The following is a 56,164-nucleotide window of genomic DNA, read 5'->3' as shown; positions in this document are numbered from 1 at the left end:
CATTTCCCTGGCGTCAACAACACCACCGTCTGGACCGACCCGGCGTCGAAGAGCCAGATCGAATTCGATTCGTTCGTCCACCTGGCCGAGTCCGCAGAGCGTGGGCTGTTCGACTTCTTCTTCCTCGCCGAAGGTCTGCGATTACGCGAGCATCGCAACAAGATTCACGATCTCGACGTCGTCGGCCGCCCGGACACGCTCACGGTGTTGAACGCGTTGGCATCGGTGACGACGAAGCTCGGACTCGCCGGGACGATCAACACCACGTTCAACGAGCCCTTCGAGCTCGCCAAGCAGTTCTCTTCGCTGGATCACCTGTCCGACGGGCGCGCGGCGTGGAACATGGTGACCTCGTCCGACGCGTTCACCGGAGAGAACTTCCGACGCGGTGGCTACCTCGACCGGGCCGACCGCTACGTGCGAGCGAACGAGATCATCGACGTCGCCCGAGAGTTCTGGGATTCGTGGCAGTCCGATGCGTTCGTCGTCGATCGGGATCGAGGTGTCTTCGGCCGAGAATCCGAGATCCGCACGGTCTCGCATTCGGGTCCGCAATTCGATGTGACGGGCCGCTTCACGTTGCCGCGCAGTCCGCAGGGACACCCGGTGTTGTTGCAGGCCGGCGATTCCGACGAAGGTCGTGAGTTCGGTGCGGCCAAGGCGGATGCGATCTTCACCATCCACGGGACGCTGGAGGACGGGCAGAAGTTCTACACCGACGTCAAGGGAAGGTTGGCCAAATACGGCCGCGAGCACGCCGACCTGAAGGTGCTGCCCGCCGCGACGTTCGTCCTCGGGGACTCGGCCCAGGATGCAGCCGAGAAGGCCGACCATATTCGGCACCAGCAGGTCAGCGGCAAGACTGCTATCTCGTTTCTGGAGCAGGTGTGGGGACGAGACCTGTCCGAGTACGACCCGGACGGACCGCTGCCCGACGTCGAGCCGAGTGGTGACGTGAGCATCACCCGTGGTCGCGCTCGCCACGGTGACCCGAGAACCCTTGCGCAGCAGTACCGTGAGCGTGCCGAGGCCGAGAATCTGAGCATCCGGGAGCTCATCATCGCGGTGACGACCCGGCAGCAGTTCGTCGGAACGCCGGCACAGGTAGCCGAGGACATCGACAGCTACGTCCAGAACGATGCGTGCGACGGGTTCATTCTCGTCCCGCACATCACACCGGCCGGGCTCGACGAGTTCGTCGACAAAGTCGTCCCACAACTGCAGGATCGCGGTAGTTTCCGCACCGAGTACACCGGGAACACGCTGCGTGATCACCTCGGTCTGCGTCACCCGTACCAACAGCGTGAAGGAGTGCGAGCATCGTGAGTGAATTCGAGCAGGACTGGAAGCAGTGGCACGCGGACCGGGAAGCGTCCTACGGCGATCCATTGGGATGGTTGTCGCTGACCGGATTGTATTGGCTCACCGACGAGTTGGAGATCGTTGCCGATCTGCCCGGTCGATGGCGGGCCGACTCGGACTCGGTGACCGTCGAGGGGGTGGACGGTGTTACGACGCTGAATCCGGTGGAGGGTGCGCCCGGGATCCTCGTCGACGACGGTGAACGCCGTATCGAGGTCATCCGCCGCACCGGCGCGGTGGCGCTACGGGTCCACGATCCGAAAGCCTCGACCCTGCAGTCCTACAACGGAATACCGGCCTACGAACCCAGCGAGGAGTTCGTGGCCCGCGCCACGTTCACGCCCTACGACGCCCCGGTCACCGTGACGACAGGTGCCGTGGTCGAGGGTCTCGAACACCACCACACTGCGGTGGGCACCCTCGATTTCGAGCTGGCCGGTACGGCCCAGCAGTTGGTTGCGTTCGGCGGCAACGACACTGGTCTGAAGGTTCTGTTCACCGATGCCACGAGCGGGGTCACCACGTACCCGGCAGCGCGGATCCTTGCTGTGGCGGAACCCGAGGGTGGCTCCGTGGCACTCGATTTCAACCGAGCGGCGAACCTGCCGTGCGCGTTCACCGACTACGCGACGTGCCCGGTCGCGCCGGCGGAGAACCGGCTGACGGTGGCTGTCGAAGCAGGGGAGAAGACGCCCGGATGACGCGCGTGCCGCTGTCCGTTCTCGACCTGGCACCGATCAGCGCTGGGTCGAGCACTGCTCAGGCGCTCCGGAATTCGCTCGATCTGGCACGACAGGCCGAAGAGTGGGGCTACGAGCGCTACTGGGTTGCCGAGCATCACTTCGTCGCTGCGGCCAGTTCTGCGCCTGCGGTACTGGTGGGTTTGATTGCGGCTGCCACCAACCGCATTCGTGTCGGATCGGCTGCGGTCCAGCTCGGTTTCACGACAGCTGCTGCCGTTGTGGAGTCCTTCGGAACGGTGGACGCGCTGTATCCGGGTCGTATCGATCTTGGTGTGGGTCGATCCGGGCAGCGCAGGGCAGCAGCCCTGGCCGGTGCACAGCAGGCTGCGCCCGAGCACGCGGTGTCATCGGAACCCGGTGGACTGTTTCCAGTGGCGCCCGCTGCGGCGACCCCGCGAACGACCCCGCTGCTGGCTGCGTCTCTGGCTGCGCTGCAGCAGCCACACGCTGAGGTCCCGGAATTCGTCGATCAACTCGACGACCTTGTTGCGGTGCTTGCCGGTAGCTACGAGCGCGACGGGGTGCCGTTGACGGCACGCCCGGGTGTCGGGGCCGATGTGGCGCTGTGGCTGTTCGGCAGCAGCGCTGGGCCGACTGCCCGTGAGGCCGGTGCCCGCGGTCTGCCGTTCGCGGCGAGTTATCACTTCAGCCCGGGGACGACTCTCGAGGCGATCGACGAGTATCGCCGTGCTTTCGTGCCGTCGGCCCGGTTGTCCTCGCCGTACGTGGCGGTGTCGGCCGATGTGGTTGTTGCAGAAACGGATTCGCAGGCCCGTGAGCTGGCAGCGTCTTTCCCGCAATGGGTGCACAGCATTCGCAGCGGTCGAGGTGCGATCGAGTACCCGGATCCGAAGAACGTGGCACCGCTGACCGGCGAGCAATACGAGCTCGTCGCTGATCGAGTGGACACTCAGATCGTCGGATCTGCGGCGACGGTCGCGGTGAAGCTCGACGCCCTGCAGGAAGCGACCGATGCGGACGAACTCGTGCTCACCTCGGTCACATACGACCATGCGGACCGGCTGCGCTCGTACGAATTGCTCGGTAGGGAATGGGGACTGCCGCGCCTGCGGATCTGAGCGGAACATTTGCGTCGTGGTGACCGTTGTACCGCGCATGACACGAGTTGCAGTTGCAGCGTCCTACGGTGGACCGGACGTCATCGAGATCGTCGAACGAGAGCTGCCTGAACCATCCGAGGGCCAGGTTCTGGTCGAAGTCAAAGCGATCGGCGTCAACCCCTTCGACTACAAGAGCTACAGCGGTGCATTCGGCACCGACGCGTCGAAGCTTCCGATTGCGTTGGGCAGCGAGGCGTCGGGCATCGTGGTGGCGGTCGGAGGAACCGTCGAGGGCCCGGTCGGTCCTGTCGCCGTCGGCGACGCGGTGGTTGTCTCCGGCCAGAACGGTACGTACGCCGAGCGAATTCTGGTTCCCGCGCGGTTCGTGTTTCCGAAGCCGGAAGCCCTGGACTGGAACGTTGCTGCGGGTGTACTCGCCGTGGCTGGAACGGCCTACGACGCAATGGAATCCGTCGGTGTCGAGAGCGGAGACACCGTTCTCGTGCACGGGGCGGCGGGCGGCGTCGGGTCCGTGGTGGCTCAGCTCGCTCTGGAGCGCGGGGCCACCGTCATCGGGACTGCGCGCCACCAGAACCACGATGCACTCCGGGCCTACGGTGTCGAGCCCGTCGAATACGGCGACGGACTGATCGACCGGGTACGAGCAGCCGCACCGAATGGGGTGGATGCGGCAATCGACACGGTGGGCACCGACGAGGCCGTCGACGTCTCTCTCGAATTACTGACGGACAGACCGAGATTGGTCAGCACGGCCGCCTTCGGACGAGCTTTGGCAGACGGGTTCCTCACCGTCGGTGGGCCGGTCAGTATGGAGCGTCGACTCCTCGCATCCCCGGTGCTGCTGGAGCAGGCGGGTGCAGGCGTATTCGAGGTCACGGTTGCCAAGACGTTTCCCCTCGCCGATGCGGCGAGAGCACACGCCGAGCTGCAGTCGGCGCACCCGCGCGGCAAGTTCGTCCTGATTCCTTGACGAGAACCCCGGGCGCAGAACGCTTCACGAGCTCGTACTCGGACCGATGAACTCCTCGGTCACTCTCTGCGCGATGCCGTCGGGATAGGGTCCGGGGAGGATGAGAACGACATGATCGAATCCGGCGGCCACCGCGTCGCCGATGTCGTTTCTCGTTCTCTCGGGTTCTTTGAACGACACCCCGAGAGCGATCGATCGGGTGATCGCCCCTGGATCGCGCCCGATCTCGGCGCAGTACCGGTCGAGTAGTCTGCCTCTGTCCAGTGCGTCGGCCAGGTCCCCACCGGGAATGTTCCATACGTCGGCGTGTTCGGCGACGAGGCGCAGCACTCCTGCCGCCCGGCCGCCGATCACGATCGGCGGGCCCGGTCGCTGAATCGGTTTCGGATTCTGGAACGCCCCGACGAGGTCGACGTGGTTGCCGTGAAAGTCGAAGGGCTCACTCTCGGTCCAGAGCCTACGAATCACCGTCAGCGATTCACTCAGTCGCGCAACAGCATTCGCAGCGTCGCTGTAGGGCAGCCCGCTCCCGTCGTACTCCCGTCTCGCCATCGGCACGCTCGGCCGTGATCCGGCACCGATGCCGAAGTCCAGCCGCCCGTCCGAGACCGTGTCGACCGTGACGGCGATCTTCGCGAGAATCGCGGGTGGACGGATCCGATTGCTGGTGACCATGATTCCCAATCGCAACCGCTCGGTGCGAGCGGCCAATGCGGACAGCATGGTCCAGCCTTCGAAGATCGGGCCGTCGAGGTCACCGCCGATGGGCATGAGGTGATCGAACAGCCACGCGTGCTCGATTTCCGGAATGCCGTCTGCCTCGCGCCACACCCGGAGCAGGTCGGCGTAGGAGACGTTCTGGGGAGGGGTCATGATCCCGTAGCTGACCATGTCAGCGTCTCCGCAGGGAGGCGTCGAGCAGTGCCGGCGGGGTGTCGAACTTGTCGTCCGGCGCGAGATCGACTCCCGGAGCTACGATCTCGTCGATCCTGTCGAGGACATCGGCCGGGAGGACGGTGTCGGCGGCAGCGAGCTGCGAGTGTAGGTGCTCGACGGTACGCGGCCCGACGATCGCGCTGGTGACTCCCGGATGAGCCGTCACGAAACCGAGTGCGAGTTGGATCAGTGTCAGTCCGGCTTCGTCGGCAACACCGACCAGTTTCTCGACGGCGTCGAGTTTGGCCCGTCCCGTGGGAGTGTCCGTGCCGAATCGCTCGGGCATCATCGCCGCGCGGTTGGTGGTGGTCTCTCGCCCGGCCCGGATGGCTCCGGAGAGGAAGCCGCCCGCCAGGGGACTCCACGCCAGAACCCCCATTCCGTACTCCTGCGCGACCGGAAGGACGTGGGATTCGATGCCGCGCTGCAGGATCGAGTACGGCGGCTGCTCGGTGACGAACCGCCCTAGACGGTGCTCCCGTGCGGTCCACTGCGCCTGCACGATTCGGTAAGCCGGATAGGTGGAGGAGCCGAAGTATCGAATCTTCCCGGCACGCTGCAGATCTGTCAGCGCCGAGAGGGTTTCCTCGTCGCTCGTGGTGGGGTCCCAGCGGTGTATCTGGTAGAGGTCGACGTGATCGGTACCGAGTCGGCGCAGACTGTTCTCCAGTTCGGTGACGATCCAGCGGCGGGAGCTGCCCTGATGATTGCGTTCGTCGCCCATGGGGTTGAACACTTTGGTGGCCAGCACGATGTTCTCGCGCCGACCTTCGATCGCCTTGCCGACCATTTCCTCGGATTGTCCCTGGCTGTACATGTCCGCGGTGTCGATGAGGTTGACACCGCCCTCGAGTGCGGCGTCGACGATCGCGGTCGCCTCGTCTTGCGTGGTGCGTCCGATGGCACCGAAGTTCATCGCGCCGAGCGAGAGAGTGCTGACCTGGACGCCGGTGCGTCCCAGTGTGCGGTATTGCATGGGGATCTCCTTGTGGCCTCTGGAGGGGTTACTCTGCGAGTAAGCGGAACAACGTTCCGTAAACAAACATACGGAACGTTGTTCCGTTTGTCGATGGCTGGAGGAACAGTGACCGAGGCCGAAGCCGAGCAGCCCAGAAAGCGGGCGGATGCGAGGCGCAACGAAGCGACCCTGCTCGACGCAGCGGCGGCTGCGTTCGTCGAGTCGGGAGTAGAAGTCCCGGTGCGCGATATCGCCAGGCGGGCCGGCGTCGGCGTGGGAACCATCTACCGGCACTTCCCGACGCGGGGCGACCTCGTCGTCGCCGTCTTCCGACATCAGGTGGAGGCCTGCGCCGTCGCCGGTCAGGAGCTTCTCGCCGGCCGCGAATCACCGCACGCGGCGTTGGTGCTCTGGATCGATCGGTTCGTCGACTTCCTGGTCACCAAACACGGTCTGGCCGAGGCCATGCAGTCGGACAGTGCCGGATTCGAGACCTTGCACAGCTACTTCCTGAACCGGCTGGTTCCGGTGTGCGAGTCATTGCTCGACGCCGCTGCGGACTCGGGGGAGATCGCCCCGGGGCAGACCGCATTGGAGTTGATGCGGGCGGTCGGCAACCTGTGCATCGGTGCCACGGACAGCCGCTACGACCCGCGCAAGATGGCGCGGGTGCTGATCGCCGGACTGCGCATCGCGCCGTGATCCGATCCGTTGTTCGGCCGACCGACGGTTCAGTGGCTGTGCCGCAGTAGTTCTGCCGCGAGTTGGTCGTTGTGTCGGAAGAAGCCGGCGTTGGTCCTCGGCCGCGGAAAGGCACTCGACCACGTGTGTCCGGCGACCCATGGACCCACCGCGTAGCGGTTTTCGGCCGCCTCTCCCGACGCGGTGATCAATCGAGAGCGCCCGTCGACTGCTACTTTCGCTGCGCTGTGCTCGGTGGCGCGGATGTCGGTGATGTCGCCGCGCGTATGCAGGGTGCGAAGCAATTCGTCTCCGGCGGCGGCGATCGATGCGACGGGTAAGCGCGCGTCGATCAGAGTGTCGGCGTGCACCACCACATCGTGTGCAGAGCTACGGGCGACGAACGACCCGTTCTCCGGGGAGAAGGTAACATCGGGGCCGAGGAAGTGAACGATGTTCGCCCGGCTGAGGGCCAGGAGTTGTTCGAGCCGTTCCGGTGGCGGACCGCTCGCGACGAAACTGAAGAACGAGTGCAGCCACCCTTCCACATCGCCTGCGACCGACTGCGCCGGAATGCGCCCGCGTCGCAACAACTCTCCGATGGTCATGTACACCGAGAGCAGCGCCGAGAAGACGGCGGCATCCGAGCTGTAGTAGGGATCTGCTCGACGACGAAGGTCCGTCTCGATGTAGGTCTGCAGCTCGGTACGTACCTCGTCGAGTCCATCGAAACGCCGTCCGGCAAAGGGCTTGTCGAGCCGTGCCAGATCGATGCGGTCCTCGTCCTTCGGAACGAATTGCTCCACGAAGGCGGTGAGTTCCTGCGATCCCCAGGTGATCTCGCTCAATCCGATCTCGAACTCCGGCCAGGAGCCGACTGTTCGCTCGGGGTGGGCCGTGAACAACTCGTAGTAATGAGCCCAGGCCAGTTCTTTGGATGCGAGCGGCCAGATTTCGTCGCGGAAGAGCAGAGGGCCGTGGCCGGGGAAGGCGTCGGCGGTGAAAAACTTCGGGAGGGGCGGGCGCGCCGCGGCGATGTCGTAGGAGATCTTCGCGTGATACGGAACTCCGCGCCGCGAACCTGCATAGAGAATCGGTTCGCGGCCGGAGGCGGTGTACTCGAGCACGCCGTCCGCGTTGCGGGCGAACGATCCACCGCGAGTTTCCGCGAGCAACACCATCCAGTCGATGAATGCCAATCCGAGCCCGGCAATCAGCACCGGTTCTCCCGCAGGCACTCGGCTGGGATCGAGATCTGCGGTGTATCCGGGGCCGATGTACGTCAGCCCATGGGTTCGGGAGAACTCATCGAGCTGTGATTCACAGTGCGATGCAAGCGCATCCGGATGTCCCTGGGCCAAGAGCACGGCATCGGTGCGGATGGTCGACCCGTCGTCGAGTAGCAGTACCTGGTCGGCGGTCAGGTCCGTCACCCGTGCTCGATGAACGTGAACGTGCGTGTCGGTGTCGGCAACGGCGTGCTCGAACACCCAGCTGAGGTAGCGACTCTGTAAAGTCCGCGACGCGAAGGAATGCGGACCGAAATCGCGCAGTTCGTCCCGCAATTCGAGGTCCTGGCGCAGGGTGTCGGCATGTTCCAGAACCCACTGCGCCAGCGTCGGACCGGGGCGAATCGGACCGTCGACGACGGTGGTGTCGTCGGTGAACATGGTGACGTCGGCGGCCACCGAATTCATCCACAGCAACGGTGGTTGACTGCTACGCCAGATGCGACCGGCCCCCGGAGGGAACGGATCGACGACGTGGATGTGCAGCTCCGCATCGGACCGGCGCGCCAGCAATCGTTCGAGTACACCGGTGCCGCGCGGACCCGCACCCACAATGGCGATAGTGAACGATTTCACCGGCGGCCCTCCATCTGACACTGTCCCGCTACGACAAGTATGCACACGCCGAAAGTCGTTGCTGCAGGGGCAAAAAATCACAATGAGCGAATGTCTTGCGTCCTGGCGGTCCGCTACCCTTGCTCCATGAACTCGTCCGCGGACCACTTGGTCGAGCAGTACCTCGATGCACTTCGACGGGCCGACGTCGATGCGGTCCTGACTCTGTTCGCACCCGGTGCGGTTGTGCACTCGCCGCTGTACGGACCGACACCCGCATCCGACTTCTATCGCGCGCTTTTCGCGGACACCTCGGGTGCGACGCTGACCTCGAAGGGCGTCGCCGAAGGTCGTACGTCCGAAGGCGCTCGACTCGTCACGTTCTGGTTCCATTTCGACTGGAGACTGCCCTCGGGTGTGGCGGCCCCGTTCGACGTGGTCGACGTCGCCGAACTCGACGAGAACGGACGCATCACTGCACTGTCCATCGTCTACGACACCGTGAATGTGCGTCCGGTCTTCGAGCGCGAAACCGGGTCCTCGTGGAGGTCGACGTAGGTCGCACGACCTGATCGGGGACAGTAGAGAGGTGGTCCGGGCCCGCAAAAGCGGTGACCTCGTGCTGACACTGCGCGTCTACGTACCGGCGTCTACGTCGTTCGAATCAGCGTGATCGCAACGGGTGTGCTCTACAGCTGATGAACCTAGGGTCCACGTATGACCTGGCTGAAAGCACTGGCGGCGGCGTTGATCGATCGACTCGGAGCTCACCCTGCCTGCACCGCCGCGGCGCTGGACTTCGGAACTCGTGGTTGAGCCGTCCGGTGAAGATCGTCGGTACAGAAAGCAGGAACACGATGAGCGCGAAGGGCTGAACCGAGGATGACCGAGACGTTGTACTTCGCAGTCGAACTCGACGGGTTCGACGAGACACCCGCGCTCCTGAAGCAGAACGTCGCCGACGCCGAACGCGCCGGCTTCACCCTCGTCACTTTCGGTGATTCGCTGGTCTCCTCCCGCGAGCGCCTCGATGCAGGTACTCGTGCGGCATTCGTCGCCTCCACCACGTCCACCCTCGGCCTGGCACCCACGGTCCACACTCTGACGACCGAACCGTTCTTTCTCGCAACACAACTCGCGAGTGTGGACCACGCCTCGCACGGCCGCGGGGCCTGGGTGGTCGGCACCGACAACAGCGCGGACACTCACGCGGCTGTCGGATCCGAGGTCCGCTCCGAGATCACCGCCGAAGTGCGTGACGTCATCGATGTGGCGCGGCGGCTGTGGGATTCGTGGGAAGACGACGCCGTCGTTCGAGACGCGGAGTCCGGCCGGTATCTCGATCCCGCTCGCGTGCATCACGTGCGTTTCGAGGGCGAATTCTTCGACGTCGTAGGGCCACTGATCACTCCTCGTCCGCCGCAGGGGCAGGTGGTCGTCATCGGCGACGCCGACCTGGGAGTCACCGATCTGCTCGATGTCGCACTCGTACGCGGGGACGGCATCGGCGAGCAGGCCGACGCCGCTCGCCGCGACGGAGCCGCGCTGGTGTTCGCCGATATCGACCACCTGTCGAAGGCCGAGGCCCTCGCCGGTGTCGTCGACGGCGTCCGGCTGCACCTCGGTGGTGCGGCGTTGAAAGAGCTTGCGGTACCGGCACATCTGATTCGTCGACCGACGCCGGGACTGTCGCTGCGGGAGAACCTGGGGTTGCCGCGTCCGGTCAGCCGCTACGCCGCGGCTGCGCACGAGTAGAGAAGAGCTGTCATGGGCATCATCGACCATCACCCGGACACCGGCGCACCGTTCGACCCGAACGCGCAGATTCATCTGGGCGTGTTCTATCCAGGGATCGGCGCGCAGACGGTCTGGGAGGATTCGCACGCCCCCGATCAAGTGGCCACCGACACGTTCGTCGAGGTCGCCGTCACACTCGAACGCGGTTTGTTCGACGCGTTCTTTCTCGGGGACGGTCAACGTATCCGAGAGAACCGTGGCGACATTCTCTCCACCGACATCGCCGGCAGGCCCGACGCCATCACGCAACTGGCGGCTCTGGCGTCGGTGACCGAGCGCATCGGACTTGTCGCGACCCAGAACACCACGTACAGCAACCCGGTGGAGTTGGCTCGTCGTTTGGCCAGCCTGGACGCGCTGTCGGACGGGCGCGCCGGATGGAACATCGTCACCACCGACAACGCCTGGACGGGTGAAAACTTCAGGCGCGGAGGGTGGTTGGAGCACGAACGCCGTTACGAGCGCGCCACCCAGGTGGTCGAATTGGCGAAGCAGTATTGGGCAGGTTCTCCTGTGGAGTTCCACACCGATCTGCTCGAAGCGGTTGCGGCACCCAACGTTCGGTCCAGTGTGCAAGGTGGGCCGGTGCTGTTCCAGGCCGGCGATTCGCCGGGAGGACGGGACCTCGCAGCCCGGCACGCCGACGTCGTCTTCTCGGCCAACAACGCCTACGACGCAGCGGTGGCCTACGCCAAAGATCTACGTGCCCGGACGGTTGCCTACGGCCGACCGGCCGATGCCGTGAAGATCTTGCCCGGGGTGACCGTCGTACTCGGCGATACCGAAGCCGATGCCGAAGAAAAGGTGCGGTGGCTTCGATCCAACGCGCACAACGGTGTTCGAGCCATCGCCTTTCTCGAGCACTATTGGGGCAAGGACCTCTCGGCGTACGACCCGGAGGGCCCACTACCCGACATCGATCCGGTGGACGCCGAGCTGGATCCGTCACGCGGCACGCTGTCCATCGACGCTCGGACCGGCAAACTGACTCAGATCGCGCAATGGCGAGCCCTCTCGGAAGAGAAAGGGCTGTCCATCCGAGAGTTGGTGCTCGAAGTGTCGCCGGCGTCGCGCTTCCACTCGGGAACCCCTGCGGCAGTGGCAGACCACTGGGCAGCCCTCGTGCGTCACCGTGTGGTCGACGGCTTCAACATCAACCCGTATCACCTGCGTGACGCCATCGGCGATCTGGTCGACAAATTGGTCCCGGCATTGCAGGAGCGAGGGGTGTTCCGTACCGAATACACCTCGACGACGTTGCGGGGACACCTGGGCCTCGACGGTGACGATGCTTCGGAGCGTGCACGGGCGTCGTAGCGGGCTGGGCACATCCCCATCTAACGATCAGGTCTCGGGTGAGGTCGTACGAGGTGTTCGACGCTCTACCATGGGCCTATGACTGCTGACCCGACCACGCCTGCACCGTCGACCAGCTCGGCGAATTGGAAGCGGCGCGGCATCCTGCTCGGTGCCGGCGTCGTTCTTCTGTTGATCGCCTACTTCGTTCTGGCGGCGTTCCTGCCACGGTGGTGGAGCCTGCGCGTCGAGAGCCTGGCTGATCGCACGTTCACCAAGGGAATTCTGTGGGGCCTGCTGTTCGGAATCGTGTGCACGTTCGCGCCACTGATGTTCTTCTGGAGTGCGTGGTCGGTCCGAAAGGGTAGGGCGGGAAAGCAGTTGGCGATCGGATCGGTGATTCTCGCAGTCGTCACCGCCATCCCGAACCTGCTGACTCTGACCATCGTTCTGGGTACCAGCAATGCCGCCCACGCCGGCGAACGCACCCTCGATACCAGCGCACCCGGCTTCCGCGGCGCGACGGCACTGGGCGCGATCATCGCGGTGGTTCTGGTCGCGTTGCTCGTGTTCGTGGTGGTACGTCGGAACCGTCGACGTCGAACAGCAGCACTGACGCGGTAGTCGTGTAACTGATCTCAGGCGCTGCGCAGCACCGACGGCTCGGTGATGACGCGGATTCCGGGCTCGGGGTCGAATCGGTAGCCGGTGCCGCGGACCGTCGTGATCAGTCGGCCGTACTGCCCGAGTTTGGTTCGCACCCTGGAGAGATGGACGTCGACACTGCGGCCGCCGTTCGAGTCACTCAGCTCGGATCTGTTCACCACGACACGAGGATGCTGGGCGAGATAGGCGAAGATCTCGAACTCGGTGTGGCTGAACCGAACGCTCTTGCCGGCGAGAACCACATCGCGCGCGGGTAGGTCGATGACAAGGGGAGCGTTGAGTTCGTTCACCCGGACGTCGAAACGCGTCAGGATCTTGGCATGTGGTGCATAGCTTTTGGCGGCGACGCGGAGAGCATCGGCGAGGGCGTGCAACTGCGGTCGGGTCAATCCCTGCAAGGATGACGTCCCGGAATCGGAGATGCGAAGAACGACGGTCGCTTCGGTGCTCATGGCTGTGGCTCCTGTGACAAGTGTCGACTGTGACAAGTGCTGTCGACGGTGGGTAGGTCGGATGGTCAGCGTGGGCAGCGACAGTTCGTGTTCACGCTGTCACAGTGCACGACGACGACTGATCGCACCAGCAATAAACTCACCGTGATTGCAGCGGTTGACGGCGGCCCGTAACGCGTGGTCCGATCGAGCGTGACCGATGTAGCGCAGTCCCGAACAGACCTCGTCACCCGCGCCGTCGACTGGAACCATCCCGACGCCGAATCGCTCCGTGCAGCAATGGCATCGGAGGTGGGTCCCCGATACGCGGACCGAGCGGCCTTGATGGCGAAGACGCAGGCCAATGCCGTGAACGAAGGCGACGTGCATCGCACGTTCGTCGTCTATCGGTGCGATGCGCAGAACGTCGAGCAGGCCGTCGGGCATGCCGCTCTGCGGTGGAACGGCCCCGACCTCGAACTGAAGCGAATGTTCGTTCATCCTGATCACCGTGGGTCGGGAGTCTCCACCGCGCTGCTGCAGGCGTCCGAGAATGCGGCCCGCGACCAGGGATTGCGGCGTTTGATTCTGCAGACCGGTGATCGTCAGCCCGACGCGGTGCGGCTGTACGAGAAGAGCGGCTACACCCGCATCCCGGTGTTTTCGCCGTACGAACTGCTGCCGTTCTCCAACACTTTCGAGAAGCGTTTGTGACTCACTACCGACGCAGAATCACGAACGTAGGGTCATGATTTCGGCCCCGCTGTCGGTGATGACGACGGTGTGTTCGCTGTGCGCGGTGCGGCAACCGGTGGTGCTGCGCAACGTCCACCCGTCGGGGTCGGTGACCAGCTCATCGGTATCCGCCATCACCCAGGGCTCGAGTGCCAACATCAGGCCGGGGCGAAGGCCGTAGCCGCGACCGGGCCTGCCGGTATTGGATACGTGCGGATCCTGATGCATGGTCGACCCGATTCCGTGACCACCGAACTGAACGTTGATGGGATAGCCGGCTTCGCGAAGAACCGTCCCGATGGCGTGGGAGATATCGCCGATCTTGTTGCCCGGACGTGCCGCGGCGATACCCGCGGCCAACGCTCGTTCGGTGGCATCGATCATCGCCAGGCTCTCTGCCGGCTTGTTCTCGCCGACGACGAAACTGATGGCCGAGTCCGATGCCACGCCGCCGAGGATCACGGCAAGATCGAGGGTCAGCAGATCGCCGTCGGCCAGGTTGTAGTCGTGCGGCAAACCGTGCAGCACAGCGTCGTTGACCGACGTGCAGATGTAGTGGCCGAACGGTCCGCGCCCGAAGGACGGCGCGTAATCGACGTAGCACGACGTCGCCCCCGCCCCGAGGATGATGTCCTTGGACCATTCGTCGATCTCGAGCAGGTTGGTGCCGACGGTCGCGCGGTCGCGGACGGTCTCGAGAATTTCGGCGACGAGTGCACCGGTTTCACGGGCAAGGGGAATCTTGCTCGGGGGCAGGATTTCGATCACGGAATGCCTTTCGGTTCGATGCGAATAACTATACCGGTATAAGTATTGGTGACGGAGTGGGTCGTGAGCAACTGACCGAGCCCGACGTGGGACGCTGACCGACGTGTCTGTTCACCCTCTCGACGATCCCATTCGTACCTCCCTCGGGGGTCCGCTGTCGCGGTTTGCGATCACGCGCGGCCGAGTGATTCGCGCTGATCCCCAGGTCTCGCCCTTTCTGGCGCATCCCGACGTTCTGCAGCCACGGGACTGGGACGACATCGCAGTGCTGTTCGGGCCGCGAAGCATCGTGGGATTGCGGGGGCCGGTGCTGGATGTGCCCGAGGGGTGGTCCGTGGTCGACAGCTTCGGGATCGTTCAACTCGTGGGCACCGAACTCGAGACCCGGCCGTTGGCCGAGGCGGTAGAACTGACCGACGACGACGTGCCCGAGATGCTCGATCTCGTGCGACGCACCGAGCCGGGCCCGTTCCTTCCTCGCACCCGCGAACTCGGCACGTATCTCGGTATCCGACGGGGCGGCGCTCTGATCGCGATGGCAGGGGAGCGCATGCGTCCGCCGGGGTGGACCGAGATCAGCGCAGTGTGTACCGACCCGGCTCATCGCGGACAGGGCTTGGCCACCGAACTGGTCCGCGCGGTCGGTCACGGCATCAGGGCCCGAGGCGACGAGCCGTTCCTGCATGCCGCCGCGACGAACATCCGCGCTATCGAGCTGTACCTCTCCATCGGATTCTCGCTGCGCCAAACCTCGCAGCTGACGCTGGTGAGAACGCCGGAACGAGCGGCCGACGTCTGAGGTCAGAATGGCGGCTCCTCGTCTTCTTCGTTGGTCGGTTCTGGTTCCGGGGTCGGGTTGTCTGGTGGGTCGGGGTAGGCGATGACGCCTGATCGTCTGGGGTGGGTGGGGATGTGTGGCCGGAGGTCGTTGCCGATGATGGGTACGGCTGTTCCGTTGGCGGGCAGGGTGATTCGGGTGGTCTTCGATGCCGAGGTCCACAGGATCGCGCCGCCGGGGAGCATGACGGCGGTCCAGTAGCCTGCGGTTTTGACGCTGTGGTGGTATTCGCAGAGGCATTGGAGGTTGTTGACGGTGGTCCAGCCGCCGCCGAGGGGATTGGCGTGGTCGAACGGGTTGACGTGGTCGAGTTGGCAGCGTGTGGCGGGTCGGTGGCAGCCGGGGAAGCGGCAGTGGCGATCGCGTAGTCGTACGGCGGCGGTGGTGAGGGCGTCGGGTCTGTAGATCAGGGCTCGGTCGGTGAGTGGGTCGCGCGGGGGAGGTCGATGTCACCGGCCTCGAATGCGGCTTTCAGCAGAAGAAGCCGGGTGTGCAGGGCCACGCCGACGGACACGTACGCTTCGGCGACGGTGGCGGAGCAGCTCAACGCGAGTGCCATTTCGGTGCGTCCGTACCGGCTGTACTGCCGATGCTTCGCATCCTGCGCGATGCAGGTGAGGTGGAAGTCGTAGCAGGCAGCGATCTTTCGGGCCGCATGCCGATTCTCTTCCCGCGCGGCACTGGTGCAGCCATTTTTCACCCCCCGGTGACCCCCAGTTCAGAACGTGCGTTCGAACCGAAGAAAGAGTATCTCGACCCACCGACAGGTTTCGAGATCACGGTTGCGAGAGCGTCCCGAGCAGGCCTACCGTTAACTATGCGAACAACATCCACGGCCCACTACGACGACGGTCTCGTGCGCGTGGACGATAGCGGGGTCACGTTGCGGCACTACTACTTTCCGTTCGCGATCGAGAAGTTCGTCCCCTACTGCGACATTCGCGCCGTCGACACCGCCGTGCTGGGCAACTGGAACGGACGTTGGCGGCTGTGGGGCGCGTCGACAACCGACCAGTGGCTCCCGCTGGACGTCATGCGTCCGAAGAAGGACACTGCAGTGGTGCTCACCATCCGCCGCGTCTCGCCGGTCTTCACCCCCGACGATCCTGAACTCGTTGCCCGACTCATCCGCGAACGCATCACCGCTCCAGCGTGACGCGCCCCGACGAGCGGTTCACCCTCGCCAGTGAACGCACCTTTCTTGCCTGGCTCAGAACATCGCTCGGGTTGCTCGCCGGCGGGATCGCAATCGTTCACCTGGTTCCCGGATTCAGCACCGGCTGGGTTCGTACTGCACTAGGTCTGATTCTCATCGGCCTCGCGGCCGCCGCACCCGTCATCGGACTACGGCGATGGATGCGTGTACGTGCCGCCCTCGAGAGCGGAGCGCCCATGCCCGAGTCCCGGGACCTGTGGATCTTCGCGGTCGGCATTGGCGCAGTAGCAGTATTGGCTGCGGTGGTCACTGTTCTGGGGATCCAGTAGCACACCGCCAATCGCCGCAGGTGCACAATCGAAGTACTAGACGACCAACGACAGGAGTTCGGCGTGGCGCAGGGTCTCAAGCTCGGGTACAAGGCATCGGCGGAGCAGTTCGGGCCGCGGGAGCTCGTCGAACTCGGTGTTCTCGCCGAGCAACACGGTATGGACTCCGCGACTGTCAGTGACCACTTTCAACCGTGGCGTCACGAGGGCGGTCACGCCCCGTTCTCGCTGGCCTGGATGACGGCCGTCGGCGAGCGCACGAAGACGATCCAGCTCGGTACCTCGGTGCTCACGCCGACGTTCCGTTACAACCCGTCGGTCATCGCGCAGGCGTTCGCCACGATGGGCTGCCTCTACCCCGGACGCATCATGCTCGGAGTGGGAACCGGTGAGGCGCTCAACGAGATCGCCACCGGGTTCACCGGCGAGTGGCCGGAGTTCAAGGAGCGTTTCGCACGACTGCGTGAGTCGGTTCGCTTGATGCGCGAGCTGTGGCTCGGCGATCGCGTCGACTTCGAGGGCGAGTACTACACGACCAAGGGCGCGTCGATCTACGACGTCCCCGAGGGCGGCATCCCGGTGTACATCGCTGCCGGCGGACCCGTCGTGGCGCGGTATGCAGGACGCGCAGGCGACGGTTTCATCTGCACCTCGGGCAAGGGCATGGAGCTCTACACCGACAAGCTCCTCCCGGCTGTGGAAGAGGGCGCAGGTAAGGCCGAGCGCGACGCCGGTGAGATCGACAAGATGATCGAGATCAAGATCAGCTACGACACCGATCCCGAACTGGCGCTGGAGAATTGCCGCTTCTGGGCCCCGCTGTCGCTGACGCCCGAGCAGAAGCATTCGATCGACGACCCGATCGAGATGGAGAAGGCCGCCGACGAACTGCCGATCGAGCAGGTCGCCAAGCGCTGGATCGTCGCATCGGACCCGGACGAGGCCGTGGAGAAGGTCAAGCAGTACACCGACGCCGGCCTGAACCACCTGGTGTTCCACGCCCCCGGCCACGACCAGAAGCGGTTCCTCGAACTCTTCGAGAAGGACCTCGCGCCGCGCCTGCGGAAGCTCGGTTAGCTACGACGAACCACCGAGATCGGCCGCGAGTGCGAACAATCGCATGTCGCGGTCGGTCCTGGTCTCGTATTCGCCGTACACCTCGACCATCGCGTCGAACTGGCGGTAGATGCGGGCCTTCTCGTCGCCGGTGATGCGGGTGGCCGTCACCGGAATCTTCTTGCCGCCGATGGCCACCACGGCCTTCGGATCGGCGAGCAGGTTGGACGTCCATGCCGGGTGATGTTGCTGACCGAAATTGGAGCCGACGACATAGATCTTGTCGGCCTCCCGGTAGTACAGCAGCGGGCTCGTCCTCGGCTTGCCGGATTTGCGGCCGGTCGTGGTCAGCAGTACCACCGGAGCGGCGATCGGGCCGAGGACGGTGAACCGGCCGTCGGATTTGGTCAACAACCAGCGGTCGACGCCTGCGAGATTGCGGATGACCCACGAACCGGGCTTCGTCGAGGCGAACTTCACGGCGGGCTTGCGGATGAACGAGGTCTCGCTGCCCCAGCGCACATCCGGGAACGGTGATTCGGCCATGGTTCATAGGACAGCCCGACTGCACCCGGTGTCAACAACCCACCTACTAAGCTTGCTGCCATGGCTGAGCCCAGCGGCACCGACGCGTCGGACATGTATCCCTCGAGCATCTACATTGCGTCACCGGAAGGCGACTCCGGTAAATCCACCATCGCGTTGGGCGTACTGCAGATGCTTGCTGCTACCGCAGCCAGGGTCGGAGTGTTTCGGCCCATCGCGCGCTCGACCGACGAACCCGATTACATTCTCGAGCTGCTCGTCGAGCACACCACCGCGGATCTGACGTACGAGCAGTCGCTCGGCGTTACGTACGAGCAAGTGCACACCGACCAGGATGCCGCGCTCAGTGAGATCGTCAATCGTTATCACGAGGTTGCTGCTCAGTGCGACGCCGTGGTGATCGTGGGCAGCGACTACACCGACGTCGGCAGCCCCAGTGAGCTCGGCTTCAACGCCCGGATCGCCGTCAATCTCGGTGCCCCGGTGCTCCTCGCACTGCGCGGATCGGATCGCACACCCGACGAGATCGCGCAGTTGGCGGCTCTGTGCCAGGCCGAACTACGCCAACATCACGCTCATCTGGCCGCGATCGTGGCAAACCGCTGTGCCCCCGACGATCTCGATGCGGTGACCGATGCGTTGGCGTCGGTCGGGGTGCCTGCGTGGAGCTTGCCGGAGATCCCCCTCCTCGTGGCCCCGACCATGGCCGAGCTGCTCGATGCCGTCGACGGCACTCTCTACAGTGGTGACTCGTCGCTGCTGCAGCGAGAAGCGTTGCGGGTCATGGTCGGTGGCATGACAGCCGAGCACATCCTCGAACGCCTCACCGAAGGCGTCGTCGTCATCGCGCCTGCGGACCGATCGGACGTACTGCTCGCACTGGTCAATGCCCATGAGGCCGAGGGCTTTCCGTCGCTGGCCGGCATCATCATGAACGGCGGCATCGAGCCCCATCCGGCCATCGCACGTCTGGTGGCGGGACTCGGCCCCCGGCTGCCGATCCTCACCACCGATCTCGGCACCTTCGACACCGCCTCTGCCGCGGCGCAGACCCGAGGCCGTGTCGCGGTGGGATCGCAGCGCAAGGTCGACACGGCACTGGGGTTGATGGAACAGCGAGTGGACGCGAAAACCCTTCTGGGACGGCTCGACATCGCCATCCCCACCATCACGACTCCGCAGATGTTCGAGTACCAGCTGATCCACCGGGCCCGCGCCGACCGCAAGCACATCGTCCTGCCCGAGGGCGGCGACGATCGCATCCTTCGGGCTGCCGGCCGACTGCTGCAGCGTCAGGTTGCGGACCTCACGATCCTCGGCGAAGAGGGTCCTGTTCGGCGACGTGCGTCGGAACTGGGCGTCGACCTCGACAAAGCCACTGTGCTCGATCCCAACAACTGCGAGTACACCGAGGACTTCGCGGCCGAGTACACCGAGCTGCGCAAGCACAAGGGCATGACGATCGAGCGCGCCCGCGAGATCATGGCCGACATCTCGTACTTCGGAACGATGATGGTGCACAAGGGAATCGCCGACGGCATGGTCTCGGGCGCCGCGCACACCACCGCGCACACCATCAAGCCATCGTTCGAGATCATCAAGACCACCGAGGGAGTGTCGACGGTGTCGTCGATCTTCCTGATGTGCCTGTCCGATCGCGTACTCGCCTACGGTGACTGCGCCGTCGTACCGGACCCGACAGCCGAGCAACTCGCCGACATCGCCGTGTCCTCGGCGCAGACAGCGGCCCAGTTCGGCATCGAACCGCGGGTGGCGATGCTGTCCTACTCCACCGGAGAATCCGGATCCGGGGCTGACGTGGACAAGGTTCGACAGGCCACTGCGATTGTGCGCGAGCGGAATCCGGAACTACTCGTGGAAGGTCCCATCCAGTACGACGCGGCCATCGAGCCGTCCGTCGCCGCGTCGAAGCTGCCCGACTCCGAGGTGGCCGGCCGCGCGACGGTGTTCATCTTCCCGGATCTCAACACCGGTAACAACACCTACAAGGCCGTCCAGCGCAGCGCCGGTGCCGTCGCCGTCGGGCCGGTTCTGCAGGGCCTGCGCAAACCCGTCAACGATCTGTCCCGCGGCGCACTCGTCGAGGACATCGTCAATACCGTTGCCATCACGGCTATTCAGGCACAGGGTATTGCCGACGCAGCCAAGGAGAGCAGCGAATCGTGAGCATCCTCGTCGTCAACTCCGGGTCATCGTCGGTCAAGTTCCAACTGGTCGACCCCGGCTCCGGCGAGTCGCTGGCCAGTGGGCTCGTCGAGCGCATCGGTGAATCCGACGGCCGCGTCGAACTCGACCATCGCGGCGAGAGCGTCGAGCGTACCCAGCACATCGAGGATCACGGTGCCGGTCTGGCGCTGGCGTTCGAGATGCTCGCGGACGCGGGAATCGAACTGGGCTCAGACGTCACCGCCGTCGGGCACCGAGTCGTCCACGGAGGAACGGTGTTCTACCGTCCGACGATCATCGACGACGCCGTTGTGCAGCAGATCTCGGACCTGAGCAGTCTTGCACCGCTTCATAATCCGCCGAACGTACTCGGCATCGAGGTTGCCAGGAAGCAGCTGCCGGACGTCCCGCACGTGGCGGTGTTCGACACGGCCTTCTTCCACTCGCTGCCCGACGCAGCCGCGACCTATGCCATCGACGCGACCGTCGCCGCCGAGCACGACATCAGGCGCTACGGCTTTCACGGCACCTCGCACCACTACGTCTCGGACCAGGTGTCGCAGTTCTTGGGACGCGATCTCGCAGACCTGAACCAGATCGTCCTGCACCTGGGCAACGGAGCCTCGGCATCGGCGGTCTCCGGGGGCAAGGCAGTCGACACCTCGATGGGCCTGACCCCGCTCGAAGGACTCGTCATGGGTACTCGCAGCGGCGACATCGACCCCGGCGTCATCATGCATCTGCGCCGCAGCGCAGGTATGAGCGTCGACGACATCGATGCCTTGCTGAACCGGCGGTCCGGACTGATCGGACTGTCCGGGGTCAACGACTTCCGGCAACTACAACAACGGATCGACGACGACGACGCCTCCGCGCGGCTGGCGTACGACGTCTACATTCACCGACTGCGCAAGTACATCGGCGCGTACATGCTCGGACTCGGCCGGCTCGACGTCATCACGTTCACCGCGGGTGTCGGCGAGAACGCGTCCGCCGTGCGTGCCGACGCCCTGGCGAACCTCGAGGGATTCGGCATCGAGATCGACCCGGAGCGTAATGCAGTGCGCAGCAAGCAGGCTCGGGTCATCTCGACCGACTCGTCGACCGTGACCGTGTTGGTGGTGCCGACCAACGAGGAGCTGGCGATCGCTCGGGCGACGGACGATCTGGTTCGTGACGGCGACTAGAACAGTGAACGGGGCCGGATAGCGTTCGCCAGGTCCACCAGTGAGAAGCGATGCGCGCGATCGGTGGCGTTGCGGGCCAACGCCCGCAGCCCCTTCTCGGTGCCACGCCGCAATCCGTCCTCGGTGAACGGGACGCTGAGAATCGGCTCCCGTTCGGCCGTGGCGGCGTGGCCGGAGACGATCCAGTCCAAGGCCATCGCGAGCACCAGCGTCCGCATCTGCAGTGCTCGGCTCTCCGCCTTGGGGAGCAGCGCCACTCGCCGTGCGGCAGAGCGGAAATCGGCCTCGGACAGCTCGGCGCGCGAGCGATCCATCAGCAAGGTCAGCACACTGGTCATCCGTGCCATCGAGTAGTGCCGCGAGCTGATCGGCACCTGGTCCAGTGCCGCGATGGCACCGGTCTGATCGCCGCGGCGCTGCAGCTGCCGGGCCAGACCGAACGCCGAGCTGACGATGCCCCTGTTGGTGCGCCACACAGCGCGGTACAGGCCCTCGGCTCTGGCCCGCCATTTCTCGGCGTCCTCGTCGTTGCCGAGCGCGACATGCCCCAACAATTCCGACGTGGCACCGAGCGCGAGTTTGGGCGCGAGCTCGCCGGGCATCGCTCCGAGCACGTTGTCGAAACTCGTGAACGCAGAATCGTATTCGTGGTGCAGCAAGGCGATCAATCCGGCGTACCACTGCACCCGCCACGGATCGGCGGCATGATCCTCGGATTGCACCTTCGACAGGATGTCGGTGGCCTCCACGACGTGCCCCAGATCGAGGTGCGCCTTGACCTCGGCGAGGGTGATCTCCAGGCTCGCTCCCGCGGGCGCGGAACCGGTGGCACCTGACGTACCGGCCGACACCCGCTCGATGCCGTTCCGCTTGGCATGCTGGAGCGAGTCCAGAGTCTGCTGAGCTTCGACGTGCACGGCGGCAGCCAGCAGGGGAGCGCTCGGATCGTTGGGATCTACCAGGGGAACCGGCAGTGCGGCAACCACTTCGGCTGCCGTCATGCGCTCGTGGCGTACTTTGCCGTCGACGTAGGTATCGGTACGACCCACCGACTGCTCCGTACCGAACGTCGTACGCGGCGGGCTGAACACCGCGGACAGGCCGGGCCGCTCGACGCCCGTCCGGATCGCCAGGATCTCGCGCAAAACGCCGGTCGCCTGCCCCGCGAACTCGTCCGCGGACCGGAACCGCCGCGTCGGGTCTGCGTTGGTGGCTCGAAGCAGCAGGCGATGCAGCGATGGGAACTGCTGCAGCACTTCCGATTCTGCGACGGAGGGCAGGCCGTCGAGGTACTTGCCGTTCTTCGACGGCATGTCCAGCGTCAGCACCGCGAGGGTGCGGCCGACGGTGTAGATGTCCGACGCCACCGTCGGCCCGGTCTTCACGATCTCCGGTGCCTGGTACCCCACCGTGCCGTACAGGTAGCCGTAATCCTCGATGCCCGCGACCGCGCCGAGGTCGATCAACTTGATCTGGTCCTCGGAGACCATGATGTTCTCGGGCTTGAGATCGTTGTAGACCAGCCCGATCGAATGCAGATAACCCAGTGCCGGAAGCACTTCGAGTACGTAGGCCAGCGCCTGCTCGACCGGCATGCGGGCGTCGTCACCGCACGCGGTCAGGATGTCGCGCAGCGAACGACCACCCACGTACTCCATGACGATGAAGCCGACGGAAGTGCCGTCGCCGCGGGGTTGTTCGACGAAGTTGTAAATCTTGACGACGCCGGGATGCGCTACCTCGGCGAGGAATTGACGCTCCGCGACCGCGACCGCATGTGCTTCCTCGTCGCCGAAATGCAGTAGGCCTTTGAGTACTACCCAGCGGTCGCTGACGTTACGGTCGATGGCGAGGTAGATCCACCCCAGACCGCCGTGCGCGATGCACCCCTGCACGTCGTACTGGCCCACCACTCGATCACCCGGCTCGAGCAGCGGGGTGAAATCGAAGGTGGTGCCGCAGTGCGGGCACACGCCCACCGAGATGTCGGGCTCTCCCGGTTCGCTGCGCCCGACCTTGGCGTTGCACTTCCAACAGAACCGTTTGTGCTGCGGCACCGTAGGATCCGACATCACCGCGGTCGCCGGATCGATCGGCTCCACCCGCGGAACCTCCACCAGGCCGCCGCCGAGACGGCGCCGAATACCGGTGCTGCGGGAGCGACCGGACCGAGATCGACCGGTTCTGGCCCGAGTGGACGCGCTTTGCGACATGCCGGATTTGGCCGCTGAGGATTTGGCAACCGCAGCTTTCGAGTTGTCTTCACCTACCGGCGAATTCGGCCCCGGAGTCGGTGCGGTCCGGTCGTCGATCGGCGATCGCGAGACCGCCTGCGTGCGTTCGACGCCGTCGGTCGACGTTGCTTCCGGTCGCGCTACCGCCTGCGTGCGTTCGACGCCGTCCGTCGATGTGAGCTGATCCCGTGACACCGCCTGCGTGCGTTGCGCGGGAGCGGTGGGTTGCTGTTCGTCCTCGTCCATGACGTGCGCCTCTAATCGCTGTACGACGCGGTGGGTGGACCGGGGGAGGGGCCGAGCACCGTCAGCCACTTGTTGTAGATGCGGTTCCAGGTGCCGTCGGACCTGATGCGTGCCAACGTTCCGTTGACGAAGCGCACGAGATCCTCGTTCTTCTTGTTGATGCCCACGCCGTACGGTTCCGGGCTCAGACTGTCGCCGACGATCTCGAGGTACGGGTCCTGTGCGGCAAGTCCGGCCAGGATGGCGTCGTCGGTGCTGATGGCGTCGACCTGTCGTTGTTGCAGTACCACCAGGCAATCCGACCACATCGGCACCGTCACCACGGTCGCGGCCGGCTGCACCCGCTGCAGGCGACGCAGCGACGTGGTGCCCTCCACCGCGCACACCCGCTTGCCCGCCAGATCCCCGACCCCACGGATACCCGAGCCCTGCACCACCAGAACTCGGTGCTGCGCTTGGAAGTACACGGTGGAGAACTGGACGTCCTTACGCCGGGCGCACGTGATCGTCATGGTTTTCACCACGATGTCCACCGTCGAGTCCTGCAGAGCTTCGAGGCGCTGTGCGGACGTCAGAATTCGGAAGTCCAACCGGTTCGGGTCTCCGAACAGGTCGCGTGAGATCTCCCGAGCGATGTCGACGTCGAACCCGACCAGCTGCCCGGTCATGGGGTCGCGAAAGCTGAAAAGGTTACTGCCCGTGTCGAGGCCGACGACGAGGCGACCCTTGGCTCGGAGTGCATCGATGGTCGGCTGCGGAGGCAGTGGCGCGTCGGTGCCGGTCGGTAGCGGCCGCAGACTGGCCGTGGGGCGGGCGCACTCGTCGTCCGCCGGTGTTTCGGTGGGCCGAGCCGCGACGGTTGCTCCGTCGGGCAGAGGCGGTTCGGTGAACATCGTATCGCTCTGTGCCGCAATTCTTTCCGGCGGCGAGCATCCGACGAGCAGGGCGGTCGCGACGAGGCCGGCGGCGAGTAGGCGTCTCACAGGTATTCACGCAGCCTCGGGAACAGGCCGACTCCGAACGCCACCGAGGCCACCACCGTGAGCACGTACGCGCCGTTGGACAAGCCCGACAGGACCCAGACCGATCGATCGATATTGGAGCGTAGTTCGCTTCGGGCACTGTCGATCCCGTCGACCAGCACACTGTCGAGAGCGTTGAACGCAGCCGCCGAATCCGAATCACCCGATCCGGTCGCTATCGACACCGCACCGTTGAAGTCGCCCACCTCGAGCGCCGAATCGATGCGCGCATGCGAGGCCGACCAGTTGTTCAGGGCCTCGGTCACCTCGGGGTCGCCCTCGAACATGTCCGCGAGCCGAGAGACGTTGCCGGCGAACGACTGTCCGTAATCCTGGCTGCCACCGCGGCGGGCCAGGTCGAGTGTCTCGTCCGCCCTGGCCTGCTGGGCCAGAATGAACCCCGTCGTGTAGGACTTCAGCGGTGCCACCCCGCGGTCGATCGCGCGGTCGGTGGCGATCGACGAGATCAACCCCACCACCAACATCCACCCGAGCAAGCCCGCCAGAGCGGCCGTGGCACCGAGAAAACCGACATTGAGTGTGCGACGCGTCGTCCGGGACAGATACCACTGGGCGAGACCGGTCATCAGCAACAGAAACACCACCGACCCGATCGCGAAGTACGGGGGACTGGTGAACCTCTCCTGATCGGCCGAGACGCGGGAGGCCTGCTCGGTGTACAACTTCTCGGCCAGCGGCAACAGGCTGGACTGCATCATCGTCGACGCCTCGCCGAGATATGCCGCACCCACCGGGTTCCCGCTGCGATTGTTCGCTCGCGCCGTCTCGACCAGCCCGCTGTACACCGGCAACCCGGTAGCGATCTGAGTCAGCACTGCGCTGGTGGCCTCGTCCTTGTCGGTGACCCCGGCGGACGCGGCGATCAATTCCGACGACGCCTCACCCAATGCCTGCGAGTACCGGTCACGTACTTCGGGTTGCTCGAGCCCACCGGCAATGAATGCCGACGCGGCCGCCGCGTCGGCCACCGACAGGGCACCGTAGAGATTCTGAGCCGAGTTGGCGAACGGCTCGGTGCGCACCAGCAGTGTCCCGAGAGTGTCGACTCGATCGGTCACCGCCGTGGACGCGAGATTTCCGACCGTCAGCGCCAAGACGACCAGCGCGGTACCCATCGCGACCAACCGCGCAGGCGTCGAACGCATCGTGTATCGAACCGGTGGCTTGCCTGCAGCGGCACCGACGTGGGGTGCCGTTGTCGGGGGGACGGCAGCAGAGGGAGTAATGCCGGCCGCGATCACGCATCGAGCATATAAGCAGGCGGACCGCACTGCAGCCACTACAGCACAGTCACTACGGCGAGGCGGTTCACCTAGGGTGGGGAGCATGCGCGGTGACGGGGACGGTTGGGTGATCGGTGAGAACGGTTCTCGGCACTGGGGCAAGCACGGTGCCGCCGGTCTGCTGCTCCGTGCGCCCTCCGATGCGGGCGAACCGATGGTGTTGCTGCAGCACCGCGCGTTGTGGAGTCACCAGGGCGGAACGTGGGCCCTGCCGGGCGGGGCTCGCGATTCGCACGAGAGCACCGAGCACGCGGCGGTCCGCGAGGCGCACGAGGAAGCCGGTATCTCGGCCGAACAGTTGAGCGTGCGCAGCGAGCGTGTCACCGCCGCAGTCCCGAGCGGTTGGTCGTACACCACGGTCATCGCCGACACCGATCACCCGCTGGCCACCGTCCCGAACGGCGAGAGCACGGAACTGCGGTGGGTGCCGGAGTCCATCGTCGGCGAGCTGCCACTGCACCCGGGTTTCGCGTCGAGCTGGCCGTCGCTGCGTACCGAGCCGCTGCGCGTGCTGCTCGACACCGCCAACGTCCTCGGCTCCCGGCCCGACGGCTGGTGGAAGGACCGCGCCGGCTCGACCGGCGCACTGTTGACGTCGCTGGCCGCGACACTGCCGCGCACGGTGGAACTACCCAGCGGCCAGTACGGCTGGCTCACCCGCATCGAGGCCGTGCTCGAGGGGCAAGCGCGCGACGCCGTTGTCGACGATCCGCGCATCCCGGTGATCCTCGCGGACGGCAGTGGCGACGACACCCTCACAGATCAGGCCCACCGATCGACAGACCTGACCGCGCTGGTCACCGCCGACCGCGGACTCCAGAATCGACTGCCCGGCGCGGTGCACGTGCTCTCGCCGTCTGCCGTGCTCGCCTGGCTGTGACGTCAGTTCTGTAGCGCCTGTACCAGCGCGCGCGCAGCGGCCTGCGGATCACGTGCCTCGGTGATCGCCCGAACGACCACGATGCGCTCGGCTCCCGCCGCTCGAACCTGATCCACATTGGTCGCGTCGACGCCGCCGATGGCGAACCACGGGCGCTCCGGCAACGCATCCGCGGTGGCCCGCAGAGTTTCCAGGCCGGCGGCCGAGCGGTTGGGCTTGGTGGGCGTCGGCCACACCGGACCGACGGCGAAGTAGTCGACGCCGTCCTCGATGGCGGCGAGCGAGGACTGCGCGCGGTTCTGAGTCGAGCGTCCGATCACCACGTCCGGGCCCAGAATCTGGCGCGCGTAGTGCACCGGCAGGTCGCCCTGGCCCAGATGCAGGACGTCGGCACCGGACGCCAGCGCCAGATCCGCGCGGTCGTTGACGGCCAGCAAGGCACCGTGACGTTTGGTGGCCGCGAGCAGAATCGCCAGCGCAGCGAGCTCGTCCTTGGCCTCGAGCGGCCCGAACTGGCGCTCACCGGCGGAGTTCTTGTCGCGCAGCTGGATGATGTCGACGCCACCGGACAACGCGGCCTCGGCGAACTGCGCGAGATCGCCCTTGTCGCGTCGGGCATCGGTACACAGGTAGAGGCGAGCGGACGCAAGACGCTCGCGAGGAGTCTGGTTGCGGACGGTCTGAGTTGGGTGCACGAAACGAACTGTATTCTCATGGCAGCCGCGACCGACGACGGAGTGGCCGACATATCGCGGGAGTCCCGGGGATCGTGGGGCTGAGAGTGGGTTCGCCGCCCTTACCGTCAATACCTGAACCCGATCATGCGGGCGCAGGGAGTGAGGACGTGAATCGCGTGCATATCGTCGTTATCGGCGGAGGCGTCATCGGGCTGTCGACGGCACTACGACTGGCGGAGGACGGCCATCGGGTGGTGGTGCACGATCCTGCGCTGGGTCGAGGCGCGTCGTGGGTCGCCGGGGGCATGCTGGCCCCGCTGTCCGAGGGGTGGCCCGGTGAACACGAACTCCTACGGCTCGGTGCCGCGTCGCTCGAGCGGTGGCCGGACTTCGCCGGACGCCTCCCCGGCCCGTCGGTGTTCTCGGCCACCGGATCCATGACCGTCGCCCTCGACTCCGCCGACGCCACCGACCTGCGCACGATCGCCGAATGGGTGGGCGAGCAGGGACACGAGCTCGAGATTCTCGGCCGCGCGCAGGTGCGTGAACTCGAACCTGCATTGGCGCAGAACATTCGGCTCGGGTTGTTGGCACCGACCGAGCTGTCCGTCGACAATCGGGCCCTGGTTACCGCGCTCGAGCAGGGATGTCTCGACGCCGGAGTGGAGTTCGTGGCAACCTCGGTCGACGCAATTCCCGACGCCGATCAGGTGGTCCTGGCCGCCGGTTCTCGCTGCGCCGCACTGTGGCCGACACTGCCGGTCAGACCGGTGAAAGGCGAGATCCTGCGGCTGCGTCGTAGGCCAAGTGCCGCACCGCCACCGCACCGCACGATCCGCGGAACCGTGCACGGCCGACCCGTCTACCTGGTGCCACGCGGCGACGGATTGGTCGTCGGCGCAACACAATACGAATCCGGTGAGGACACCCAGGTCACCGTGGCGGGGGTGCGAGACCTGATCGCCGACGCCGAACGACTCATGCCGAGTATCGGCGAGTACGAGCTGTACGAAACTGCTGCAGGATTACGGCCGATGAGCCCCGACGGACTGCCGTTGATCGGCAGACTCGCCGACAACGTGATCGTCGCTACCGGGCACGGCCGCAACGGCATTCTGCTCGCGCCGATCACCGCCGACGCCGTCGCCGCGCTGGTATCGGGCGACACGCTGCCCGAGGCGAAAGCCGCCACACCCGAACGCTTCTCACAGATCGAAAGGACACCATGACCCAGGTTGCCATCGGGATCACCGTCAACGGCGAGGATCACCTGCTCACCGAGGACATGACCATGCGTCGGCTGCTCGAATTCCTTGGCTTGCCCGAGAAAGGCATTGCCGTCGCCGTCGACGGTGCCGTGCTGCCCAAGAGTCGATGGGACACCACCGACGTCCAAAAGGGTTGGACCATCGACGTTCTCACGGCGGTGCAGGGTGGCTAGCGCACTCACCATCGCCGATCGCACCTTCACATCCCGGCTCATCACCGGCACCGGGGGAGCGGCCAACCTCGCCGTCCTCGAGGAAGCCCTCGTCGCGTCGGGAACCGAACTGACCACCGTCGCGATGCGCCGCGTCGACGCCGCGGGTGGGACGGGAGTGCTCGATCTGCTGCGGCGGTTGAACATCGCCCCGCTGCCGAACACTGCGGGGTGTCGAGGATCGGCCGAGGCCGTGCTCACCGCGCAGCTCGGCCGCGAAGCGCTCGAGACCGACTGGGTGAAACTCGAAGTGATCGCCGACGAGCGAACCCTGCTGCCCGACGCCATCGAATTGGTCAAGGCCGCAGAGCAACTCGTCGACGACGGTTTCCAGGTGCTGCCGTACACCACCGACGACCCGGTACTGGCCAAGCGTCTCGAAGACATCGGCTGCGTTGCCGTCATGCCGCTCGGCTCACCCATCGGCACCGGCCTCGGCATCGCCAACCCACACAACATCGAGATGATCGTCGAGGCCGCAGGGGTGCCCGTGATCCTCGACGCGGGCATCGGCACCGCCAGCGACGCCACCCTCGCGATGGAACTCGGCTGCGACGCAGTGCTGCTCGCCACCGCGGTGACCCGCGCGAAGGACCCGGCGCTGATGGCGTCGGCGATGCGTCATGCGGTGGCCGCGGGTTACCAGGCCCGACATGCAGGCCGCATCCCGAAACGATTCTGGGCGCAGGCCAGCTCGCCGATGTAGCGGCTGCGTCGGCGGCGCGGCCCTTTGTGTGGTGCTGCGTATTTCGCAAACGCGAGCGCGTTTGCGAAACGCGCGCAGAATAGTGGCGAAAATGAGGGCGAATCCCCGCGCATCTGGCAAACGCGCGCGCATTTGCGGCTGCGCTCAGGCGACCGCGTGCCCCAGCCAGGCCTCGGCTGTCTCAGGGTCTGTGTCATCCAAAAGGATGATGCAAGTCGCGACTGTGGGGCGATGTGGACACGCCGTCGATCGGGGACAGTTGTCCCATGATCGAAGTGACAGGACTGACCAAGCAGTACGGAGCGGTGACGGCGGTCGACAACCTCACCTTCACCATCAAACCCGGCATCGTGACCGGCTTTCTCGGACCGAACGGTGCGGGTAAGTCCACCACGATGCGAATGATTCTCGGGCTCGACCGCCCCACCTCGGGGACGGCGACCATCGAGGGCAAGAGCTACAGCCACCTGAAGCAGCCACTGCGTACCGTCGGCGCTCTGCTCGACGCCAAGTGGGTGCACCCCAACCGATCTGCGCGTGCGCACCTGGAATGGATGGCCGCGTCCAACGGCATCCCCAAGTCCCGCGTCGACGAGGTGCTGCGGCTGGTGGGCCTGTCCGAGGTAGCGAAGAAGAATGCGGGCGGATTCTCGCTCGGCATGTCGCAGCGGCTCGGTCTCGCCGGCGCTCTTCTCGGTGACCCCAAGGTGTTGTTGTTCGACGAGCCGGTCAACGGACTCGATCCCGAGGGCATCGTCTGGATCCGAAAGTTCATGCAGCGCTTGGCAGCCGAGGGCCGCACGGTCCTGGTGTCGAGCCACCTGCTCTCGGAGATGGCGCAGACGGCCGAACACCTCATCGTCATCGGACGCGGCAAGCTGATCTCGGATTCCTCGGTGCAGGAATTCATCGACCATGCCTCCGAGGCCTCGGTACGCGTGCGCAGCCCACAACTCGACGGCCTACGTCAGGTGCTGACCACCGCCGGCCTCACGGTGCGTGAGCCGGACAAGTCCGACGAACTGCAGCCCTCGCTCGTCGTGCTGAACTCCACCACCGACGCGATCGGCGACCTCGCCGGCCGGGCCGGAATCACATTGCACGAGTTGGCCTCTCAGCGCGGCTCGCTCGAGGAAGCATTCATGAAACTCACCGGAGACACAGTGCAATATCACGGCTCGGGAGCCGAAGACCAGAACACTCAGCAAGCAATGGGCGGTGCACTCTGATGGGCGTCTTGGCAGCAGAAAGAATCAAGTTCACCTCGACCAAGTCGCCGTGGTGGTGCAGCGCGATCGTGGTGGTCTTCGGCCTCGGGTTCGGAGCCATCCTGGGTTGGGCCGCAAAGACCGCCGTCGGCCCGGATGCGCCGGAAGGTCTGCCACCGACCACCGCATACGACGTCGTCGGCAGCGGCGTCGGCGGACTCGGCATCATGGTGCTGATGATCCTCGGTGCACTCACCGTCACCAGCGAATACCGCTTCGGCCTGATCCGAACCACGTTCCAGGCGATCACCAACCGGGCCTCGGTGCTCGGTGCGAAGGCACTGATCGTCGGCGTGTACGGGGCAGTGCTGTCGTTGGTTCTCGCCTTCGGCGCGTTGTTCCTGGCCAAATCCATCGCCGGTGAGGAAGCCGGCGCATTGCTGAGCTTCGACGTCGACGGCACCTGGCGCGTCGTCTACGGCACCGCAATTCTGGCGTTCGTGCAGATCGTTCTGGCCGTTGCCGTGGGTGCGCTGATTCGCCAGTCCGCCGGTGCCATCGCCGTGTTGTTGTTGTGGCCGTTGCTCATCGAGAACCTCGTCGGGATCATCCCGAAGGTCGGCGAGAAGATTCAGCCGTTCCTGCCGTTCAAGAACGCCGACCATTTCCTCGGCGGATCCGCGGGAACGGACTTCCACTGGGGACCCGTCGGCAGCCTGATCTACTTCGTCGTCTTCACCGCGGTGATCTTCGGAGTGGCAGTGTTCGTCGTCAATCGCCGGGACGCCTGACACCTGCCTGGGTAGGGTGTCCGCTATGCGGATTTCCTTGCTTGCAGGTAGCGCCGTCACTGTCCTGATTCTGGCCGGTTGCTCGTCCTCCTCCGGTACGGGGGACGAGGAACCGGCCAGAGTTTTCGCGACACCCGACGGGGCCGGACTGTCGGAAGCGGTCACCGAGGATGCCCTCGTCGGGCACCTGCAGGAATTAGAGGACATCGCCGCCGCGCACGACGGTAACCGCGCGGCCGGGACTGCCGGATACGACGCGAGTGTCGATTACGTTGTCTCCCAACTGGAATCGGCCGGATTCGACGTCACCACTCCCGAATTCGATTTCGACACCTTCGAGGCGCAGACGCAAACCCTCTCGCTCGCGGGCACCGAGATTCCGGTGTTCGCGCTCAGCTACTCGCCCACCACGTCCGCCGAGGGGATCACCGCACGCGTCGTCGGCGCTCCCGCCGGGGCAGACGGGTGCGAGGCAACCGATTACGCCGGTCTCGACCTGACGGGAGCGGTGGCAGTCGTGCCGCGAGGGGTGTGCCCGTTCGGTGCGAAGCAGACCGTCGCCGCCGAATTGGGTGCGGCAGCAGCGATCATCGTCAACAACGAACCCGGACCACTGGATTCGGGAACGCTCGGTGATTCCGAGACCGCGAAGATTCCGACCGGCGGTGTCAGCCAGGAGGACGGGGCAGCGGTCCTCGCGGCCCCCGATGTCACGTTGACGCTCGTCACGACGACCGAGTCGACCACGAGCCGCAACATCATCGCGCAGACCACCACTGGCTCGACCGAGAACGTGGTGGTCGCGGGCGCCCACCTCGACAGCGTCCCCGAGGGCCCGGGCATCAACGACAACGGCACCGGCACCTCCGCCGTGCTCGAGACTGCTCTGCAGATGGGCAGTGCGCCCGAGGTGACCAACGCGGTCCGGTTCGCATTCTGGGGTGCCGAGGAGAACGGGCTCGTCGGTTCGACCAAGTACGTCGAGGGCCTGTCCGACGAGGACAAGCGAAACATCGCGCTGTACTTGAACTTCGACATGATCGGCTCGCACAACCCCGGCTACCTCGCCTACGACGGCGACGACTCCGACCAGGTCGGTGAGCCCGCGGGACCGGCCGGATCCGACGCCATCGAGCGCACGTTCGTCGAGCATTTGGCGGCCGACGGTATCGCCGTCGACGGTACGGATTTCGACGGTCGATCCGACTACGGGCCGTTCATCGAGGTCGGCATCCCCGCAGGCGGCGTCTTCAGCGGCGCGGACGAGAACAAGACCGCCGAGCAGGCCGCGAAGTGGGGTGGCACGGCCGATCAGACGTTCGACGAGAATTACCACACCGATCAGGACACCCTGGCGAACGTCGACCGCGCGGCGCTGGCGAAGAACGGTGCCGCCGTGGCATACGGCATCGGTGTCTACGCGCAGTCGGTGGAAGGCCCCAACGGAGTACCGGTCGGGGCTGCGCGCGAGGCCGCACGCGCCGAAGGGTAGGGGAAGTATGTGTAACCGTGAGTTACGCTCGATGCTGTGAACGCAGTCGTCGCCTCGGTGGTGGAGTGGGTCCGCACCACCAACCGAGCGCCCACCGTCGTCGGGGCGGTTCGGCGTGTGCGTCGCGCATTACCCGGTGACCCCACGTTCGGTGATCCGCTGTCGATCGACGGTCCGGGACGCGCACTGGCCGTCGCGCGGGTGGCGGATCGGTTCCTGGCAGCGAACGGACTCGACGACGAACCGGGTGCCTCCCGCGAACTCGGCCTCGGTGCCCTGCAGGTGTGGCAGGCCATCCTCGAGCGAGCCGGTCGGGGCCGCGGCGACGAGGACGTCACGATCGTCTTCACAGATCTCGTCGGGTTCTCGTCGTGGTCGCTGCGCGCGGGCGATACCGCCACATTGACGTTGCTCCGCAAAGTCTCCAAAGCCGTCGAACCCGAGGTCGTGTTCCGCGGTGGCCACGTCGTGAAAAGACTGGGCGACGGCATCATGGCCGTGTTCGCCGATGCGGGCAAAGCCGTCGACGCCGTGTTCGCGGCGCGCGAGGCCCTCACCAGTGTGAACGTCGACGGCTACACCCCGACGATGCGCGTCGGAATCCATACCGGAAGCCCGCGTCAGGTCGGTTCCGACTGGCTCGGTGTCGACGTCACCGTCGCAGCGCGGGTCATGCAGACCGGCGGAAACGGCAACATCATGATCTCGGCCGCCGCACTCGACGCCGTGTCACCGGAGGTGCTCGACGCGTTGCACGTAGTCGCCAAGCCCTATCGGCGCAGTTTCTTCGCGCCGAAGATCAAGGGCGCACCCGACGACCTACGCATTCTCCGACTCGTGCAGTCGCCACAGCGGTGACACCGGGCCGTGGCCCGCACCGAGGTCGTAGGACGCGGCGAGGCAACGGGTGACCCATTCCTTGCCGAACGCCACCGCGTCGGGCATCGAGTATCCGTGGGCCAGCGCCGACGCGATCGAGGCCGCGAGGGTGTCGCCGCCGCCGTGATCGTTGCCGGTGTCGATGCGTTCGCTGGTGAATTCGAGGAAGGTGTCGCCGTCGAACAGTAGATCGGTGCTGTGGGTCGAGGTGCGGAGGTGACCGCCCTTGACCAGGGCCCATTGCGCGCCCAATCCGTGCAGCGCCTCGGCGGCGCGACGCGCGCCGGCGTCATCGACGACATCGATGCCGGTGATCAACCGAACCTCGTCGAGGTTGGGAGTCACCAGCGAGGCGATGGGAAACAGCGTGTGCCGGATGGCGTCGAGCGCCTCGGCGTGCAGTAGGGGGTCACCGTGCATGGACGCGCACACCGGGTCGACGACGAGCGGAACCGGGTGGTCGCGGCCGATACCCACCTCGGTGCACACGGCCGTGACCGCCTCGATGATCGCGGTGGACGCCAGCATCCCGGTCTTCGCTGCGCCGACGCCGATGTCCGATACCACCGAGCGAACCTGAGCCGCGACGATCTCCGGCGGGATCTCGTGGAAGCCCGTCACGCCGACGGTGTTCTGGACCGTCACCGCCGCGACGGCAACACATGCGTGCACGCCCAACATGGCCATCGTGCGACTGTCCGCCTGGATTCCGGCACCGCCGCCGGAGTCGGTTCCGGCGATCGTCAGCGCGCGGACGGGAGTCTCGCCGTTGGGCGTGAGCGGTAGGAACTTCACGAGAGACGACAGTACCGGCGGGCCGCGATCGGCAGGGTCTCGGCAGGCGAGACGCCGGAGGTGAATGTTGGTGAAAACATGGTGACACTTTGAATGTTGTTGTATCACAACGCCGCACGGGGACACTTATGAGCTGTACCAGCATCCGGTTCGGGATCGATGGACAAACCTACGCATCCGAAGGTTTGTTGGTAGAAAAGGTGACAGACCCACCTCGCGCATGTTTAATAGTGGTGCACGTCACATACCGTCTCGGTTCCGAAGTTCCTCCACCACTCCACACCCAGCAAAGGAGGCGTCCATGCTTGCGAGTTCTCCCAGTGCTGATGTCTCGATCAACAAAGACCAGAATCGCTTCGAGCTTCGACTGAACGGCGACCTCGTCGGCATCGTCGGATTCTTCGAAGTCGAAGGAAACGGAGCCCGTGCGACACGCACGCATGTCGTCTCCTTCATGCACACCGTCGTCACCGAGGACTTCGGTCATCAAGGCTTGGCCGGCATTCTGGTTCGCCGCGCCCTCGACAGCGCGCGGTCCTACGGCTGGAAGGTCAAGCCGGTCTGCACCTACGTCCAGCGCTTCGCGGCAGCCAACCCCGAGTACAACGACATGCTCGTCGCTCTCTGAGTACTCGCACTGCCCGGCCGGTCACACCAGGGCTGGTTACGTAGAGGACTCGACTCGGCGTCGATCGGTGCACTTTCCCCGCGACACTCGAGCAACTCTGGTCTCATAAGTGACATGAGTCACATCATTCACCGCCGTTCCGACGCGGCGATTCCGGTCGAGCGCCCCTCGGTCCGCATCGAAGACAACGCCGATCACAACAGATTCGATCTGTTCGTCGACGACGATCTCGTCGGCATCCTCGGCTATCGGTTCGGCGACGGCGACGACGCAGCCGGCGACGAATCGGTCGTCGCGCTGATGCACACGGTCGTCAAAGAGGAATACGGCGACCGCGGCTGGGCAGGGGTGCTCGTTCGCGCATCGCTGAACACCGCGCGCGACCGCGACTGGCGCATCGTGCCGATCTGCACCTACGTCCGTCGCTACCTGGCGCAGCACCCGGAGTTCTTGGACCTGGTCGTCGAATAGCAGAGACGACCGCGGCTCAGTCGATCTCCACGATCACCGGCGCATGATCGCTGGCTCCCTTGCCCTTGCGCTCCTCGCGATCGATCGATGCGCCGGTCACGCGAGCCGTCAGGGCAGGTGAGGTCAACGCCATGTCGATACGCAGACCTTGTTTCTTCGGAAATCTCAGCTGGGTGTAGTCCCAGTACGTGAACGTCCTGGGCTCGGGAGTGAACTGCCGCGTCACCTCGGTGAAACCGGCCTCGGAGAATGCCGCGAACGCATCACGCTCCGGCTGCGAGGTGTGAGTCTTGCCCTCGAACAGGGCGGGATCCCACACGTCGTCGTCGGTGGGAGCGATGTTCCAGTCGCCGACGAGCGCGATCTGCGCCTGCGGGTCCGCCGCCACCCACGCCTGCGCGTCGGCCTTCAGTGCCGCGAGCCACTCGAGCTTGTAGGTGTAGTGCGGATCGGCAAGCTCGCGGCCGTTCGGCACGTACAGGCTCCAGATACGCACCCCGTTGCAGGTCGCTCCGATGGCGCGGGCTTCGTCTGCGGCCTCGACCTCGGGATCCTTGCTGAACCCGGGCTGGTCCTCGAAGCCGACCTGCACGTCGTCCAAGCCGACGCGCGACGCGATCGCCACGCCGTTCCACTGGCTGAGCCCGACGTGGGCAACCTCGTAGCCGATCTCGGTGAATCGCTCGTACGGAAACTGTGCGTCCTTGCACTTGGTTTCCTGCATCGCCAGCACGTCGATGTCGGATCGCTGCAACCAATCGACGATTCGATCCTGCCGAGAGCGGACGGAGTTCACATTCCAGGTAGCAAAGCGCACGGGAAGGAACCCTATAGAACGCGTCCGACAGGCTCGCGGCCGATCGTGTCGTCCGGGCGCGCGTAGCGATAGCGGTGATGCTCGCCGAATCCCAGATCGCGGTAGAGCGCCTGGGCATCGGTGTTGTCGACGGCCACCTGAAGGTATGCGTGCGTGGCGCCGTTCTCGCGTCCCCACCGCACCAACTCACCGCACATCAGCGTGCCGAGACCGTTGCGGCGATGCTCGGTGGACACCCAGAGCGAGGTCAAGCCCACCCACGACCGACCGTCCGGGGCCGCGGTGACGGCCGCTCGGCCCACTGCGATCGATCCGACTCCTGCGTTCCCGATCGCGCCGAAACCGAGAGTTCCGTTGCGCACCGCCGAGACCACCTCGGCAGCACCCGTCGTCGCCTCTCGGCCTTGGTAGCGCAGAGAACTCAACCAGTCGGCGGTCGGTTCGGGAGTGACTGTGACAGGCCAGTCGCCCTCGCGCAGAACGAGATTCGAGATATCCGCCGCCATGACGACGGTCTCGTTGAACGTCGACCAACCGGCCGGTGCGGTCGCGAGACGGTCGGGGAGGGCGAGGATCGGCGTCAGTCCTCGTGCGTCGTATCGGGCGGCGATCGCGGCCACCGTCTCGGAATCTGCTGCTGCGCCGGGCTCGAGAGGCACCGCCGAATTGGCGCGCCCGGTGAAGCCGTGCCCGAAACGCAACTGCCAGCCGGTGATCCACTCCTGTTCGACCCCCGGCCACCCGTCTGCCGCGGCCGCCTCCAGAGCCCGAATCTCCGAGGTGCGAACAGGTTTGGGGCCCAACGGCTTCAGGGCCACTATGCGATCGGCGGCCACCTGGACCAGAGCGCCGTCCTTGGCGCGGACCGACACCGCGACCGCGTCGGCCGACACCAATTCCCCGATGACGTCCGTCATCGGGTGGGTGTGGCCGGGTGGCAGTCGGTACCGCAGCATCACCCGCGTCCCCGGCGGAACGGTCACGGCAGCGATCAGTCCTCGTCCTCGTCGTCGTGGCCGAAGGGGTCGTCGACGGTGCCCGGCACCCAGCTGAGGCCGGGGACGCCCCACCCGGAGCGCTTGATCGCCTTCTTCGCCGCTCGCGCGTGGCGACCGATGAGCACATCGGTGTAGAGGAAGCCGTCGAGGTGACCCACCTCGTGCTGCAACATCCGGGCGAAGAACCCGCGGCCCTCGATGTCCACCGCATCGCCGTTGGCGTCGGTACCGGTCACTCGCGCCCAGTCGGCCCGACCGGTGGGGTATTGCTCACCGGGGACCGAGAGGCACCCCTCGTCGTCATCGTCGGGGTCGGGCATCGTCTCGGGAATCTCGGACGTCTCGAGCACCGGGTTGACGACCTCTCCGCGGCGGCGAAAAACCTTGCCGTCCGCGCCCTGGTCGGGGCAGTCGTAGATGAACAGACGCTTACCGACGCCCACCTGGTTCGCCGCCAGTCCGACGCCGTTGGCAGCCGCCAACGTCTCGTACATGTCGGCGATCAGCTCGGCGAGCTCGGCCGGCGACTCGGTGACGGGATCGGTCGCAGTGTGGAGCACCGGATCGCCGACGATCCGGATGGGAAGAATTGCCATGGTCGACAAGGATAGTGGGTGACGCCCGGCCCACCCACCGGCCCGTCGGGAGCGGAGCCGGTGGACGAGTGTCGCACCGACGGTTCGGTCGTCGACGAACACGCCACGCGCGAGTACCTCGCGGGAGCCGGGTCCGGGCGGTCGAACGTGGTTGAATGATCCCCGAAGTACAACTGTGTAATTCGCTCGAAGTTCGGTCGGTACTCGTACGGGTGCCGGCAGCACTGGGGGAAGCAGATTTCCTCGGGGTCGGTTGTCGCACGGGCCCAGGGGAGTCGAGAAGTCGAGGAGTGGGATGGACGGCGCAGCAGCGCGTGACTCGAACCAGTCTCAGCAACCGGGATCGGACGGCTCTCACGATCCGAACGAAGTCGGTGCGGACGGCTTGAGCCGACGAGAGCACGACATCCTGTCCTTCGAGCGCCAGTGGTGGAAGTACGCCGGGGCCAAGGAAGAGGCGATCAAGGAACTGTTCTCCATGTCGGCAACCCGCTACTACCAGATCCTCAACGCGTTGGTGGATCGTCCCGAAGCCCTTGCCGCAGACCCGATGCTGGTCAAGCGACTGCGCCGTCTGCGTGCGAGCAGGCAGAAGGCCCGCGCCGCACGTCGGCTCGGTTTCGACGTCTGAGCCCCCGCGCCGGGTTTCGACTCTGCCGAGAGATGTTGCTCCGTGGGGAAGGTGCAAGCTCCGTCGAAAAGGTCTCGGTCGACGGTCGGCTAGGGTCGAGTACGTGAGCAGCCCCAACCCGGAACAGACCGGGCCACCCCTCCGTGCCCTGGCCATGGTGCTGATCTCGCTCGCGATCCTGTTCGCAGCGATCGGTGCACTGTCTCTGACCGGCTCCGATTCCGAGGATGCCGCCGCAGAGGCGCCCGCTGCCGCGACGACGACGGCTGCCGCTCCGGTGGCCCAAGCTCCCGGTACCCAAGCTCCCGCCGCGCAGGCTCCTGCCGCGTCGTCGACCACGTCCTCCGCGGCAACCACCTCTCGCGCCGCCGCCGATGTCGAGGTGCGCGTGCTCAACAACTCCAACGTCTCCGGGCTCGCCGCCGGCACTGCGAGCACACTCACCGCCGAGGGCTGGACGGTCGCCGAGACCGGCAACTTCAGCGAAGCCCAGTTCGCCCAGACCGCGGTGTACTACGGCACCGACACCGGTGAGCAGCAGGCAGCGCAGACGATCGCCACCCAACTCGGCATTCCGGCCGAGCCCAAACCGAGTTCACTCGAATCCACCGCGGGTGTCGTCGTCATCGTGACGCAGTAACTCGCCGGCATGACAACCTGTCCGGTTCGGCCGAATCGGTCGGCACGTTATGATTTTGCAAGCCCTTCACCCTGCCCGAAAGAGGAGCACTCTTCGATGGACCTGTTCAAGCGACGCACTGCTGCGACCCGCTCTTTGCGTTACGTGGCCCCGGTCCTCGCGATCGCCGCTCTCGGGCTCTCCGCCTGCAGCAACGGCGAGGTCGCGTCCGACACACCCGGCACGGTGCCGCCGGTGTGGACCGGTGAAGCAGACCCGTCCGCGGCCGCAGTCGCCGGTGACGGTCGGGCAGAGAGTGGCTCGGAAGGCAGCTCCGAGAACATGATCGAGGGCGTGCTCCGCAACGCGTCCGGTGCCGAGGTGGGCACCGTGTCGTTCGCGTCGGAGGGCGAGAAGCTCACCGTCACGGCCGAGGTCGAGAACATGACGCCGGGCTTCCACGGCTTCCACGTCCACACCGTCGGTGCCTGCGAGCCGAACTCGGTGGCACCTACCGGCGGTGAGCCGGGCAACTTCCTCTCTGCGGGTGGTCACCTGCAGGTCGACGGACGCACCGAACACCCCTCCAGCGGAGACCTGTCGTCGATCCAGGTGGGCGAGGACGGCACGGGCCGCCTGGTCACCACCACCGATGCGATCACGCTGGACGACCTGCGCGCCGGTGGTGCCGGAACGTCGGTCATCGTGCACGAGGGCGCAGACAACTTCGCCAACATCCCGCCGCGCTACACGTTGCCCGACGGTGCTGCGGTACCCGACATGGCGACCCTGATGACCGGTGATGCCGGTGCTCGGGCGGCGTGCGCGGTACTGAAGTAGTTTGAACGCTCCCCGGATCGACTTCGCGAGTTCTCCGCAACCCACGCTCGGCGTGGAGTGGGAAATCGCGCTGGTCGACAAGAGCACGCGGGATCTCGTCAACTCCGCCGAGGCAGTCATGGACGGCGTTCGTGACCTCGCCGGAGACACCCCTCGGGTGACGAAGGAACTGCTGCGCAACACCGTCGAACTCGTCACCGGAGTGTGCGAGAACGTCGGGGAGGCCATGGAGGACCTCGGCGGCTCGTTGGACCTGGTGCGCCGAGCCGCGGATCCTCTGGGGATCGATCTGTTCTCGGCCGGGACGCACCCGTTCGCGGAATGGTCGACGCAGCAGCTGACCAGCTCCCCGAGCTACGACGAGCTCATCGCGCGTACCCAGTGGTGGGGCCGACAGATGCTCATCTGGGGCGTACACGTCCACGTCGGGGTGTCCTCTCCCGACAAGGTCTTTCCCATCCTCAACTCGTTGCTGCTGCAATACCCGCATCTGTTGGCGCTGTCGGCGTCGTCGCCGATCTGGGCGGGCAACGACACCGGATACGCCAGCAACCGAGCACTGATGTTTCAGCAGTTGCCGACGGCCGGTCTGCCGTTTCAGTTCGACGACTGGTCGCAGTTCGAGGGATTCGTTCGTGATCAGCTCAAGACCGGCGTCATCGAGCAGCTCGGAGGCATGCACTGGGTCATCCGCCCGGCTCCGAAGTGGGGAACCATCGAGGTTCGGGTGTGCGACGGCGCATCGACCAAGCGTGAACTCGCGGCCCTCGTCGCGTTGACGCACTGCCTGATCGTGCATCTCGACGAACGACTCGAAGCAGGCGAGACCCTGCCGACGATCCCGCCGTGGCACGTCCAGGAGAACAAGTGGCGAGCTGCCCGGTACGGCCTCGACGCCGAGATCATTCTCGACGCCGACAGCAACGAGCGGCTGGTCACCGATGATCTGCACGACTTACTGGAGAAGTTGACTCCGACGGCGGTCCGGTTGAATTGCGTCGACGAGCTTGCCGCGGTGGCCGACATTCCCCGCCTCGGTGCCTCGTATCAACGCCAGCGTGCAGTGGCCGCGAAATCCGGCGGCGATCTACGTGCCGTCGTGGAGTCGTTGGTCACCGATCTCCAATCGTGACCCTCTGTATTTAATTTTGTGTTCACTCAGCGTTTACGATCAACGGCGTGCTGCAGGGGGACGTCGAGAGCGTCGAGGTCGATGCGACACGTGAGGACTCTGTTCGTCCTCTGATCGTCGGTGCCGTCCTTGTCGCAGCGTTTCTGCTGACGCTGCAGGTCGTCGCGTGGAAATGGAACTTCCCCGGCCCGCTGCCGAGCATGTGGAACGACATGTTCGGAACACCGAAGTCGATGTCGCTGCCGTGGGCGGCGCTCGTCCTGGCCACGGTAGGTCTGAACAACTCCACCCGCCTGCGCGTACTGGCCGTCGCTGCTGCGCTCGACGCCGTTGTACTGGGCGGCCGGTATCTGTTCGACGTGCCGCTGACCGTCGGGAACGGGCCGTCGCTGGTGCTGGTCGCGCTCGCGTTCCATGTCGTCCGGCGGCATGACGCTCGGGCGATGCGCGGCGTCGCCCTCGGCGCACTGTTGCTGCTCGCGACCAAGGCCGGCGATGCCTGGTTGCACATCACGACCTTGGTCCGGCCCTACGTTCTCGACGAATACGCATACGCCGCCGATCATGCGCTGGGAAATCCGTCCTGGGTGCTCGGCAGCATTCTGGACCGACTCGGCCCGGTCGCCGAGGGAACGCTGCACTGGATCTACATTCAGCTCCCCGTCGCGGCGATCATTGTTGCGCTGTACCAACTGCGTGGGGTCGCCGCGGGCTCAGCGTGGCCGAGACACTTCCTGTTCCGCACGTTCCTGCTCATCGGACTCGTCGGACCGGTGTTCTACCTGCTGTTCCCGGTGGTGGGCCCGATGTTCGCGTTCGAGTCGTGGCCGACGCAGTCGGTTCCGCTCTTGGGCAGCCTCGGCGAGATCCCGTTCGACTCGCAGACGCCGCGCAACTGCATGCCGAGCCTGCACACCGCGTGGGCTCTGAGCATCTTCATCCATTCCCGACGCGGCCCCTGGTGGCTGCGCACCGGCGGCACACTGTGGCTGTTGGGAACACTGGCTGCGACGCTCGGATTCGGTTACCACTACGGCGTCGACCTGGTGGCGGGCGCGGTCCTGTGCCTCACCATCGAATCGTTGCTGCGCGACCCGGAACGGGGATGGGACCGCGACCGGATCACGCTGGTGACCTACGGTTGCGTCGCGATGGCCGCCCTACTGCTGAGCTACCGCTACCTCGCCGAGGAATTCGCCGCGAACCCACTGGTGTTCGGTCCGCTCGTGCTCGGAATCCTGATCGGTATGGCGTTCGGATTCCATACCGCGTTCTTCGCCGATCGCTCGCGCTTCACTGATCGGGTTCGTTCGGTTCCATCTCGTTGACGATGAGCAGGCCGTCGCGCCCGCGCTGTTCCCGGTAGGCGACGCGTCCCACGGTGTGCGCAATCACCGGAGCAGTGACGAGAGTGAAGATGCCGACCAGCACCAGCATCCAGATGTCGACATTGCCGCGCAGGCTGATGATCGCGCCGACCAACACCATGATCAACCCGACCACCTGCGGCTTGGTGGCCGCGTGCATGCGCGAGAGCGTGTCGGGGAAACGCACGATGCCCACGGCGGCCGTGAAGGCGAACAGCGCTCCCAACAGGATGAAGACAGAAGCTATCCACTGGGCTGCGGTCATCGTTCGCCCCTCACTGTGTCGTTCATTCGTCCCTCACTCTGAACCGTGCGATGCTGACCGACCCGACGAAGCTGACCAGGGACAGCGCAACGATGGCAGGCACCAGCGTGGTGTCGCGGCTGTAGACGGCCCACACACCGAGCCCACACATCGACACGGCAAGGATGGTGTCCATCGCGACCAAGCGGTCCAACGTGCTCGGGCCGTCGAGCAACCGGAATGCGGTGAGGATCGCGGCGGCGATCAGCAGCGCGCCTGCGATCGCCAGTACGACGGTCACGACCAGTCCCCCTTCCTCTTGTCGTCGGTCCTCTTGTCGTCGCGCGGGGTATCGAGATCGCCCGATTCGGGATCGTCGCCCAGAACCCCGTGGTACTGCTCGTACTCCTGGTAGTGCAGGGGGCTCGGCTTCCAATCGGAGTCGCGCTCGAATCCCGCGATGAACAGCTTCTCGAGGTTCCGAACGTACGTGTAGAACCCGTCGACTGCCTTCTGCGTGCCCATGTCCAGCACATGCACGTACAACAGGCGTCGGGTGCGATCGATCTCGAGGACCATCGTTCCCGGAACGAGATTCATCGCGTCGACGAAGAGCGTGAGCACCAGATCGGACTTGATGGCGATGCGGCAGCGCAGCACGCCGGTGACCGGCGGTGCCTTCGGACGGATCGCCAACCACGCCACACTGACACTGGATTCGGCTGCGTAATAAAGGAATACGACTGCAAGCTTGACGAGCGAGAACACGTGGATGCGTCCCTCGACCGGCACCCGCGGCAACGGCAACAGCACCATGATGAGCAGTCCGACCGCGAGGCCACCGAGGATATTGGCAGCAGAGACGTTGCCCCACAACAGAACCCAGATAGCCGTCAGCCATGCCAGAGTCCAGATTCGCAGCAGGAAGGAACGGTTCATCTTCATCGGGTGCCCTCCTCGTCTGCGCGTGCCTGTTCGTAGGCCTGATCGCCGACGAACTCGGCTCCCCGCACGGCGTCGATGTACACCGAGCGATCCCGCAGATCCGCCGCCGCCCGATCGCTGATGTCGATGATGCGCCCGGCGAACACCGTCATCGCCAAACCGACGACGGCGAGGCCGATCGTCGGGATCAACATGAAGGCGGGCATCCGGCCCACATCCTCGCGGTCACCGAACTGGATGTCCGAGGAATCGTCGAGCAGGGCAGAGGGGCTGTTGTCCGCGAGGTCGCCTTCCGGTGCGTCGGCGCGGGCTCGCCAGAACGCCTTGGTCCAGACACGAGCAACCACGTAGAGAGTCAGCAGGCTGGTGACGGTGCCGCCGGCCACGAGCAACCAGGCCAGTACGCTGCCCTGGTCGCTGCCGGCCTGCAGCAGGGCGACCTTGCCGATGAACCCCGAGAACGGCGGAATACCACCGAGATTGAGGGCCGGCACCAGGAAGACGATGGCCAGCACCGGGCTGGCCGCGGCCAATCCTCCGAGCCGTCGCAGTGACGACGAACCGGCCTGACGTTCGATCAGGCCGACGACGAGGAACAGTGTCGTCTGCACCAGAATGTGGTGGGCCACATAGTAGATCGAGCCGGACAGTCCCGATTGAGTCGACAGCGCGACGCCGAAGATCATGTAACCGATGTGGCTGACCAGAGTGAACGACAGCAGTCGTTTGATGTCGCTCTGTGCGATGGAGCCGAGGATGCCGACGAGCATCGTCAGCAGGCCGCAGACCATCAGCACGTTGTCGAGTGAGCCGTCCGGGAATAGCAGCGTGTGCGCGCGAATGATCGCGTAGACACCGACTTTCGTCAGCAAGCCGGCGAACACCGCGGTGACCGGAGCCGGGGCCGTGGGGTACGAGTCGGGCAGCCACGTGGACAGCGGGAACACCGCGGCCTTGATGCCGAACGCAACGAGCAGCACCGCGAAGATGGCCGTACGAGTGCCGGACGGGATGTCGTCCATCCGCACGGCGATGTGGGCCAAGTTCAGTGTTCCGGTGGCGCCGTAGACCAGTGCGATGCCGATCAGGAAGATCAGCGAGGAGACCATCGAGACCATCACGTAGGACACGCCGGCGCGGACCCGGTCGGCACTCGCACCGAGCGTCAGCAACACGAACGAGGCGGCGAGCAGTACCTCGAAGCCGACGAACAGATTGAACAGATCGCCGGCGAGAAACGCGTTGCAGACGCCTGCGGTCAAGGCCAGATAGGTGGGCAGGAAGATCGAGACGGGCTGATTCTCACTGCCGTCGCGAATACCCTGGCCGATCGAGTACACCATGACGGCCAGCAACACGATCGACGAGACGACGAGCATCATCGCCGACAGCCGGTCCACCACCAGCGAAATGCCCAAGGGTGAATCCCAGCCACCGACCTGCAGCGCGCTGGTCCCATCGCGATCGGCGAGGTAGAGCATCATCGACGAAATCGCGACCACCGCGGTCAGCGCGGCGAGAGTGATGAAACGCTGCGCGCGGGGGCGACGTCCCAACACCAGCGTCAAGGCCGCGGCGAGCATCGGGATGAGCACGGGCAGCGGCGTCAGGGCATCGATCACGCCCGGGGAGATCGTCACTTGTCGTCTCCCTTCGTGTCGTCGGAGCTGGTGTCGTCGGTGCTGGAGTCGTCAGTGCTGGGGTGCTCCGGTCGGCTGTCGTCTTTCTCGGCCGTGTCGAGTCCGTCGAGACCGCGGAGCTGGGGGTTGTCGTCGTCGTTGTCGAAGTCGCCGTCGTGCAGATCCTCGTAGCACTCCAGGTCTTCGAGGTTCCTGATCTGCTCGAGCGGAATCGGATTGCCCTTCGAGTCGAAAGCGTCTCCGCCGAAGCTCGGCTCACCGGTGACCGGGTCGTCGGAACGGTCGCGGTCCGGTGCTTCGGCCATCGAACGGCGCTGGGAGACCTTGGTGTCCTCGGGGTCGTTCTCGAGGTCGTCCTTGGTGTTGAGCGTGAACGATCGATACGCCAGCGCGAGCACGAAGGCGGCGATACCCATGGTGATGACGATCGCCGTCAGGATCATGGCCTGAGCCAGCGGATCGGCCATGTTCTGGTGCAGCGAGTTGTCTCGACCGACGATAGGCGGGGTACCTGCCGGGCCACCGACGGTGAGCAGCAACAGATTGACTCCGTTGCCGAACAGCAGCAGACCGAGCAGCATCTTGGTGATGCTGCGTTCGAGCAGCAGGTACACACCCGATGCGACGAGAACGCCGACGATGACGAGCATTCCGACATCTGCGGTCATCGGGCACTCACTCGGCCTTGGCTCTGCATTTCCACCTGTGCGTCGAGACGCGCGCCGAGACTGCGGAGCACGTCGAGTACCAACCCGACCACGATGAGATAGACACCGAGGTCGAAGAACAATGCGGTGACCAGCTTGATGTCACCGAGAATCGGCAGTGTCACTTCCAACGTCGCCGACGACAGTGCCGGAGCGCCGAGGAACATCGACGCCACCGCCGTGCCGGCCGCGAAGATCAACCCGAGACCCAGGATCTTGCCTGCGTCGATCGGGACCGCTTCACCGAGCTCGTACCGGCCGCCGGCGAGATACCGCAGCACCAGCGCGAGGCCCGCCGTCAGACCACCGGCGAAACCGCCACCGGGGGCATTGTGCCCGGAGAAGAAGAAGTAGATCGACAGCACCATGATCGTCGGGAAGATCAACCGCGTCGTGACTTCGAGAATCAACGAACGATGCCGCGGATCGATCAGATCGCCGCCGAGCAGCCACGTCGTCTCCGCCGCGTCGTTCGTGTCCGACGACGAGGCGGGGGCGTCGGACACCCGCGGAGCGCTGCCGAACCGGCGGTTGCGGAACACCAGGCTGGCCACGCCGGTCGCGGCGACGAGGAGTACGCAGATTTCGCCGAGCGTGTCCCAGGCGCGGATGTCGACGAGGATGACGTTGACGATGTTCTTCCCGTCGCCGAGCTCGTACGCGGCCTCGGGGAACTGCAGTGAGACCGGCGCGGCACTGCGGGCGTTCATCGCGAACGCGCCGAGCACGCTGACGGTCGCTCCGACGGCGACGGCGAGTGCGGCGCGGGGGCCACGCGAACCAGCCGAGCCCCGGTCGTCGACCTCGGCGGGCAGTTTGCGCAGTACCAGGACGAACACCACGAGGGTCAGCGTCTCGACGAGGAACTGAGTCAGGGCGAGGTCGGGAGCACCGTGGATAGCGAAGATGACGCCGCAGCCGTATCCGGTGAGTCCGACGAGGATGACGCTGGCCAGACGGTTGCGCATCACTGTTGCGCCGAGGCCACCCGCGATCATGATTACTCCGATGACCAACTGCAGCGGGGTGTTCCAGAGGGTGTACTCCAGGCCTGGCTTCTGCCCGACGAGCAACACGATGATCGGCAGCAGCACCAGCGTCAGCAGGATCGTGCCCTGAGTGAGGGGGAGCGAACCGCGCTGCGTGGTGCCGGTGAGGCGGATGGACAGGGTGTCCATGAACTTGAGCACGTTGTCGTAGATGCGGTCTGCGTTACCGAGCGGGGGATGCTCGAACTTGAGCCGGTTGACCACGCGGTGAGCGATGAACAGCCCCACACCGCCGGTGACTACGACGACCGTCAGCGCCAACGGCAGGTTGAACCCGTGCCACAACGCCAGGTGGTAAGGCTCCTGCCCGTACGACGGCAGGGTTCGGGCGTAGGGACTGACGATGTGGTCGACGACCGAGGACGTGAATCCGGCGATCAGACCCAGAACGGCGAGGAACGCGGGCGCGGCGAGGAACAAAGCGGAGGGTGCATGCATTGCTCTGACGGACGGGCTCGGACGCTTGAGCTGTTTGCGGGCGAACGCGCCCCAGACGAACCGAATGCTGTAGGTGACCGTCAGAATCGAGCCGATCACCAGGCCCGCGACGACGACCGCGGCGACCGTGGGGTCGAGCGTCGGAGTGCTGATCACGGCCGACAGGGCTGTTTCCTTGCCGACGAAGCCGATCATCGGTGGTAGTCCGGCCATGCTGGCCGCGGCCAGCGCTGCAATGGCGGCGAGCCACGGTGCCTTCTTGCCCAGGTGGGCGAGCTTGCGAATGTCTCGGGTGCCGGTGGTGTGGTCGATGATGCCGACCACCATGAACAGCGTGGCCTTGAACATCGCGTGCGCGATCACCATCGTCAGGCCGGCCAGCATGGCCTTCTCGGATCCGATGCCGACCAGGACCATCAGGAAGCCCAGCTGGCTGACCGTGCCGAACGCCAGAATGAGTTTGAGGTCGAAGGCACGGAGTGCTCTCCAGCCGGCCAGAATCATCGACAGCAATCCGAGGCTGATGACCGTGGCGCGCCACGGACCGGAGTCCGCGAAACCCGGAGCGAGGCGCGCGACCAGGTAGATACCGGCCTTGACCATCGCGGCGGCGTGCAGGTAACCACTGACCGGCGTCGGCGCGGCCATGGCACCGGGCAGCCAGAAGTGCATCGGCACGATGGCCGATTTGCTCAGTGCGCCGATGAGGATCAACACGATCGCCACTCCGGGCAGCCAGCCGCCCGGGGCGTTCGCGACGACGTCGGACAGGTTGTACGACCCAGCGGCCTGGCCGAGGACGATGATGCCCACCAGCATCGCCAGACCACCTGCGGTGGTGACGAGCAGAGCCTGCGTCGCGGCGCGCCTGCTCGATGCGCGTTCTGCATAGTGGCCGACCAGCAGGAACGACAACACCGTCGTGATTTCCCAGAAGATGTAGAGCACAAGCATGTTGTCGCTGGTGATCAGGCCGAACATGGCTCCGGAGAACGCGACCATCTCGGCGGCGAACAGGCCCAGCCTGGGCTCGTCGTCCTCGAAGTAGCGCGCGCAGTACAGCAGGATCAGCGAACCGATGCCCAGAACGAGCAACGACATGATGGCGGCGAGCGAATCGAAGCGCATGTCGATGTCCATCGACAGGCCGGGAACCCATTCGATGTGCAGCTTCTGGTCGGTGTTCCAGTTGCCGAACACCCAGATCAGGCTGAGCAGTGGCACCAGGGCCAAAGGGAAGAATGCAGTACGTCCCCACCACCGGACGAGAAGCGGCGCGAGCAGCGCGGCGGCGGCGTGCGCAAGAAGAATAGCGAGCAAAAATCACTCCGTCGTCTCGGTCGCCTCGGCTTTCGGGCCGGAGCGGTGGTCGTAGGGCGGCGATGAGTAGGGTCGTGAAATTGTGTGTGAAATCGACCTGGGTCTCCGAAGACTCGGTCTTTGAGAAATAACGAACCGACCACCGAACGGTGGCGGGCACGTTTGTCGGTTTCCATCCTACTTTGCGTGGTCGACGGCGTGCCATGCGGTACAAACCGGACGTTTCCGATAGAGAGAGTCGATCGTCGATGAGTGAACCGAGACCCATTCGCACCGCCGGTCTTGCCTACGTTCGCCACCGCCGCATGCTTCAGACGCGGTCGACGGGCAAATCTGCCTTCTACATGGCCGGCGGCAAGATCGATCCCGGCGAGTCGCCCGAGCAGGCGCTGCACCGCGAGATCAGGGAAGAACTCGACGCCGCGGTCATCGACGTTCGGCTGCTCGGAGTGTTCGAGTGCCAGGCCTGGGGCCATCCGATGGGCACCCCGCTCGAGATCACGTGTTTTCTCGCCGATCTTGCCGACGAGCCGACGCCGACCAGCGAGATCGCCGAGATTCGGTACTTCACTCGCGACGAGTACGCCGCCATGCCCGATGTCGCCCCGGGGTCGTTGATGGTGTTCGACCGAATGAAGGCCCTCGATTTGATCGACTGAAGCGCGTATGTTGGATGTGGGAGAACGTACGTTCTCCACAACCGCCGCGAAGGAGTCTCCATGACCGACCTGTCCCAGAAGGCCACCACCCTGCTCGAGCTGCACCAGCCGGGCAACCCGGTCGTCCTGCCGACCGTATGGGACGCCTGGTCCGCCAACCTCGCCGTGTCCGCCGGCTTCACTGCACTGACCGTCGGCAGCCACCCCGTCTCCGACTCGATCGGCAAGCCGGACAACGAGGGCATCACCTTCGACGAACTGCTCACCCGCATCTCCCAGATCTCCGCCGCCGTGGACGCACCGCTCTCGGTCGACATCGAGTCCGGCTACGGAGAAGACCCCAAGCGCCTGATCGACGGACTGATCTCCGCCGGAGCCGTCGGCCTCAACATCGAGGACACCGTCCACAGCGAGGGCGGCCGACTTCGTGAAGCGCAGGAACACGCCGACTTCGTCGGAGCCCTGCGCGCGGCATCCGACGCCACTGACGTCCACGTCGTCATCAACGCCCGCACCGACCTGTTCGTCAAGCAGATCGGTGACGAGAACGATCGCGTCGACCGCGCCATCGCACGCCTGAAACTGGCCGCCGCTGCCGGTGCCGACTCGCTCTACCCCGTCGGCTTCCACAACGACGCCGACTACAAGCGTCTCGCCGAAGAACTCCCGCTGCCCATCAACGCCATCGCCAACCCCGCCGAGGGCGACCTCTCGCACTTCGCTTCGCTCGGCGTCGGTCGCATCAGCTTCGGCCCGATCTTCCAGATGGTGCTCGCCAAGCGCGCCGAAGAAGTTCTGGCCCGCTGGAAGTAAGTGCTGCGCAGTGGTGTGGTTATGTGCCGCGGAGGGCGCATAACCACACCACTGCCGCTAGGCACTCCCGTAAGCCCGCAGATGCGCCACCTGCTCGGGATCGAGTGACGGTTTGACCGTCGCCCGAGCGGTGGCGACATCGTCGGCGGTGACGTCTGCTGCGTCCATCGACCGACGCATCGCCGTCAGTGCGGCCTCGCGCAGCAGGGCCGCGCAGTCCGCGGCGGAGTAGCCGTCGAGATCGCGTGCGAGGGCTTCGAGATCGACATCCTCGGCGAGCGGGATCGACTTGCCCGACGCCTTCAGGATGTCCACTCGCGCGTCGGCATCCGGCGGCGGGACGAAGACCAGGCGCTCGAGCCTGCCGGGCCGCAGTAGAGCCGGATCGATCAGATCGGGCCGGTTCGTTGCGCCGAGAACGACGACGTCGCGCAGTGGTTCGACGCCGTCGAGCTCGGTCAGCAGTGCCGCGACCACTCGGTCGCCGACACCGGAATCCGAACTCTGCCCGCGACGCGGTACGAGGGCGTCTACTTCGTCGAGAAAGATGAGCGAGGGGGCGGAGTCTCGGGCGCGCTGAAACAGTTCGCGCACAGCCTTTTCCGAGGACCCGACCCACTTGTCCATGAGTTCCGCGCCCTTGACCGAGTGCACGCTGAGCTGGCCCGAACTGGCCAGGGCGCGCACCAGAAACGTCTTGCCGCATCCGGGTGGGCCGTACAGCAGAACTCCGCGCGGCGGCTCGATGCCCAAGCGCGCGAACGAATCCGGATGACGCAGCGGCCACAGTACGGCCTCGGTCAGGGCCTGCTTGGTCTCGACCATGTCTCCCACGTCCTCGAGGGAGAGGCTGCCGATCGCCAATTCCTCGGCACCCGAGCGCGACAACGGTCGAATCACCTGCAGCGCACCGATCAGGTCGTCGTGCATCAGTGAGGCGGCCGTCGCATCGTTCGATGCCCGCGCAGCGGCTCGCAGCGCAGCTTCGCGCACCAGGGCAGCGAGATCCGCGACGACGAAACCCGGTGTCCGTGAAGCTATTTCGACGAGGTCGACGTCATCCTGTGGAACCTTCTTCAGTAGATGCTCCAGTAACGCTCTGCGACCGGCGGCATCGGGGAGAGTGAGGGTCAGCTCGCGATCGCACAGATCCTGCCCGCGTAATCTGGCGTCGGTGGCCTCGGGATGTGCCGTCGTCACGATCAGTGCGAAGCCGGGAGTGTCGACGGCCCGGCGCAGCACATCGAGGACGAACGTCGACGCAGGCTCCGGATCGGACGGCAGCAACGCGTCGACATCGGTGATCAGCAGCACCCCCGAGCCGGTCAGTTCGTCCACCGCAGCAGTGACGCGTTCGACGCGAGCCGATGCCTCCAATGCGCCGATCGACGGCCCGTCAAGCACGACGCATCGCCGTTCGCCGATGACGGCGCGTGCCAACGTCGTCTTGCCAACTCCGCCGGGGCCGGTGATCAGCACACCCAGATGCGGAGATGCGCCGAGGGTGGCGAGCAGTTCCGACTCGTCGAGCGCCAGTCGTAGCCACTCGGTGAGTTTGGCCTGTGCAGTGCTCACACCCACCAGGTCGGCTGCGCTTACGCGTGGCGGGGCCGCAGCTCCGGGCGTCGGAACCGATGTGGCCGAGGCCGATTCGGGTGATCCCGACGCGACTGTGCCGCGTCCCCAGCTCACCGCAGAATTGGGTTGCACGCTCACGGGACCGCCGGAGGGTTCGACGGCCGAGACCGTCAACAGTTCGGTCGTCCACGCCACCCCGAACGTTCGCGACAGTGCCTGCGTGGCCGTCGACGTCGATGTGCCGGGCCCCAGATCGCGGGGGAGGAGCGACACGGTGTCGCCCACGGTGAGGACCTTGCCGAGTAGCGCTTGGCGCAGGGTGGTGTCGGAAATGGAACCGGTGGCCAGGGCGGACCCGGTTACCGTGACGGTTCTCGCCCCGTAGACCGTCACGGGAGCGACTGCCACAGAGGCATTTTCGCGTAGTCCGGCGTTGGAGAGCGTGACGTCGTCGAGCAGCGCGGTACCCTGCGGGATTCCGCTGGGAGCCTCGGCAACCACCGCAGCCGTACGCCGAGAACCGATGAGCGAGACGGCATCCCATTCCCGCAGACCGAGCGCCGCCAAGACCTCGGGATGGAGCCGGACGACGCCTCGCCTGGCGTCGGCGGCCGAGGTGTTCAATCGGGTGGTGAGAACGAGCTCGGGGGTTCGGGATTCGGTCACACGTCCAACCTAATGGGGTCGTCAGCTGCGCGGTCGGCGAAGTCCCAGACGCGCCTGCGACCGGCGCGCGTTGCCGGGAGACCGTCGAATGGCGCGGCGTTCCGCGCGACGCTCGGCCGGCTTCGCATCCCACGTATACGGGCGTGCAGCCGTCCAGCGCTGCGAGCGCACCGCGAACGGAATGTGCACGAGGTAGGCGAACACCAATCCCATCAGCAGGACCAGCGGGAAGGTGATGAGCGCGGCAGCGAGCAGCGCGACCATCACCAGCAAACCGGCAGCCAAGCGCGGTGGCACCGAGACCGTCTTGAGCGCGAGAGTGGGGATGGTGCTGACGATCAGACCTGCGGTGAGGATCGACCAGCCGGCGACGACGTAGAACGAGGCCCACCAGCCGTCGCCGAATTCCTCGAACGCAGCGATCGGGGCGAGCGCGATGAGTGCACCTGCGGGTGCGGGGACCCCGGTGAAGAACTCGCGGGCGTACGCCGGGGTGTCGTCCTCGTCGAGCAGGGTGTTGAACCGGGCGAGTCGGAGCACGATACTCACGGCGTACACCAGTGCGACGATCCAACCGCCACTACTGCCCTCGAGCAGAGTCACGTAGAGCACCAAGGCGGGCGCGACGCCGAACGAGATTGCATCGGACAGAGAATCCAGTTCGGCACCGATCTTGCTGGTGGCGTCGAGCAGACGAGCGATGCGGCCGTCCAGTGCGTCGAGGATCGCAGCGGCACCGATCATCGCGAGTGCGGTTCCGAGTTGACCGTCGAGAGCGAACTTGACCGCCGACAACCCGGAGCACAACGCGAGAATGGTGACGACCGACGGAAGCAGACGGATAGCAGCAGGCGGCTTGGCGCGTCTGGTGATCATGTCGTTTCTACTGGGGGAGCTCGGCGAGTACCGTCTCGGCACCGACTGCTCGTTGGCCGCGTTCGACGAGCAGCGTCGTACCGGCCGGGAAGTAGGTGTCGACGCGGGAGCCGAATCGGATCAGGCCGTACGTGTCGCCGATGGAGAGCACGTCTCCGACCTTCGCGTTGTTGACGATGCGTCGAGCGATGAGACCGGCGATCTGCACCACGCCGACGTGGTGACCGGAATCGGTCTCGATGTGCATGCTGTTGCGTTCGTTGACCTCACTGGCCTCGGCCAGGTCGGCGGACTTGAATTGGCCGCGGCGGTGTACGACCTCGACCACGCGTCCGCCGACGGGAACACGCTGCACGTGCACGTCCAGAACGGACAGGAAGATGCTCACTCGCGGCACGGGCTGTGCACCGAGATCGAGCTCGGCGGGCGGGACGGCGGTGTCGACGAGGGTGACCAAACCGTCGGCGGGAGCGACGACGACGCCGGGGCGGTTCGGCGGCACCCGCGACGGGTGGCGGAAGAAGGTAGCGCAGGCTCCTGCGGCGACGAGCCCGGCATTGCGGACCCACTTCGACCGACGGCCGAGCACTGCGACGGCCAGGGGACCACCGACGAAGGGCAGTCCGGCGGGGTGTAGCGGTGGAACCGTTTCGCGAACCAGGTCGACGATGTGAGCCACTCCCGTGCGGGGTGGTTGATCAATCGGGGCGGGACGGCGTGCCACGGTCTCCTCTTACTGTCGGGCGAGCTCGGATGCGGGCAGGGATTGGACGCCGGGAGCTGATCGGACGGCGAACAAAACGACTGCCGGGGCCCTCACAGAGTACGTGAGCGGCCCCGGCAGTCGGGAAGTGCGAGTGAAATCAGACGCGGCTGCGACCGGTCACGAGCTTGACCAGGAACAGCAGGATGCATGCACCGAGGATGCAGGTGATGAAGCTGAAGATCAGGCCGCCACCTTCGACGTCGACGCCGAAGACCTTGAGCAGGTAACCGCCGATGAGGCCGCCGATGATGCCGACGACGATGTTCAGGATGATGCCCATCTGAGCATCGGTCTTCATGATCTTGCTGCCGATCCAGCCTGCGAGCCCGCCGATGATGATCCAGCCGATGATTCCGAGACCCAACATGTGTTGCCCCCACTTTCCGTGTGTTCGATTGCTTGTCGAAACCATGGATGCCCAGGGGCAACAAACCTGAAACCTTCCTGAGAAAAGTTATTTTCGGCTCGACTTTTCGCTTTCGGTCTTGATTCGTCGGAGCGTGCTGTTCATGCCTTCGACCAGCTCGACATCGAACTCGTCGATCCCGCCGAGGATCCGCTTGACCAGCAACGACGACACGGCCGAGGTGCCGCTGGGGGCTTCCCGCTTCTCGACGACGGTGGTTCCGGTTGCCGTCGGAGTGAGCGTGTACGACCAGATCGTCTTGTTCTCGACGATGCGGAACGCCAGTGCCTTGTTCGGCTCGAAGGTGACGACCTTGGCGCTGGTCGGCCACACGAGCAGGCCCTTGCGGTTGATGTTGAGCGTCCGGGTGCCCTTGCCGACGGGTCCGCCGAAGACCTTCATCTTCTTGCACTGCGGACTCCACTCGCCCATGCGCTGTAGGTCCGAGACGACCGACCACACGGCCTGCGGACTGGCATCGATGTCGATCGTGGCTTCGAGGGTCTTGCTCAACGTGGGCCTCCGGGTTGTAGGAATAGCTGCAACTGATCGTCACACCAATCGTGTGCATCCTATGTGGCCGTGACCACACTCGGCCACCATGTGAGTGGAACCTCGTGACGGGTTCACGTGGTCGTCGCAACGAGCAGTCGTTTGTTGTACTCCTCGAGTGGAG

General features: G+C 65.4%; 60 protein-coding genes and 1 riboswitch (1 of these 61 cut by a window edge). Of the genes, 33 read left to right on the top strand and 27 right to left on the bottom strand.

The annotated features are described in order from the left end of the window. The 4 genes in view from JLZ96_RS22255 to JLZ96_RS22240 are tightly spaced (at most 37 nt apart) and all read left to right on the top strand, a layout consistent with a single transcriptional unit that may run on beyond the window. A protein-coding gene (locus JLZ96_RS22255; RefSeq protein ID WP_048317248.1) for an NtaA/DmoA family FMN-dependent monooxygenase crosses the window boundary here: on the top strand, positions 1-1,326 show its 3' portion. The gene continues 39 nt to the left of window position 1, outside the view; only the last 1,326 of its 1,365 coding nucleotides appear in the window; its start codon lies beyond the left edge, outside the window; its stop codon occupies positions 1,324-1,326. After that, on the top strand, positions 1,323-2,063 hold the full coding sequence (locus JLZ96_RS22250; RefSeq protein WP_236254207.1) for a DUF1684 domain-containing protein: 741 nt from the start codon (positions 1,323-1,325) through the stop codon (positions 2,061-2,063). Before JLZ96_RS22255 ends, JLZ96_RS22250 begins: the two co-directional genes overlap by 4 nt. Beyond that, the gene (locus tag JLZ96_RS22245) at positions 2,060-3,184 is read left to right on the top strand and encodes an LLM class flavin-dependent oxidoreductase (RefSeq protein ID WP_201011290.1); all 1,125 of its coding nucleotides are present in this window, start codon (positions 2,060-2,062) and stop codon (positions 3,182-3,184) included. The genes JLZ96_RS22250 and JLZ96_RS22245 overlap by 4 nt, the downstream gene beginning before the upstream one ends. Positions 3,185-3,221: 37 nt before the next feature. Then, positions 3,222-4,157 carry an NADP-dependent oxidoreductase gene (locus JLZ96_RS22240; protein ID WP_201011289.1) on the top strand — a complete coding sequence of 312 codons (936 nt, stop codon included), beginning with the start codon at positions 3,222-3,224 and terminating at the stop codon, positions 4,155-4,157. 24 nt (positions 4,158-4,181) lie between these two features. On the opposite strand, the gene JLZ96_RS22235 is transcribed toward JLZ96_RS22240, so the two are convergent. Together JLZ96_RS22235 and JLZ96_RS22230 are read right to left on the bottom strand one after the other, a co-directional pair. Further along, complete coding sequence (locus tag JLZ96_RS22235; protein WP_201011288.1) at positions 4,182-5,048, bottom strand: LLM class flavin-dependent oxidoreductase; 867 nt, start codon at positions 5,046-5,048, stop codon at positions 4,182-4,184. Position 5,049: 1 nt separating this feature from the next. After that, positions 5,050-6,069: an aldo/keto reductase gene (locus JLZ96_RS22230; protein ID WP_201011287.1), complete on the bottom strand. Its 1,020-nt coding sequence runs from the start codon at positions 6,067-6,069 to the stop codon at positions 5,050-5,052. Positions 6,070-6,162: 93 nt separating this feature from the next. On the opposite strand from JLZ96_RS22230, the gene JLZ96_RS22225 reads away from it, so the two are divergent. Continuing rightward, complete coding sequence (locus JLZ96_RS22225) at positions 6,163-6,753, top strand: TetR/AcrR family transcriptional regulator (protein WP_032386123.1); 591 nt, start codon at positions 6,163-6,165, stop codon at positions 6,751-6,753. A gap of 29 nt (positions 6,754-6,782) precedes the next feature. On the opposite strand, the gene JLZ96_RS22220 is transcribed toward JLZ96_RS22225, so the two are convergent. Next, positions 6,783-8,597, bottom strand: a complete 1,815-nt coding sequence (locus JLZ96_RS22220) for an FAD/NAD(P)-binding domain-containing protein (protein ID WP_201011286.1) — start codon at positions 8,595-8,597, stop codon at positions 6,783-6,785. A gap of 126 nt (positions 8,598-8,723) precedes the next feature. Here JLZ96_RS22220 and JLZ96_RS22215 point away from each other — a divergent pair, with 126 nt between their 5' ends. The 4 genes from JLZ96_RS22215 to JLZ96_RS22200 all read left to right on the top strand — a co-directional run bounded on the left by JLZ96_RS22215 (position 8,724) and on the right by JLZ96_RS22200 (position 12,293). Beyond that, the gene (locus JLZ96_RS22215) at positions 8,724-9,134 is read left to right on the top strand and encodes a nuclear transport factor 2 family protein (RefSeq protein ID WP_201011285.1); all 411 of its coding nucleotides are present in this window, start codon (positions 8,724-8,726) and stop codon (positions 9,132-9,134) included. Between the two features lie 324 nt (positions 9,135-9,458). Next, on the top strand, positions 9,459-10,331 hold the full coding sequence (locus JLZ96_RS22210; protein WP_201011284.1) for an LLM class flavin-dependent oxidoreductase: 873 nt from the start codon (positions 9,459-9,461) through the stop codon (positions 10,329-10,331). A gap of 12 nt (positions 10,332-10,343) precedes the next feature. Then, positions 10,344-11,690 carry an LLM class flavin-dependent oxidoreductase gene (locus JLZ96_RS22205; protein WP_201011283.1) on the top strand — a complete coding sequence of 449 codons (1,347 nt, stop codon included), beginning with the start codon at positions 10,344-10,346 and terminating at the stop codon, positions 11,688-11,690. Positions 11,691-11,768: 78 nt separating this feature from the next. Continuing rightward, positions 11,769-12,293: a hypothetical protein gene (locus JLZ96_RS22200; protein ID WP_027494251.1), complete on the top strand. Its 525-nt coding sequence runs from the start codon at positions 11,769-11,771 to the stop codon at positions 12,291-12,293. A gap of 14 nt (positions 12,294-12,307) precedes the next feature. On the opposite strand, the gene JLZ96_RS22195 is transcribed toward JLZ96_RS22200, so the two are convergent. Next, positions 12,308-12,787, bottom strand: coding sequence for a winged helix-turn-helix domain-containing protein (locus JLZ96_RS22195; protein ID WP_032366689.1), 480 nt, complete (start codon positions 12,785-12,787; stop codon positions 12,308-12,310). A 279-nt stretch (positions 12,788-13,066) separates the two neighbouring features. Between JLZ96_RS22195 and JLZ96_RS22190 the strand changes: the two genes are divergently transcribed. Continuing rightward, positions 13,067-13,480 carry a GNAT family N-acetyltransferase gene (locus JLZ96_RS22190; protein WP_080736226.1) on the top strand — a complete coding sequence of 138 codons (414 nt, stop codon included), beginning with the start codon at positions 13,067-13,069 and terminating at the stop codon, positions 13,478-13,480. 18 nt (positions 13,481-13,498) lie between these two features. Here JLZ96_RS22190 and map read toward each other — a convergent pair whose 3' ends face one another. Continuing rightward, positions 13,499-14,269 (bottom strand): type I methionyl aminopeptidase, encoded by a 771-nt coding sequence (gene map / locus JLZ96_RS22185; RefSeq protein WP_048316417.1) that lies wholly within the window; start codon positions 14,267-14,269, stop codon positions 13,499-13,501. Positions 14,270-14,372: 103 nt separating this feature from the next. Between map and JLZ96_RS22180 the strand changes: the two genes are divergently transcribed. Further along, a complete protein-coding gene (locus tag JLZ96_RS22180; protein WP_145916580.1) occupies positions 14,373-15,068 on the top strand; it encodes a GNAT family N-acetyltransferase in 696 nt (231 codons plus the stop codon). Positions 15,069-15,070: 2 nt separating this feature from the next. On the opposite strand, the gene JLZ96_RS22175 is transcribed toward JLZ96_RS22180, so the two are convergent. After that, a complete protein-coding gene (locus JLZ96_RS22175; protein WP_201011282.1) occupies positions 15,071-15,292 on the bottom strand; it encodes a hypothetical protein in 222 nt (73 codons plus the stop codon). A gap of 221 nt (positions 15,293-15,513) precedes the next feature. Continuing rightward, on the bottom strand, positions 15,514-15,807 hold the full coding sequence (locus tag JLZ96_RS22170) for a DUF222 domain-containing protein (protein ID WP_201011281.1): 294 nt from the start codon (positions 15,805-15,807) through the stop codon (positions 15,514-15,516). A gap of 156 nt (positions 15,808-15,963) precedes the next feature. Here JLZ96_RS22170 and JLZ96_RS22165 point away from each other — a divergent pair, with 156 nt between their 5' ends. The 3 genes from JLZ96_RS22165 to fgd all read left to right on the top strand — a co-directional run bounded on the left by JLZ96_RS22165 (position 15,964) and on the right by fgd (position 17,669). Beyond that, the gene (locus JLZ96_RS22165) at positions 15,964-16,263 is read left to right on the top strand and encodes a hypothetical protein (RefSeq protein ID WP_201011280.1); all 300 of its coding nucleotides are present in this window, start codon (positions 15,964-15,966) and stop codon (positions 16,261-16,263) included. Continuing rightward, a complete protein-coding gene (locus tag JLZ96_RS22160; protein ID WP_027498497.1) occupies positions 16,260-16,592 on the top strand; it encodes a YidH family protein in 333 nt (110 codons plus the stop codon). The genes JLZ96_RS22165 and JLZ96_RS22160 overlap by 4 nt, the downstream gene beginning before the upstream one ends. A gap of 63 nt (positions 16,593-16,655) precedes the next feature. After that, entirely contained in the window at positions 16,656-17,669 is a 1,014-nt protein-coding gene (fgd, locus tag JLZ96_RS22155) for a glucose-6-phosphate dehydrogenase (coenzyme-F420) (protein ID WP_201011279.1), read from the top strand. Here the strand turns inward: fgd and JLZ96_RS22150 are convergent, their stop codons facing one another. After that, entirely contained in the window at positions 17,670-18,194 is a 525-nt protein-coding gene (locus tag JLZ96_RS22150; RefSeq protein ID WP_032380239.1) for a nitroreductase/quinone reductase family protein, read from the bottom strand. It lies immediately after the preceding gene. 60 nt (positions 18,195-18,254) lie between these two features. On the opposite strand from JLZ96_RS22150, the gene pta reads away from it, so the two are divergent. Next, a complete protein-coding gene (pta, locus tag JLZ96_RS22145; RefSeq protein ID WP_201011278.1) occupies positions 18,255-20,381 on the top strand; it encodes a phosphate acetyltransferase in 2,127 nt (708 codons plus the stop codon). Beyond that, complete coding sequence (locus JLZ96_RS22140) at positions 20,378-21,568, top strand: acetate kinase (protein WP_201011277.1); 1,191 nt, start codon at positions 20,378-20,380, stop codon at positions 21,566-21,568. The genes pta and JLZ96_RS22140 overlap by 4 nt, the downstream gene beginning before the upstream one ends. Here JLZ96_RS22140 and JLZ96_RS22135 read toward each other — a convergent pair. Genes JLZ96_RS22135 through JLZ96_RS22125 form a run of 3 tightly spaced genes read right to left on the bottom strand, consistent with a single transcriptional unit; the run spans position 21,565 to position 26,332 of the window. Beyond that, complete coding sequence (locus JLZ96_RS22135) at positions 21,565-24,048, bottom strand: serine/threonine-protein kinase (protein WP_155288429.1); 2,484 nt, start codon at positions 24,046-24,048, stop codon at positions 21,565-21,567. The genes JLZ96_RS22140 and JLZ96_RS22135 overlap by 4 nt on opposite strands. A gap of 11 nt (positions 24,049-24,059) precedes the next feature. Beyond that, entirely contained in the window at positions 24,060-25,031 is a 972-nt protein-coding gene (locus tag JLZ96_RS22130; RefSeq protein WP_032365120.1) for a glutamate ABC transporter substrate-binding protein, read from the bottom strand. Further along, positions 25,028-26,332: a hypothetical protein gene (locus tag JLZ96_RS22125; RefSeq protein WP_032365121.1), complete on the bottom strand. Its 1,305-nt coding sequence runs from the start codon at positions 26,330-26,332 to the stop codon at positions 25,028-25,030. Before JLZ96_RS22125 ends, JLZ96_RS22130 begins: the two co-directional genes overlap by 4 nt. 85 nt (positions 26,333-26,417) lie before the next feature. Between JLZ96_RS22125 and JLZ96_RS22120 the strand changes: the two genes are divergently transcribed. Beyond that, a complete protein-coding gene (locus tag JLZ96_RS22120; RefSeq protein ID WP_032365122.1) occupies positions 26,418-27,254 on the top strand; it encodes an NUDIX hydrolase in 837 nt (278 codons plus the stop codon). A 2-nt stretch (positions 27,255-27,256) separates the two neighbouring features. On the opposite strand, the gene thiE is transcribed toward JLZ96_RS22120, so the two are convergent. Then, positions 27,257-27,949, bottom strand: a complete 693-nt coding sequence (gene thiE, locus JLZ96_RS22115; RefSeq protein ID WP_027498488.1) for a thiamine phosphate synthase — start codon at positions 27,947-27,949, stop codon at positions 27,257-27,259. Between the two features lie 46 nt (positions 27,950-27,995). Then, positions 27,996-28,107, top strand: a riboswitch (TPP riboswitch). On the opposite strand from thiE, the gene thiO reads away from it, so the two are divergent. From thiO to JLZ96_RS22080, 7 genes are all read left to right on the top strand, one after another. Further along, a complete protein-coding gene (gene thiO, locus JLZ96_RS22110; protein WP_080733361.1) occupies positions 28,108-29,160 on the top strand; it encodes a glycine oxidase ThiO in 1,053 nt (350 codons plus the stop codon). It abuts the riboswitch before it with no gap. Next, positions 29,157-29,372 carry a sulfur carrier protein ThiS gene (gene thiS / locus JLZ96_RS22105; RefSeq protein ID WP_027498486.1) on the top strand — a complete coding sequence of 72 codons (216 nt, stop codon included), beginning with the start codon at positions 29,157-29,159 and terminating at the stop codon, positions 29,370-29,372. The genes thiO and thiS overlap by 4 nt, the downstream gene beginning before the upstream one ends. Next, a complete protein-coding gene (locus tag JLZ96_RS22100; protein WP_032374723.1) occupies positions 29,365-30,117 on the top strand; it encodes a thiazole synthase in 753 nt (250 codons plus the stop codon). The genes thiS and JLZ96_RS22100 overlap by 8 nt, the downstream gene beginning before the upstream one ends. A gap of 266 nt (positions 30,118-30,383) precedes the next feature. After that, the gene (locus tag JLZ96_RS22095; protein WP_027498484.1) at positions 30,384-31,346 is read left to right on the top strand and encodes an ABC transporter ATP-binding protein; all 963 of its coding nucleotides are present in this window, start codon (positions 30,384-30,386) and stop codon (positions 31,344-31,346) included. Further along, positions 31,346-32,116 carry an ABC transporter permease gene (locus tag JLZ96_RS22090; protein ID WP_027498483.1) on the top strand — a complete coding sequence of 257 codons (771 nt, stop codon included), beginning with the start codon at positions 31,346-31,348 and terminating at the stop codon, positions 32,114-32,116. The genes JLZ96_RS22095 and JLZ96_RS22090 overlap by 1 nt, the downstream gene beginning before the upstream one ends. A 25-nt stretch (positions 32,117-32,141) precedes the next feature. Then, positions 32,142-33,608, top strand: a complete 1,467-nt coding sequence (locus tag JLZ96_RS22085; RefSeq protein ID WP_027498482.1) for a M28 family peptidase — start codon at positions 32,142-32,144, stop codon at positions 33,606-33,608. A gap of 36 nt (positions 33,609-33,644) precedes the next feature. Next, positions 33,645-34,466 carry an adenylate/guanylate cyclase domain-containing protein gene (locus JLZ96_RS22080; protein ID WP_201011276.1) on the top strand — a complete coding sequence of 274 codons (822 nt, stop codon included), beginning with the start codon at positions 33,645-33,647 and terminating at the stop codon, positions 34,464-34,466. On the opposite strand, the gene thiD is transcribed toward JLZ96_RS22080, so the two are convergent. Further along, complete coding sequence (gene thiD, locus JLZ96_RS22075) at positions 34,428-35,282, bottom strand: bifunctional hydroxymethylpyrimidine kinase/phosphomethylpyrimidine kinase (RefSeq protein ID WP_032374726.1); 855 nt, start codon at positions 35,280-35,282, stop codon at positions 34,428-34,430. The two genes, JLZ96_RS22080 and thiD, sit on opposite strands and share 39 nt — an antisense overlap. A 301-nt stretch (positions 35,283-35,583) precedes the next feature. On the opposite strand from thiD, the gene JLZ96_RS22070 reads away from it, so the two are divergent. Together JLZ96_RS22070 and JLZ96_RS22065 are read left to right on the top strand one after the other, a co-directional pair. Then, a complete protein-coding gene (locus tag JLZ96_RS22070; protein WP_027498479.1) occupies positions 35,584-35,910 on the top strand; it encodes a GNAT family N-acetyltransferase in 327 nt (108 codons plus the stop codon). A gap of 114 nt (positions 35,911-36,024) precedes the next feature. After that, the gene (locus JLZ96_RS22065; protein ID WP_045840626.1) at positions 36,025-36,381 is read left to right on the top strand and encodes a GNAT family N-acetyltransferase; all 357 of its coding nucleotides are present in this window, start codon (positions 36,025-36,027) and stop codon (positions 36,379-36,381) included. A 16-nt stretch (positions 36,382-36,397) separates the two neighbouring features. On the opposite strand, the gene JLZ96_RS22060 is transcribed toward JLZ96_RS22065, so the two are convergent. The 3 genes from JLZ96_RS22060 to JLZ96_RS22050 are packed head-to-tail and all read right to left on the bottom strand — an operon-like array spanning position 36,398 to position 38,792. Continuing rightward, on the bottom strand, positions 36,398-37,198 hold the full coding sequence (locus JLZ96_RS22060; protein ID WP_201011275.1) for an exodeoxyribonuclease III: 801 nt from the start codon (positions 37,196-37,198) through the stop codon (positions 36,398-36,400). A gap of 11 nt (positions 37,199-37,209) precedes the next feature. Next, entirely contained in the window at positions 37,210-38,154 is a 945-nt protein-coding gene (locus JLZ96_RS22055; RefSeq protein ID WP_201011388.1) for a GNAT family N-acetyltransferase, read from the bottom strand. A 35-nt stretch (positions 38,155-38,189) separates the two neighbouring features. After that, positions 38,190-38,792, bottom strand: a complete 603-nt coding sequence (locus JLZ96_RS22050; protein ID WP_048316385.1) for a peptide deformylase — start codon at positions 38,790-38,792, stop codon at positions 38,190-38,192. Between the two features lie 295 nt (positions 38,793-39,087). Here JLZ96_RS22050 and JLZ96_RS22045 point away from each other — a divergent pair, with 295 nt between their 5' ends. From JLZ96_RS22045 to JLZ96_RS22025, 5 genes are all read left to right on the top strand, one after another. Next, complete coding sequence (locus tag JLZ96_RS22045; protein ID WP_032365130.1) at positions 39,088-39,423, top strand: DUF3263 domain-containing protein; 336 nt, start codon at positions 39,088-39,090, stop codon at positions 39,421-39,423. Positions 39,424-39,526: 103 nt separating this feature from the next. After that, on the top strand, positions 39,527-40,063 hold the full coding sequence (locus JLZ96_RS22040; protein ID WP_228139287.1) for a LytR C-terminal domain-containing protein: 537 nt from the start codon (positions 39,527-39,529) through the stop codon (positions 40,061-40,063). Positions 40,064-40,159: 96 nt separating this feature from the next. After that, complete coding sequence (locus tag JLZ96_RS22035; protein ID WP_032365131.1) at positions 40,160-40,882, top strand: superoxide dismutase family protein; 723 nt, start codon at positions 40,160-40,162, stop codon at positions 40,880-40,882. Position 40,883: 1 nt separating this feature from the next. Further along, on the top strand, positions 40,884-42,014 hold the full coding sequence (locus JLZ96_RS22030) for a glutamate--cysteine ligase (RefSeq protein WP_236254206.1): 1,131 nt from the start codon (positions 40,884-40,886) through the stop codon (positions 42,012-42,014). Positions 42,015-42,052: 38 nt separating this feature from the next. Then, positions 42,053-43,342 (top strand): DUF5933 domain-containing protein, encoded by a 1,290-nt coding sequence (locus JLZ96_RS22025; protein ID WP_374758063.1) that lies wholly within the window; start codon positions 42,053-42,055, stop codon positions 43,340-43,342. Here JLZ96_RS22025 and mnhG read toward each other — a convergent pair. Genes mnhG through JLZ96_RS21995 form a run of 6 tightly spaced genes read right to left on the bottom strand, consistent with a single transcriptional unit; the run spans position 43,308 to position 49,724 of the window. Then, positions 43,308-43,646, bottom strand: coding sequence for a monovalent cation/H(+) antiporter subunit G (gene mnhG / locus JLZ96_RS22020; protein ID WP_027498469.1), 339 nt, complete (start codon positions 43,644-43,646; stop codon positions 43,308-43,310). The genes JLZ96_RS22025 and mnhG overlap by 35 nt on opposite strands. A gap of 22 nt (positions 43,647-43,668) precedes the next feature. After that, complete coding sequence (locus JLZ96_RS22015) at positions 43,669-43,926, bottom strand: monovalent cation/H+ antiporter complex subunit F (RefSeq protein WP_027498468.1); 258 nt, start codon at positions 43,924-43,926, stop codon at positions 43,669-43,671. Then, positions 43,923-44,564 carry a Na+/H+ antiporter subunit E gene (locus JLZ96_RS22010; RefSeq protein WP_236254218.1) on the bottom strand — a complete coding sequence of 214 codons (642 nt, stop codon included), beginning with the start codon at positions 44,562-44,564 and terminating at the stop codon, positions 43,923-43,925. The genes JLZ96_RS22015 and JLZ96_RS22010 overlap by 4 nt, the downstream gene beginning before the upstream one ends. A gap of 2 nt (positions 44,565-44,566) precedes the next feature. Beyond that, the gene (locus JLZ96_RS22005) at positions 44,567-46,210 is read right to left on the bottom strand and encodes a Na+/H+ antiporter subunit D (RefSeq protein WP_201011273.1); all 1,644 of its coding nucleotides are present in this window, start codon (positions 46,208-46,210) and stop codon (positions 44,567-44,569) included. Next, entirely contained in the window at positions 46,207-46,878 is a 672-nt protein-coding gene (locus tag JLZ96_RS22000; RefSeq protein WP_236254205.1) for a Na(+)/H(+) antiporter subunit C, read from the bottom strand. Before JLZ96_RS22000 ends, JLZ96_RS22005 begins: the two co-directional genes overlap by 4 nt. Then, positions 46,875-49,724 carry a Na+/H+ antiporter subunit A gene (locus JLZ96_RS21995; RefSeq protein WP_201011272.1) on the bottom strand — a complete coding sequence of 950 codons (2,850 nt, stop codon included), beginning with the start codon at positions 49,722-49,724 and terminating at the stop codon, positions 46,875-46,877. The genes JLZ96_RS22000 and JLZ96_RS21995 overlap by 4 nt, the downstream gene beginning before the upstream one ends. Before the next feature lie 248 nt (positions 49,725-49,972). Between JLZ96_RS21995 and JLZ96_RS21990 the strand changes: the two genes are divergently transcribed. Beyond that, positions 49,973-50,383, top strand: a complete 411-nt coding sequence (locus JLZ96_RS21990) for an NUDIX domain-containing protein (protein ID WP_027498464.1) — start codon at positions 49,973-49,975, stop codon at positions 50,381-50,383. Between the two features lie 60 nt (positions 50,384-50,443). Further along, positions 50,444-51,196, top strand: coding sequence for an isocitrate lyase/phosphoenolpyruvate mutase family protein (locus tag JLZ96_RS21985; protein WP_027498463.1), 753 nt, complete (start codon positions 50,444-50,446; stop codon positions 51,194-51,196). Between the two features lie 57 nt (positions 51,197-51,253). Here JLZ96_RS21985 and JLZ96_RS21980 read toward each other — a convergent pair whose 3' ends face one another. The 5 genes from JLZ96_RS21980 to JLZ96_RS21960 all read right to left on the bottom strand — a co-directional run bounded on the left by JLZ96_RS21980 (position 51,254) and on the right by JLZ96_RS21960 (position 56,001). Then, positions 51,254-53,440, bottom strand: a complete 2,187-nt coding sequence (locus JLZ96_RS21980) for an AAA family ATPase (protein ID WP_201011271.1) — start codon at positions 53,438-53,440, stop codon at positions 51,254-51,256. 21 nt (positions 53,441-53,461) lie between these two features. Beyond that, a complete protein-coding gene (locus tag JLZ96_RS21975; protein ID WP_201011270.1) occupies positions 53,462-54,316 on the bottom strand; it encodes a phosphatidylcholine/phosphatidylserine synthase in 855 nt (284 codons plus the stop codon). Between the two features lie 7 nt (positions 54,317-54,323). Then, positions 54,324-55,040, bottom strand: coding sequence for a phosphatidylserine decarboxylase (locus JLZ96_RS21970; protein WP_027498460.1), 717 nt, complete (start codon positions 55,038-55,040; stop codon positions 54,324-54,326). A 139-nt stretch (positions 55,041-55,179) separates the two neighbouring features. Next, a complete protein-coding gene (locus tag JLZ96_RS21965; protein WP_027498459.1) occupies positions 55,180-55,449 on the bottom strand; it encodes a GlsB/YeaQ/YmgE family stress response membrane protein in 270 nt (89 codons plus the stop codon). 87 nt (positions 55,450-55,536) lie between these two features. Beyond that, on the bottom strand, positions 55,537-56,001 hold the full coding sequence (locus JLZ96_RS21960) for an SRPBCC family protein (RefSeq protein ID WP_027498458.1): 465 nt from the start codon (positions 55,999-56,001) through the stop codon (positions 55,537-55,539). Positions 56,002-56,164 lie beyond the last annotated feature (163 nt).

Origin of the sequence: Rhodococcus sp. NKCM2511 (assembly GCF_014905595.1) — a bacterium.
Lineage (GTDB): Bacteria > Actinomycetota > Actinomycetes > Mycobacteriales > Mycobacteriaceae > Rhodococcoides > Rhodococcoides fascians.
Note: the sequence above shows the minus strand (reverse complement) of the source record. Positions and strands in the feature narration are given on the sequence as shown.

Excerpts from the sequence above, each read along its gene's own strand:
- pta (WP_201011278.1), top strand. The coding sequence starts at position 18,255 with ATGGCTGAGCCCAGCGGCACCGACGCGTCGGACATGTATCCCTCGAGC.
- JLZ96_RS22050 (WP_048316385.1), bottom strand. The coding sequence starts at position 38,792 with ATGGCAATTCTTCCCATCCGGATCGTCGGCGATCCGGTGCTCCACACT.
- JLZ96_RS22200 (WP_027494251.1), top strand. The coding sequence starts at position 11,769 with ATGACTGCTGACCCGACCACGCCTGCACCGTCGACCAGCTCGGCGAAT.
- JLZ96_RS21985 (WP_027498463.1), top strand. The coding sequence starts at position 50,444 with ATGACCGACCTGTCCCAGAAGGCCACCACCCTGCTCGAGCTGCACCAG.
- JLZ96_RS21990 (WP_027498464.1), top strand. The coding sequence starts at position 49,973 with ATGAGTGAACCGAGACCCATTCGCACCGCCGGTCTTGCCTACGTTCGC.
- thiS (WP_027498486.1), top strand. The coding sequence starts at position 29,157 with ATGACCCAGGTTGCCATCGGGATCACCGTCAACGGCGAGGATCACCTG.
- JLZ96_RS21965 (WP_027498459.1), bottom strand. The coding sequence starts at position 55,449 with ATGTTGGGTCTCGGAATCATCGGCTGGATCATCATCGGCGGGCTCGCA.
- JLZ96_RS21975 (WP_201011270.1), bottom strand. The coding sequence starts at position 54,316 with ATGATCACCAGACGCGCCAAGCCGCCTGCTGCTATCCGTCTGCTTCCG.
- JLZ96_RS22095 (WP_027498484.1), top strand. The coding sequence starts at position 30,384 with ATGATCGAAGTGACAGGACTGACCAAGCAGTACGGAGCGGTGACGGCG.
- JLZ96_RS22245 (WP_201011290.1), top strand. The coding sequence starts at position 2,060 with ATGACGCGCGTGCCGCTGTCCGTTCTCGACCTGGCACCGATCAGCGCT.
- JLZ96_RS22055 (WP_201011388.1), bottom strand. The coding sequence starts at position 38,154 with ATGCTGCGGTACCGACTGCCACCCGGCCACACCCACCCGATGACGGAC.
- JLZ96_RS22190 (WP_080736226.1), top strand. The coding sequence starts at position 13,067 with ATGGCATCGGAGGTGGGTCCCCGATACGCGGACCGAGCGGCCTTGATG.
- JLZ96_RS22085 (WP_027498482.1), top strand. The coding sequence starts at position 32,142 with ATGCGGATTTCCTTGCTTGCAGGTAGCGCCGTCACTGTCCTGATTCTG.
- JLZ96_RS22090 (WP_027498483.1), top strand. The coding sequence starts at position 31,346 with ATGGGCGTCTTGGCAGCAGAAAGAATCAAGTTCACCTCGACCAAGTCG.
- JLZ96_RS22045 (WP_032365130.1), top strand. The coding sequence starts at position 39,088 with ATGGACGGCGCAGCAGCGCGTGACTCGAACCAGTCTCAGCAACCGGGA.
- JLZ96_RS22150 (WP_032380239.1), bottom strand. The coding sequence starts at position 18,194 with ATGGCCGAATCACCGTTCCCGGATGTGCGCTGGGGCAGCGAGACCTCG.
- JLZ96_RS22240 (WP_201011289.1), top strand. The coding sequence starts at position 3,222 with ATGACACGAGTTGCAGTTGCAGCGTCCTACGGTGGACCGGACGTCATC.
- JLZ96_RS22215 (WP_201011285.1), top strand. The coding sequence starts at position 8,724 with ATGAACTCGTCCGCGGACCACTTGGTCGAGCAGTACCTCGATGCACTT.
- JLZ96_RS22065 (WP_045840626.1), top strand. The coding sequence starts at position 36,025 with ATGAGTCACATCATTCACCGCCGTTCCGACGCGGCGATTCCGGTCGAG.
- JLZ96_RS22230 (WP_201011287.1), bottom strand. The coding sequence starts at position 6,069 with ATGCAATACCGCACACTGGGACGCACCGGCGTCCAGGTCAGCACTCTC.
- JLZ96_RS22235 (WP_201011288.1), bottom strand. The coding sequence starts at position 5,048 with ATGGTCAGCTACGGGATCATGACCCCTCCCCAGAACGTCTCCTACGCC.
- JLZ96_RS22195 (WP_032366689.1), bottom strand. The coding sequence starts at position 12,787 with ATGAGCACCGAAGCGACCGTCGTTCTTCGCATCTCCGATTCCGGGACG.
- JLZ96_RS22010 (WP_236254218.1), bottom strand. The coding sequence starts at position 44,564 with ATGAACCGTTCCTTCCTGCTGCGAATCTGGACTCTGGCATGGCTGACG.
- JLZ96_RS22035 (WP_032365131.1), top strand. The coding sequence starts at position 40,160 with ATGGACCTGTTCAAGCGACGCACTGCTGCGACCCGCTCTTTGCGTTAC.
- JLZ96_RS22135 (WP_155288429.1), bottom strand. The coding sequence starts at position 24,048 with ATGGACGAGGACGAACAGCAACCCACCGCTCCCGCGCAACGCACGCAG.
- mnhG (WP_027498469.1), bottom strand. The coding sequence starts at position 43,646 with ATGACCGCAGCCCAGTGGATAGCTTCTGTCTTCATCCTGTTGGGAGCG.
- JLZ96_RS22175 (WP_201011282.1), bottom strand. The coding sequence starts at position 15,292 with ATGCTCCCCGGCGGCGCGATCCTGTGGACCTCGGCATCGAAGACCACC.
- JLZ96_RS22205 (WP_201011283.1), top strand. The coding sequence starts at position 10,344 with ATGGGCATCATCGACCATCACCCGGACACCGGCGCACCGTTCGACCCG.
- JLZ96_RS22070 (WP_027498479.1), top strand. The coding sequence starts at position 35,584 with ATGCTTGCGAGTTCTCCCAGTGCTGATGTCTCGATCAACAAAGACCAG.
- JLZ96_RS22000 (WP_236254205.1), bottom strand. The coding sequence starts at position 46,878 with ATGACCGCAGATGTCGGAATGCTCGTCATCGTCGGCGTTCTCGTCGCA.
- JLZ96_RS22225 (WP_032386123.1), top strand. The coding sequence starts at position 6,163 with ATGGCTGGAGGAACAGTGACCGAGGCCGAAGCCGAGCAGCCCAGAAAG.
- JLZ96_RS22210 (WP_201011284.1), top strand. The coding sequence starts at position 9,459 with ATGACCGAGACGTTGTACTTCGCAGTCGAACTCGACGGGTTCGACGAG.
- JLZ96_RS22120 (WP_032365122.1), top strand. The coding sequence starts at position 26,418 with ATGCGCGGTGACGGGGACGGTTGGGTGATCGGTGAGAACGGTTCTCGG.